General features: G+C 45.9%; 62 protein-coding genes, 1 tRNA gene and 2 pseudogenes (1 of these 65 cut by a window edge). 27 read left to right on the plus strand and 38 right to left on the minus strand.

All coding sequences use genetic code 11. The annotated features are described in order from the left end of the window. Window positions 1–134: 134 nt before the first annotated feature. Window positions 135–1,115, minus strand: a complete 981-nt coding sequence (locus tag H6F74_RS26895) for a stage II sporulation protein M (protein ID WP_190445178.1) — start codon at window positions 1,113–1,115, stop codon at window positions 135–137. Between the two features lie 78 nt (window positions 1,116–1,193). On the opposite strand from H6F74_RS26895, the gene H6F74_RS26900 reads away from it, so the two are divergent. After that, on the plus strand, window positions 1,194–2,030 hold the full coding sequence (locus tag H6F74_RS26900; protein ID WP_190445179.1) for a DUF975 domain-containing protein: 837 nt from the start codon (window positions 1,194–1,196) through the stop codon (window positions 2,028–2,030). 66 nt (window positions 2,031–2,096) lie between these two features. Then, window positions 2,097–2,885, plus strand: coding sequence for an RDD family protein (locus H6F74_RS26905; RefSeq protein ID WP_190445180.1), 789 nt, complete (start codon window positions 2,097–2,099; stop codon window positions 2,883–2,885). Window positions 2,886–2,939: 54 nt separating this feature from the next. On the opposite strand, the gene H6F74_RS26910 is transcribed toward H6F74_RS26905, so the two are convergent. The 3 genes from H6F74_RS26910 to H6F74_RS26920 form a co-directional block, all read right to left on the minus strand. Continuing rightward, a tRNA-Leu gene (locus H6F74_RS26910) sits at window positions 2,940–3,021 on the minus strand. Window positions 3,022–3,093: 72 nt separating this feature from the next. After that, the gene (locus tag H6F74_RS26915; RefSeq protein ID WP_190445181.1) at window positions 3,094–3,876 is read right to left on the minus strand and encodes an SDR family NAD(P)-dependent oxidoreductase; all 783 of its coding nucleotides are present in this window, start codon (window positions 3,874–3,876) and stop codon (window positions 3,094–3,096) included. A 224-nt stretch (window positions 3,877–4,100) separates the two neighbouring features. Further along, the gene (locus H6F74_RS26920) at window positions 4,101–4,385 is read right to left on the minus strand and encodes a DUF427 domain-containing protein (RefSeq protein WP_190445182.1); all 285 of its coding nucleotides are present in this window, start codon (window positions 4,383–4,385) and stop codon (window positions 4,101–4,103) included. A gap of 64 nt (window positions 4,386–4,449) precedes the next feature. Between H6F74_RS26920 and recQ the strand changes: the two genes are divergently transcribed. From recQ to H6F74_RS26935, 3 genes are all read left to right on the plus strand, one after another. Further along, complete coding sequence (gene recQ / locus H6F74_RS26925) at window positions 4,450–6,612, plus strand: DNA helicase RecQ (protein WP_190445183.1); 2,163 nt, start codon at window positions 4,450–4,452, stop codon at window positions 6,610–6,612. Window positions 6,613–6,848: 236 nt separating this feature from the next. After that, on the plus strand, window positions 6,849–8,804 hold the full coding sequence (locus tag H6F74_RS26930; RefSeq protein ID WP_190445184.1) for a long-chain fatty acid--CoA ligase: 1,956 nt from the start codon (window positions 6,849–6,851) through the stop codon (window positions 8,802–8,804). A 176-nt stretch (window positions 8,805–8,980) separates the two neighbouring features. After that, window positions 8,981–9,430: a YlqD family protein gene (locus tag H6F74_RS26935; protein WP_190445185.1), complete on the plus strand. Its 450-nt coding sequence runs from the start codon at window positions 8,981–8,983 to the stop codon at window positions 9,428–9,430. Window positions 9,431–9,513: 83 nt separating this feature from the next. On the opposite strand, the gene H6F74_RS26940 is transcribed toward H6F74_RS26935, so the two are convergent. Next, on the minus strand, window positions 9,514–10,167 hold the full coding sequence (locus H6F74_RS26940; RefSeq protein WP_206756360.1) for a hypothetical protein: 654 nt from the start codon (window positions 10,165–10,167) through the stop codon (window positions 9,514–9,516). A gap of 167 nt (window positions 10,168–10,334) precedes the next feature. Between H6F74_RS26940 and H6F74_RS26950 the strand changes: the two genes are divergently transcribed. After that, window positions 10,335–11,648, plus strand: coding sequence for a dihydrolipoamide acetyltransferase family protein (locus H6F74_RS26950; RefSeq protein WP_190445188.1), 1,314 nt, complete (start codon window positions 10,335–10,337; stop codon window positions 11,646–11,648). An 87-nt stretch (window positions 11,649–11,735) separates the two neighbouring features. On the opposite strand, the gene H6F74_RS26955 is transcribed toward H6F74_RS26950, so the two are convergent. Beyond that, the gene (locus H6F74_RS26955; protein ID WP_190445189.1) at window positions 11,736–13,001 is read right to left on the minus strand and encodes an EAL domain-containing protein; all 1,266 of its coding nucleotides are present in this window, start codon (window positions 12,999–13,001) and stop codon (window positions 11,736–11,738) included. On the opposite strand from H6F74_RS26955, the gene H6F74_RS26960 reads away from it, so the two are divergent. The 3 genes from H6F74_RS26960 to H6F74_RS26970 all read left to right on the plus strand — a co-directional run bounded on the left by H6F74_RS26960 (window position 13,000) and on the right by H6F74_RS26970 (window position 14,453). Then, complete coding sequence (locus H6F74_RS26960; RefSeq protein ID WP_190445190.1) at window positions 13,000–13,227, plus strand: hypothetical protein; 228 nt, start codon at window positions 13,000–13,002, stop codon at window positions 13,225–13,227. The two genes, H6F74_RS26955 and H6F74_RS26960, sit on opposite strands and share 2 nt — an antisense overlap. A 301-nt stretch (window positions 13,228–13,528) precedes the next feature. Next, window positions 13,529–13,822 carry a hypothetical protein gene (locus tag H6F74_RS26965; protein ID WP_190445191.1) on the plus strand — a complete coding sequence of 98 codons (294 nt, stop codon included), beginning with the start codon at window positions 13,529–13,531 and terminating at the stop codon, window positions 13,820–13,822. Between the two features lie 127 nt (window positions 13,823–13,949). Continuing rightward, a complete protein-coding gene (locus H6F74_RS26970; RefSeq protein WP_190445192.1) occupies window positions 13,950–14,453 on the plus strand; it encodes an ankyrin repeat domain-containing protein in 504 nt (167 codons plus the stop codon). Window positions 14,454–14,534: 81 nt separating this feature from the next. Here the strand turns inward: H6F74_RS26970 and H6F74_RS26975 are convergent, their stop codons facing one another. Next, window positions 14,535–14,762: a pentapeptide repeat-containing protein gene (locus tag H6F74_RS26975; RefSeq protein ID WP_190445193.1), complete on the minus strand. Its 228-nt coding sequence runs from the start codon at window positions 14,760–14,762 to the stop codon at window positions 14,535–14,537. 8 nt (window positions 14,763–14,770) lie between these two features. Between H6F74_RS26975 and H6F74_RS26980 the strand changes: the two genes are divergently transcribed. Both H6F74_RS26980 and H6F74_RS26985 read left to right on the plus strand, forming a co-directional pair. Next, window positions 14,771–15,172 carry a hypothetical protein gene (locus H6F74_RS26980; RefSeq protein WP_190445246.1) on the plus strand — a complete coding sequence of 134 codons (402 nt, stop codon included), beginning with the start codon at window positions 14,771–14,773 and terminating at the stop codon, window positions 15,170–15,172. A gap of 12 nt (window positions 15,173–15,184) precedes the next feature. Continuing rightward, window positions 15,185–16,864: a GspE/PulE family protein gene (locus H6F74_RS26985; protein ID WP_190445194.1), complete on the plus strand. Its 1,680-nt coding sequence runs from the start codon at window positions 15,185–15,187 to the stop codon at window positions 16,862–16,864. A gap of 85 nt (window positions 16,865–16,949) precedes the next feature. On the opposite strand, the gene H6F74_RS26990 is transcribed toward H6F74_RS26985, so the two are convergent. Next, complete coding sequence (locus tag H6F74_RS26990) at window positions 16,950–17,327, minus strand: hypothetical protein (RefSeq protein ID WP_199301663.1); 378 nt, start codon at window positions 17,325–17,327, stop codon at window positions 16,950–16,952. 2 nt (window positions 17,328–17,329) lie between these two features. Then, window positions 17,330–17,539, minus strand: a complete 210-nt coding sequence (locus tag H6F74_RS26995; protein WP_190445195.1) for a hypothetical protein — start codon at window positions 17,537–17,539, stop codon at window positions 17,330–17,332. A 234-nt stretch (window positions 17,540–17,773) separates the two neighbouring features. Between H6F74_RS26995 and H6F74_RS27000 the strand changes: the two genes are divergently transcribed. After that, window positions 17,774–18,061, plus strand: coding sequence for a helix-turn-helix domain-containing protein (locus H6F74_RS27000; protein ID WP_242022539.1), 288 nt, complete (start codon window positions 17,774–17,776; stop codon window positions 18,059–18,061). Window positions 18,062–18,320: 259 nt separating this feature from the next. On the opposite strand, the gene H6F74_RS27005 is transcribed toward H6F74_RS27000, so the two are convergent. Next, window positions 18,321–18,764, minus strand: coding sequence for a PIN domain-containing protein (locus H6F74_RS27005; protein ID WP_190445197.1), 444 nt, complete (start codon window positions 18,762–18,764; stop codon window positions 18,321–18,323). Beyond that, on the minus strand, window positions 18,752–18,991 hold the full coding sequence (locus H6F74_RS27010; protein WP_190445198.1) for a hypothetical protein: 240 nt from the start codon (window positions 18,989–18,991) through the stop codon (window positions 18,752–18,754). The genes H6F74_RS27005 and H6F74_RS27010 overlap by 13 nt, the downstream gene beginning before the upstream one ends. A gap of 1 nt (window position 18,992) precedes the next feature. Between H6F74_RS27010 and H6F74_RS27015 the strand changes: the two genes are divergently transcribed. The 3 genes from H6F74_RS27015 to H6F74_RS27025 are packed head-to-tail and all read left to right on the plus strand — an operon-like array spanning window position 18,993 to window position 19,866. Further along, a complete protein-coding gene (locus tag H6F74_RS27015) occupies window positions 18,993–19,163 on the plus strand; it encodes a hypothetical protein (RefSeq protein WP_190445199.1) in 171 nt (56 codons plus the stop codon). Window positions 19,164–19,174: 11 nt separating this feature from the next. Further along, the gene (locus H6F74_RS27020) at window positions 19,175–19,507 is read left to right on the plus strand and encodes a DUF433 domain-containing protein (RefSeq protein ID WP_190445200.1); all 333 of its coding nucleotides are present in this window, start codon (window positions 19,175–19,177) and stop codon (window positions 19,505–19,507) included. Then, window positions 19,507–19,866: a DUF5615 family PIN-like protein gene (locus H6F74_RS27025; protein ID WP_190445201.1), complete on the plus strand. Its 360-nt coding sequence runs from the start codon at window positions 19,507–19,509 to the stop codon at window positions 19,864–19,866. Before H6F74_RS27020 ends, H6F74_RS27025 begins: the two co-directional genes overlap by 1 nt. Before the next feature lie 70 nt (window positions 19,867–19,936). Here H6F74_RS27025 and H6F74_RS27030 read toward each other — a convergent pair whose 3' ends face one another. From H6F74_RS27030 to H6F74_RS27070, 9 genes are all read right to left on the minus strand, one after another. Further along, complete coding sequence (locus H6F74_RS27030) at window positions 19,937–21,886, minus strand: DHH family phosphoesterase (protein WP_242022542.1); 1,950 nt, start codon at window positions 21,884–21,886, stop codon at window positions 19,937–19,939. Beyond that, window positions 21,832–21,987, minus strand: a complete 156-nt coding sequence (locus H6F74_RS27035) for a hypothetical protein (RefSeq protein WP_190445202.1) — start codon at window positions 21,985–21,987, stop codon at window positions 21,832–21,834. The genes H6F74_RS27030 and H6F74_RS27035 overlap by 55 nt, the downstream gene beginning before the upstream one ends. Before the next feature lie 16 nt (window positions 21,988–22,003). Continuing rightward, on the minus strand, window positions 22,004–22,336 hold the full coding sequence (locus tag H6F74_RS27040) for a type II toxin-antitoxin system RelE/ParE family toxin (protein WP_242022545.1): 333 nt from the start codon (window positions 22,334–22,336) through the stop codon (window positions 22,004–22,006). Beyond that, entirely contained in the window at window positions 22,326–22,589 is a 264-nt protein-coding gene (locus H6F74_RS27045; RefSeq protein WP_190445203.1) for a type II toxin-antitoxin system Phd/YefM family antitoxin, read from the minus strand. Before H6F74_RS27045 ends, H6F74_RS27040 begins: the two co-directional genes overlap by 11 nt. A 103-nt stretch (window positions 22,590–22,692) precedes the next feature. After that, window positions 22,693–23,358, minus strand: a complete 666-nt coding sequence (locus tag H6F74_RS27050) for a Uma2 family endonuclease (RefSeq protein WP_190445204.1) — start codon at window positions 23,356–23,358, stop codon at window positions 22,693–22,695. A gap of 132 nt (window positions 23,359–23,490) precedes the next feature. Continuing rightward, window positions 23,491–23,826 carry a DUF5615 family PIN-like protein gene (locus H6F74_RS27055; protein WP_190445205.1) on the minus strand — a complete coding sequence of 112 codons (336 nt, stop codon included), beginning with the start codon at window positions 23,824–23,826 and terminating at the stop codon, window positions 23,491–23,493. After that, window positions 23,795–24,130, minus strand: a complete 336-nt coding sequence (locus H6F74_RS27060; protein ID WP_190445206.1) for a DUF433 domain-containing protein — start codon at window positions 24,128–24,130, stop codon at window positions 23,795–23,797. Before H6F74_RS27060 ends, H6F74_RS27055 begins: the two co-directional genes overlap by 32 nt. Window positions 24,131–24,258: 128 nt before the next feature. Then, window positions 24,259–27,423, minus strand: coding sequence for an efflux RND transporter permease subunit (locus H6F74_RS27065; RefSeq protein WP_190445207.1), 3,165 nt, complete (start codon window positions 27,421–27,423; stop codon window positions 24,259–24,261). A 37-nt stretch (window positions 27,424–27,460) separates the two neighbouring features. Continuing rightward, window positions 27,461–28,774 (minus strand): efflux RND transporter periplasmic adaptor subunit, encoded by a 1,314-nt coding sequence (locus H6F74_RS27070; RefSeq protein WP_190445208.1) that lies wholly within the window; start codon window positions 28,772–28,774, stop codon window positions 27,461–27,463. Between the two features lie 41 nt (window positions 28,775–28,815). Here H6F74_RS27070 and H6F74_RS27075 point away from each other — a divergent pair, with 41 nt between their 5' ends. Next, the gene (locus tag H6F74_RS27075) at window positions 28,816–29,115 is read left to right on the plus strand and encodes a hypothetical protein (protein ID WP_190445247.1); all 300 of its coding nucleotides are present in this window, start codon (window positions 28,816–28,818) and stop codon (window positions 29,113–29,115) included. Here H6F74_RS27075 and H6F74_RS27080 read toward each other — a convergent pair. The 3 genes and pseudogenes from H6F74_RS27080 to H6F74_RS27090 form a co-directional block, all read right to left on the minus strand. Then, window positions 29,018–29,371: pseudogene (locus H6F74_RS27080) on the minus strand (phenylpyruvate tautomerase MIF-related protein). The gene H6F74_RS27075 and the pseudogene H6F74_RS27080 overlap by 98 nt on opposite strands. Window positions 29,372–29,520: 149 nt before the next feature. Then, on the minus strand, window positions 29,521–30,003 hold the full coding sequence (locus H6F74_RS27085; protein WP_190419433.1) for a flavin reductase family protein: 483 nt from the start codon (window positions 30,001–30,003) through the stop codon (window positions 29,521–29,523). Between the two features lie 109 nt (window positions 30,004–30,112). Then, window positions 30,113–30,526, minus strand: a complete 414-nt coding sequence (locus tag H6F74_RS27090) for a zf-TFIIB domain-containing protein (protein ID WP_199301665.1) — start codon at window positions 30,524–30,526, stop codon at window positions 30,113–30,115. A gap of 233 nt (window positions 30,527–30,759) precedes the next feature. Between H6F74_RS27090 and H6F74_RS27095 the strand changes: the two are divergent. Then, window positions 30,760–31,553, plus strand: a pseudogene (locus tag H6F74_RS27095) (IS5 family transposase). A gap of 369 nt (window positions 31,554–31,922) precedes the next feature. Here the strand turns inward: H6F74_RS27095 and H6F74_RS27100 are convergent. The 3 genes from H6F74_RS27100 to lgt form a co-directional block, all read right to left on the minus strand. Continuing rightward, window positions 31,923–32,756: a dienelactone hydrolase family protein gene (locus H6F74_RS27100; RefSeq protein ID WP_190445209.1), complete on the minus strand. Its 834-nt coding sequence runs from the start codon at window positions 32,754–32,756 to the stop codon at window positions 31,923–31,925. Window positions 32,757–32,891: 135 nt separating this feature from the next. Then, window positions 32,892–33,713 (minus strand): precorrin-4 C(11)-methyltransferase, encoded by an 822-nt coding sequence (cobM, locus tag H6F74_RS27105; protein ID WP_190445244.1) that lies wholly within the window; start codon window positions 33,711–33,713, stop codon window positions 32,892–32,894. A gap of 471 nt (window positions 33,714–34,184) precedes the next feature. Beyond that, on the minus strand, window positions 34,185–35,063 hold the full coding sequence (gene lgt / locus H6F74_RS27110; RefSeq protein WP_190445210.1) for a prolipoprotein diacylglyceryl transferase: 879 nt from the start codon (window positions 35,061–35,063) through the stop codon (window positions 34,185–34,187). Window positions 35,064–35,242: 179 nt separating this feature from the next. On the opposite strand from lgt, the gene rlmN reads away from it, so the two are divergent. Beyond that, window positions 35,243–36,304 carry a 23S rRNA (adenine(2503)-C(2))-methyltransferase RlmN gene (gene rlmN, locus H6F74_RS27115; protein WP_190445211.1) on the plus strand — a complete coding sequence of 354 codons (1,062 nt, stop codon included), beginning with the start codon at window positions 35,243–35,245 and terminating at the stop codon, window positions 36,302–36,304. Window positions 36,305–36,358: 54 nt separating this feature from the next. Here rlmN and H6F74_RS27120 read toward each other — a convergent pair whose 3' ends face one another. Next, window positions 36,359–36,538, minus strand: a complete 180-nt coding sequence (locus H6F74_RS27120) for a replication restart DNA helicase PriA (RefSeq protein ID WP_190419466.1) — start codon at window positions 36,536–36,538, stop codon at window positions 36,359–36,361. A 673-nt stretch (window positions 36,539–37,211) separates the two neighbouring features. Continuing rightward, a complete protein-coding gene (locus tag H6F74_RS27125; protein WP_190445212.1) occupies window positions 37,212–39,545 on the minus strand; it encodes a glycoside hydrolase family 31 protein in 2,334 nt (777 codons plus the stop codon). Window positions 39,546–40,021: 476 nt separating this feature from the next. Here H6F74_RS27125 and H6F74_RS27130 point away from each other — a divergent pair, with 476 nt between their 5' ends. Continuing rightward, window positions 40,022–40,630, plus strand: a complete 609-nt coding sequence (locus H6F74_RS27130) for a hypothetical protein (RefSeq protein ID WP_190445213.1) — start codon at window positions 40,022–40,024, stop codon at window positions 40,628–40,630. Window positions 40,631–40,648: 18 nt separating this feature from the next. On the opposite strand, the gene H6F74_RS27135 is transcribed toward H6F74_RS27130, so the two are convergent. The 3 genes from H6F74_RS27135 to H6F74_RS29730 form a co-directional block, all read right to left on the minus strand. After that, complete coding sequence (locus H6F74_RS27135; protein ID WP_190445214.1) at window positions 40,649–41,650, minus strand: zinc-dependent alcohol dehydrogenase family protein; 1,002 nt, start codon at window positions 41,648–41,650, stop codon at window positions 40,649–40,651. Window positions 41,651–41,908: 258 nt separating this feature from the next. Further along, a complete protein-coding gene (locus H6F74_RS31240; protein WP_190445215.1) occupies window positions 41,909–42,862 on the minus strand; it encodes a type II secretion system F family protein in 954 nt (317 codons plus the stop codon). A gap of 229 nt (window positions 42,863–43,091) precedes the next feature. Beyond that, complete coding sequence (locus H6F74_RS29730) at window positions 43,092–43,244, minus strand: hypothetical protein (RefSeq protein WP_206756361.1); 153 nt, start codon at window positions 43,242–43,244, stop codon at window positions 43,092–43,094. 55 nt (window positions 43,245–43,299) lie between these two features. On the opposite strand from H6F74_RS29730, the gene coaD reads away from it, so the two are divergent. Both coaD and H6F74_RS27150 read left to right on the plus strand, forming a co-directional pair. Continuing rightward, a complete protein-coding gene (gene coaD, locus H6F74_RS27145; protein WP_190445216.1) occupies window positions 43,300–43,851 on the plus strand; it encodes a pantetheine-phosphate adenylyltransferase in 552 nt (183 codons plus the stop codon). Beyond that, complete coding sequence (locus tag H6F74_RS27150; protein WP_190445217.1) at window positions 43,761–44,465, plus strand: ATP synthase F0 subunit B; 705 nt, start codon at window positions 43,761–43,763, stop codon at window positions 44,463–44,465. Before coaD ends, H6F74_RS27150 begins: the two co-directional genes overlap by 91 nt. A 194-nt stretch (window positions 44,466–44,659) precedes the next feature. Here the strand turns inward: H6F74_RS27150 and cysC are convergent, their stop codons facing one another. After that, complete coding sequence (gene cysC / locus H6F74_RS27155; protein ID WP_190445218.1) at window positions 44,660–45,250, minus strand: adenylyl-sulfate kinase; 591 nt, start codon at window positions 45,248–45,250, stop codon at window positions 44,660–44,662. A gap of 425 nt (window positions 45,251–45,675) precedes the next feature. On the opposite strand from cysC, the gene gor reads away from it, so the two are divergent. Then, window positions 45,676–47,076: a glutathione-disulfide reductase gene (gor, locus tag H6F74_RS27160; RefSeq protein WP_190445219.1), complete on the plus strand. Its 1,401-nt coding sequence runs from the start codon at window positions 45,676–45,678 to the stop codon at window positions 47,074–47,076. A gap of 315 nt (window positions 47,077–47,391) precedes the next feature. On the opposite strand, the gene H6F74_RS27165 is transcribed toward gor, so the two are convergent. Further along, window positions 47,392–47,610: a hypothetical protein gene (locus H6F74_RS27165; protein ID WP_190445220.1), complete on the minus strand. Its 219-nt coding sequence runs from the start codon at window positions 47,608–47,610 to the stop codon at window positions 47,392–47,394. Window positions 47,611–48,049: 439 nt separating this feature from the next. Here H6F74_RS27165 and H6F74_RS27170 point away from each other — a divergent pair, with 439 nt between their 5' ends. From H6F74_RS27170 to H6F74_RS27190, 5 genes are all read left to right on the plus strand, one after another. Next, entirely contained in the window at window positions 48,050–48,649 is a 600-nt protein-coding gene (locus tag H6F74_RS27170) for a sigma-70 family RNA polymerase sigma factor (RefSeq protein ID WP_190445221.1), read from the plus strand. Continuing rightward, window positions 48,646–49,002: a hypothetical protein gene (locus H6F74_RS27175; protein ID WP_190445222.1), complete on the plus strand. Its 357-nt coding sequence runs from the start codon at window positions 48,646–48,648 to the stop codon at window positions 49,000–49,002. The genes H6F74_RS27170 and H6F74_RS27175 overlap by 4 nt, the downstream gene beginning before the upstream one ends. Before the next feature lie 66 nt (window positions 49,003–49,068). Next, entirely contained in the window at window positions 49,069–49,563 is a 495-nt protein-coding gene (locus H6F74_RS27180; protein ID WP_190445223.1) for a periplasmic heavy metal sensor, read from the plus strand. Between the two features lie 71 nt (window positions 49,564–49,634). Next, window positions 49,635–50,270, plus strand: coding sequence for a YqiA/YcfP family alpha/beta fold hydrolase (locus H6F74_RS27185; protein ID WP_190445224.1), 636 nt, complete (start codon window positions 49,635–49,637; stop codon window positions 50,268–50,270). Window positions 50,271–50,274: 4 nt separating this feature from the next. Beyond that, window positions 50,275–50,652 (plus strand): hypothetical protein, encoded by a 378-nt coding sequence (locus H6F74_RS27190; protein WP_190445225.1) that lies wholly within the window; start codon window positions 50,275–50,277, stop codon window positions 50,650–50,652. Window positions 50,653–50,872: 220 nt separating this feature from the next. Here the strand turns inward: H6F74_RS27190 and H6F74_RS27195 are convergent, their stop codons facing one another. The 5 genes from H6F74_RS27195 to H6F74_RS27215 form a co-directional block, all read right to left on the minus strand. Next, complete coding sequence (locus tag H6F74_RS27195; RefSeq protein WP_190445226.1) at window positions 50,873–51,868, minus strand: hypothetical protein; 996 nt, start codon at window positions 51,866–51,868, stop codon at window positions 50,873–50,875. Window positions 51,869–51,918: 50 nt separating this feature from the next. Further along, window positions 51,919–52,296: a hypothetical protein gene (locus tag H6F74_RS27200; RefSeq protein WP_190445227.1), complete on the minus strand. Its 378-nt coding sequence runs from the start codon at window positions 52,294–52,296 to the stop codon at window positions 51,919–51,921. Window positions 52,297–52,538: 242 nt separating this feature from the next. Next, window positions 52,539–53,318 (minus strand): peptidoglycan-binding domain-containing protein, encoded by a 780-nt coding sequence (locus tag H6F74_RS27205; protein ID WP_190445228.1) that lies wholly within the window; start codon window positions 53,316–53,318, stop codon window positions 52,539–52,541. A gap of 30 nt (window positions 53,319–53,348) precedes the next feature. Beyond that, window positions 53,349–54,629, minus strand: coding sequence for a pitrilysin family protein (locus H6F74_RS27210; RefSeq protein WP_190445229.1), 1,281 nt, complete (start codon window positions 54,627–54,629; stop codon window positions 53,349–53,351). Window positions 54,630–54,697: 68 nt separating this feature from the next. Further along, window positions 54,698–55,336, minus strand: partial view of a pitrilysin family protein gene (locus H6F74_RS27215; RefSeq protein ID WP_190445230.1) — the 3' portion only. 627 nt of this gene lie beyond the right edge of the window; the window shows 639 of its 1,266 coding nt (coding positions 628–1,266); the start codon falls outside the window, past its right edge — the gene reads right to left on this strand; its stop codon occupies window positions 54,698–54,700.

Genomic DNA, 55,336 nt, shown 5'->3' on the forward strand with positions numbered 1-55,336 from the left:
GTGCGGGGCAGACTCAGAAGCTGGTTACTCAAGCGAGTGCTAAAAGTCCGCTCTTATACAATCAGAAGAGTTGAACAGGGGGTTATACCCCCTATTCGCCAGCGGTATCCTTACAGAAGTCGGGGATCTCGCCCTCACGAATCCTTTAGGACTGCTATATTATCAAATGGTTTACGGCTGCAATATATTACTAAAAGGGTAAAAAGCACTATGCCAGTAACATACTTAATCGCAGATGGAACCACTGGACTTGGCGAGAAAAAACCTTCAATAGTACCAGCAATAATCAACATTGGTACAATGCCAAATAATAACTGAGCCGCCTGCAAACTATAAACTTTCAGTGCATCAGCGCGACGATATTTACCGGGAAAAAGAATAGCTTTACCTATCAATAAACCAGCCCCACCAGCTAAAAAAATCGCAGGTAATTCTAGGGAACCGTGAGGAAAAACAAACGCCCAGAAAGGGTAAGCCAAATTATGTTGAGCAACTAAAGCAGCGATCGCGCCAATATGCAGCCCGTTGAATGCCATGAGAAATATCGTATAGGCACCAGCAGTGATCCCACCACCAACAGCACCAAAAGATACCGAGATGTTGTTAATCATAATGCTGCTGGAAGCTAAAGGTTCAATTCCGACAATCGACCCCATCCATAATTCTTGGCGATCGCGTACCTGTGAAATCAATTTTTCTGGAACAAGCAGCGACAAAAACACCGGATCTTGCCAAGCAAACCACCATGCAATCAACGCCGCCAAGAAAAAAATCGCCGTCGCTACCGCCGTGTAACCAAATGTCTCTTGCACCACCGCCGGAAAACCCCAACGCACAAAATCCCGCACCGCTTCCCATTCCTGACGGCGCGAACCTTGATAAATCTGGTTGTATGCACGAGATGTTAATTTTTGCAAATCTTGCACCAGGATATTTCCCACGTTGTTTGTCTTTGCTCTAGCCAAATCTGCCGCTACAGAACGATATAAACTAGCTAGATCCCCAATTTCAGATGCTTGCAGAGACGCAATCCCTTTTTTTTCGACTTGTCTCAAAAGGGCATCTAAGCGCTTCCAGTTCGGTTCCCGCCGCGCAATCCAACGTTGAATATTCATGAAATTTCCCCAGAATTCTCCCAGACTTGGCCTAAGATAGCGTTAAATTTTGCGCCTCACACAACTGGAGAAATCCTCATGTCTAAGAATCCCAGCTTTAGCCAACCCACAGGGCCGCTGAGTGTAGGCAATGTCGTTAGCGCTGCTTTGCGGATTTATCGCGATCGCTTCAAGTTATATTATGGTCTGGCGTTCACCGCTTATCTGTGGATATTAGTTCCGATTTATGGTTGGGCAAAATTCTCTGCAATCTCAGCGCTAATCTCGCGTCTTGTTTTCAGTGAATTACTCGAACGTCCGGAAACTGTAAATGATGCCCGCCGTCATGTCAATCCTCGGATGTGGCGTTTCTTCTGGGCAGGAATCTTGGTTAGTTTGATATTTTTTGGGATAGCGCTCGTCGCCAGTATTGGCTTCGGTCTCCTGGTAGCGGTGTTGGGTGGTATTCTTGGACGGAATCCTACGGCAACTATCATTGTGAGTCTGCTGACAGTTATTGCCGTAATTGTCTTTTTGGTTGTATATATCCGGCTTATTTCCCGCTGGTTTATCGTGGAAGTGCCGTTGGCGATTGAGAATAATATGACTGCAAATTCAGCAATTAGTCGCAGTTGGCAATTAACTGAGGGATTTGTCGGGCGACTGCAATGGATAGTCTTTGTTTCCTTTTTAATCACTCTGCCTATATCCATTGTTGTTCAAATACTTACGACTATGATTCAATTGCTATTAGGTGCTTTGTTCTCCGCAGATTCTCCCATCTTTGGGGTGCTGTATTTAGTGCTATTTTTAGCGCTAACCATAGCAAGTGGGGCGCTTTTAATACCTTTCTGGCAAGCGGTTAAAGCAGTTATCTACTACGATCTCCGCAGTCGTCGGGAAGGTTTGGGTTTGAATTTGCGCGATAATAATTAGGTGCTTTACCTATCTTCGCAGGCTGACACTATTACCTAATTAAATCTCAAGCTTTGCTCAACTGCTATGCACTTTTTTAATCGAGTTACGCTCCAAACTCCGGAAAGCGTAGAACTGGACTTTACTTTAGCAGGAATTGGCAATCGAGCTTATGCGCTGTTTATCGACTATATTTTCTTAAGCGCAATTCTGCTGGTCTTCCTAATCGTTTGGGCAGTATTTTCTATTCAATTAGTAGCTTTAATTGAAAGTATTGCTTTAAATAACAGTAGTTTAAGCCTTTGGCTAATAGCAATTCTGTCCTTAATTACCTTCTCAATTTATGTAGGTTATTTTGTTTTTTTTGAAGCCTTCTGGCGGGGACAAACACCTGGTAAGCGCTATGTCAAAATTCGCGTAATTCGTGATGATGGTAGACCGATAAGGCTACAACATTCAACACTGCGGGCTTTGCTACGACCTGTTGATGACATCTTGTTTCTGGGAGTGTTTTTAATCACACTTACCCGAAAAGAGAAGCGCCTAGGCGATTTGGTGGCGGGAACTATTGTGATTCAAGAAGAACAGCAAGTTATTAGTAAAACTTTCTCAGTTTCCGAGAATGCAGAAGTTTTGGCTGATAAGTTGCAAATAGAAGCGGATTTGTCAAGCTTATTGCCAGAAGATTTTGCTGTAATTCGAGAGTATTTGCAGCGGCGTGAGGCGATGATTCCGGAAGCAAGAACGGAATTGAGCCGAAAACTGGCTAAACAGGTTAAAGAAGTCATTGCTTTGGAAAATGTGCCGCCTGGAGTAAGCGCTAATTTATTTTTGGAGGCTGTATATTTGGCATATCAGCAACAATCATCAACCTAATAGAAAAATAGTCGGGACGCACAGCTGTACATCCCGACTATTTTTCTTTGGTAATGCGGATGAAAGGACTTGAACCTTCACTTCTTGCGAAACTAGAACCTAAATCTAGCGCGTCTGCCAATTCCGCCACATCCGCATGGTGCGATCGCTATCATAGCAAAAACTTTCACCAGTGGCACCATTTTTTGCAAACACGCTGATTTTAGTTCTACCCCACCAGCAACGACTGGGTGCCATCAATCCACATTTCCGTGCCGCTGATGTGGCTAGAATTATCGGAAGCTAGAAATAATACTAGCTGAGCCACTTGCTCTGATGTTCCAGATTTACCGTCTGTTAAGGGAATTTGTCCTTCGGGATACTCTACAGGTTCCCGAATCTCGTCCAATTCACGACGCTCGGTGTTTTGGTCTATATTTGTGTCAATTGCCCCTGGACAAATCACATTGACTCGAATCTTGTGTTCCGCCAGTTCCAGCGCCACCATTTTAGTAAAGGCGACCTGGGCGGCTTTGGTGCAGGCGTAGGCTGTCGCACCCGTGTTGCTAAACATCCGCGTGCCATTGACCGAGGAGGTGACAATCACCGAACCGCCTTGCTTTTTCAGATGAGGCACGGCATATTTGACGGTAAGGAAGGTGCCTTTGAGGTTGACATCCATCGTTTTATCCCATTCTTCGGGTGTCAAATCCTCCAGCGATGCCCAGACACCGTTAATTCCTGCATTGGCGAAGACTATATCTAACCGTCCCCACTGATTTACCAATTGTTCCACAGCTTGTTGCATCTGCTCTGGCTCGGAGATGTCAGCCTTAAGCGTTATGGCTTCCCCGCCAGCAGCCTGAATGTCGCTAACAACTGCTTTGAGTTCGTCGTCACTTCTACCTAATGCGCCTATTTTCGCGCCTTCTTTCGCCAGCAGCACCGCCGCAGCTTTGCCAATACCCGAACCAGCACCCGTGATGAGTGCCACTTTTCCTGTAAGTTGCATCGCCCCCTCCTCTGCTTTGATTTAATGGTTTAACAAAAAAGAGGAACATTACATCCGTCTACTGGGGGAAGGATATCTTTCTCGTTCCCAGTATCCGCCGGGGAATGGCTATTTTTTTACTAAAGCGCCGCTGTGGGTCAGATGATAGTAACACCCCGGAGGCTGAGCCTGTTCTAAGAGCGTTCCCAGGCCGCAGCCCAGGAACGGGGTTAGGAGGAGCTTTTTTAAGCTTCGACTTTTACACCTTTCCAGAAGGCGATGTAACCCTCAATGTTCTTAGCTTTGTCTTTCGCCTGGGGATAGTACCAAGCCGCATCTTTGTTAACCTGCCCATCGACTTCGATGGTATAATAGCTGGCTTGCCCTTTCCAGGGACAACTTGTATGGGTGTTGCTTTCTTTGAAATATTCCCGGTTGATGGTGTCGGCTGGGAAGTAGTGGTTGTTTTCCACTACTTCGGTGCGATCGCTTTCGGCTAAAATTGCACCATTCCAAACTGCTTTTGGCATAACTTTACTTTGCTTCGTGATCTATTAACATTATGAGGGGAAAAAGCAGAAGCCCTCGCTAACAATGTCTCAGTTTCAATCTCTCGAACACGCGCTAAAGCGATTTTTTGGCTACGATAGCTTTCGCCCCGGACAACGCCAGATAATACAACAAGCGCTCTCTAATCGGGATTTGCTGGTTGTGATGCCTACAGGCGGTGGGAAATCTTTGTGTTTTCAGCTACCAGCACTACTGAAACCAGGATTAACTGTGGTGGTGTCGCCTTTAATTGCCTTGATGCAAGATCAGGTGGAATCGTTGCAGGATAATGGAATTGGGGCGACATTCCTCAATAGTAGTCTGAGTTTGGCGCAAGTGCGATCGCGGGAACAAGACATCCTCAACTGTCGCGTAAAATTACTTTATGTTGCCCCGGAACGGCTGCTATCGGAGAAATTTCTGCCATTTTTAGATTTAGTACAGCATAAAATTGGCGTCAGCGCGATCGCAATTGATGAAGCGCACTGCGTCTCAGAATGGGGACACGACTTTCGCCCCGAATATCGCCAGTTGCAATTGCTACGCTATCGCTACCCAAATGTCCCCTTTTTAGCTCTCACTGCCACTGCTACCGAGCGCGTCCGCCAAGACATCATACAACAGTTGGTGCTGCGGCAACCAAATATTCACATTGCCAGCTTTAATCGCCCAAATCTCTATTACGAAGTTCAGCCAAAACTAAAAACAGCTTACTCGCAACTTTTGCAACAAGTTCGCGCCTCTCAAGGTTCCGGAATTGTCTATTGTCTGAGCCGCAAGCGGGTCGATGAAATTGCTTTTAGGCTACAACAAGATGGCATCAAAGCTTTACCTTATCACGCGGGACTAAGTGATGAAGACCGCACATCTAATCAAAGACGTTTTATTCGGGATGATGTGCAAGTGATGGTGGCGACAATTGCCTTTGGTATGGGCATTAATAAACCTGATGTGCGCTTTGTAATTCATTACGACTTACCGCGCAATTTAGAAAGTTATTATCAAGAAGCAGGAAGGGCCGGACGCGATGGAGAACCTGCTAGTTGTACAATATTTTTCGGCTATGGCGATATTAAAACTATTGAATATATTATCGACCAAAAATCAGATCCTCAAGAGCAAAGAATTGCTCGTCAACAGCTACGACAAGTTATAGATTACACTGAAGGAACCGATTGTCGCCGCACGATTCAACTAAGTTATTTTGGAGAACGTTTTGAAGGGAATTGCGGTAACTGTGATAACTGTCGCTTTCCGAAACCTCTAGAAGATTGGACAATCGAATCCCAAAAGTTTCTCTCTTGCGTAGCGCGTTGCAAAGAAAGATTTGGGATGAATTATATCATTGATGTGCTGCGCGGCTCAAAAAATCAGAAGATTCAGCAGAACGGACATCACGAACTTTCCACCTATGGTATTGGTACAGATAAAAGTGTAGACGATTGGAAGATGCTGGCGCGATCGCTTTTACACCAAGGACTTGTAGATCAAACCAGTGACGGTTATTCTGTCCTTAAGCTTAACGCCCTCAGCTGGGAAGTATTGCGCCGTCAGCGTGAAGTTAAAATTGCGGTTCCCACTGTCGCAGTGATAGAGGAGTCACCGCAAAGAGTTGCTGAAGTCGAAATGTTGTATGAAAGACTGCGCCAGCTTCGCAAACAATTAGCAGACGAACAATCTGTCGCGCCCTACGTTGTCTTCTCAGATTCTACTTTAAAGTTGATGGCGCGATCGCAACCCCAAACTTCAACAGAATTTTCTAGACTTTCCGGCGTTGGGGAATATAAACTAGCCCAGTACGGCGAACGTTTTGTCAGCGAAATCCAAGCTTACTGTAAAGAGCAAGGAATTACCCCACAAACCCCGGTAGCAACAGCAACAACTCCGTCAAAAAATCAACCCAGCTACACCCAACTCAAAACATTGGATTTGTATATGCAAGGTTTGAGCATTGCGGAAATAGCCCAACAACGTGACTTGCGTACAGGCACCATTGTAGATCATTTAGCTGAATTAATTGCCCTGAATCAGCCAATAGATATAAACTCGATGGTTTCCCCAGAACGTCAGCTAGAAATTTTAAAAGCTATTGAAGTTACTGCTACTGAATCTCTCACCAAAATTCGGGAATTCTTAGGGGAAAGCTATAGCTTTGATGAAATTAGACTGGTACGAGGAATGTGGAAACGAAGGAATAAAAGTTTTTAAGGGGAAGGTTGCAAACAAAACCTCCGCTTACCTCTGTGTTAAAAAAAGTCACTTTTTTTTTGCGCGCACAGATTCCCATTCTATTAGAATACACTGTCAATCCGCAAAAGTAAAGTATAAAATGCTACTAACTTTAAACCGTATGGCAAAATAAAATCTGTCCGTCAAAATTGCTATCCGCTCCCCCCAAAGGAGTATGTTGGAAACACAGCGATTAGCTATAGGAGAAATTGAGTATGTCGAAAGCTCCCACCTTCCGTCTCAGCGAGCGAGAGCGTGCTAACCTCAGCCATGTGGTAGATTACAGCTCAGCCCAATCTCTACCCGAAGTCTGGAAAAAAGCGCGATCGCATTTTGGGGATGCCATAGCCCTCCACGACCCGCACTCTCAACCAGAAGTTGTGCTAACTTATACCCAGCTTGCGGATAAAATTCAACAATTTGCCGTGGGATTGCAGGTATTGGGAGTAAAACCAGAATCTTGCGTAGCTTTATTTTCTGACAACAGCCCTCGCTGGTTCATTGCCGACCAAGGTATCATGACAGCCGGTGCCTTTAACGCTGTTCGCAGCGCTCAGGCAGAGCGGCAAGAGTTACTATTTATACTCGAAAATAGCGGCAGCACTGCCTTGGTAGTGGAAGATTTAAAGACGCTTTCAAAACTTTGGGAAAACCTCAAAGATTTGCCAGTTCAGTTGGTAATACTACTATCCGATGAAGAACCACTCCAAGACTCCACTGTGAAAGTGTTGAACTTTTCTGGAGTTATGGCAGCTGGTGCAAATCAATCTTTACAAAGCGTCACGCAAACCCTAGAAAATCTGGCGACATTAATTTATACTTCCGGCACCACAGGCAAGCCAAAAGGTGTGATGCTGACTCATGGCAACTTAATGCACCAGTTAACCACCTTGGGAGCTGTTTTACAGCCGCATAAAGGCGATCGCGCTATCACCATTCTCCCAACTTGGCACAGTTTCGGACGTATTGGCGAATACTTTTTTCTCTCTCAAGGTTGCACCCAGATTTACAGCAACATTCGTCACATCAAGCGAGACTTCAAAGAATATAAGCCTCAGTACATGGTTGGCGTGCCTCGGCTGTGGGAATCAATTTATGAAGGTGTCCAAAAGCAGTTTCGCGAACAACCAGCTAACAAACAGAAACTGGTAAACAACCTACTCAATATAAGTCAGCGTTACATCAAGGCTCGTCGCACCTTCTCAAAGTTACGCTTAGATAACCTATCTCCCTCGCTTCCAGAGAAAATCTTGGCTGGAATACAAGCTTTAGCTTTGTATCCTATCCATGCTCTTGCTGGAAAACTCGTGTATGAAAAAATACGCGAAGCTACAGGAGGAAAAATGAAGTATGTTCTCAGTGGCGGCGGTTCCCTGGCCATGCACTTAGAGAACTTCTTTGAAATTACCGGGCTTCAGGTACTCGTAGGGTATGGCCTTACGGAAACTTCCCCCGTCACCCACGCCCGTCGCCCTTGGCATAATCTGCGAGGTTCATCCGGACAACCAATTCCCGGCACAGAAGCTAAGATTGTTGACCCGGAAACTCGTCAGCCGCTTCCTGTCGGTCAACGAGGTTTAGTGTTGTTGCGAGGCCCCCAAATTATGCGCGGCTATTACAAAAATCCTGAAGCCACTGCTAAGGCAATTGACCCGGAAGGCTGGTTTGATAGCGGCGACTTGGGTTGGTTGACGGTGGGGAATGATGTGGTGCTGACTGGAAGGGCGAAAGATACGATTGTCTTAACTAATGGCGAAAATATCGAACCGCAGCCGATTGAAGATGCTTGTCTGCGTAGCCCTTACATCGACCAGATTACTCTAGTAGGACAAGATGAGCGATCGCTTGGTGCTTTAATTGTCCCCAATGTGGAAGCGTTGGAAAAGTGGGCAGCTTTACAAAATTTACACTTGCGTCTACCAGACCAACCATCCCCAGGCACACCAGAAATAGACCTCGATAGTAAGATAATTCAGGACTTAATCCGGCAAGAGTTGAACCGAGAGGTGCAAAATCGCCCTGGATATCGCCCAGATGACCGTATTGGCCCGTTTAAGCTAATTTTAGAACCCTTTTCCATTGAAAATGGCATGATGACCCAGACCTTGAAAATCAAGAGACCTGTCGTAATGGAACGCTACCGCGATATGATCGACGGGATGTTTGCCTGATTCAGTTGGAAAGTTGAAAAGTTGGCAAGTTGAAAGTTGATAAGTTAAAAATTGGTTAAGTTTAAACCTGTAACTTTCAACTTTCAACCTTCAAACCTATCCTACGGGAACGCCGTAGGCGGAAAAACTTTCTAACTTTTCTGAGTACTCCTTTAATTTTCTCAAGTACAACGGATATGGATGTTTCTCAATCACACCTGCTGCTGAAGCGACCAGTTACTATTAAAGCGGTTGTCACTCCTCGTTGGAAGGAGGAAGCACAGCAGCAACTACAGACGCAAATTAATCAACTTGACTCTCAGCTACAACAGCTGGAGATGCAAGGACAGAGGGCAATATCGGAAATTCAAAAACAGAGTTTGCAGCCCCCTGGCCCTCAAGTGATACAACAAATTGACAATATCCAAATCCAAGTCAATCAAAAGAAAAGTGAATTCCTAGAGCAAAAGAATCAGCTGCTGCAACAGTTGCAACAAGTGCAAATGATAGACCTCAACGACGAGGTTAACCACGGTCAAATTGAAGGCTTCTTTAAAGTTGAACCGGGAGACAACCTGATTCAAAAAATGCAGGTAGAAATTCTCCTGCGGGATGGAATTGTCGAAGAAATTCGCGGGGAAATTTAAGAATTGGGGATTGGGGATTGGGGATTGGGGATTGGGAAAAAGTCTTACCTAGTCCCCAGTCCCTAGCCCCCAGCCCCCAGCCCCTATTGACAAATTTCGGTTGACCAATCTTGATGACCTCGCCCCACATGACACTTTACCTGGGAACCAACCCAAGCTATTGTCCATTCTTGGGGCTTTTGGGCTGATGGAGAGGTTGGTGCAAATTCTACGCGATACTTAATAGCACCAACAGAATCATCTGCAACCCCAGTTTGAGCAATAGTTACAACAGCTCTATCTGGTTGTGGATACTCAACCCTAACATCCCGCGAGCCTCCCTCGGATTCAATGTTACCGAAAGCTGCCAGAGCGATCGCTTGCGGGTCACTTCCCTTCAAAGATTTAGCATCTTTGATATTCGTTAGCGGTATAGTTTTATACTTTTTTCTCTCTGCCTCTGCACTAACGGGTATACTTTGGCTCACCTGTGTCGTTGGCGATTGTAACCCAGGCGTAGGAGTATTATTTATATCTAAACCTAGACTTGGATTTATAGCTGACCGAGGGTATTTTTCACGGATGTCGCTGCAAGCACCCATCAGCGTCATACTTACTAAAACCAAAAAGGAAATTCCAAATTTGCCAGACATTAGATATAATAGAAAGTTTGAATTTAGTTCTATATATCCAATTCTAGCCAGCAGCAACAGCGTCCGGAGGAATCGGCGTTGTAAGGTTGTCAGCAATACAGACATATAGACCGTGGTAAGGTCTGATAGTAGGAGAGAAGCATCCCAAGCGAAAATGGGATAAAGTCAGAAATTGTTCCTCGAATGCTTCGCCCCTAAGCCATCCGTCAAGATACAATATTCGTCTGGCTTTAATCTTGTTCTTGTAGACTGTCGATTCGGAAGACCACCCCATGATTCACGAAGTTTTCATGCCCGCTCTTAGTTCCACGATGACCGAAGGCAAAATAGTCTCTTGGGTAAAATCTCCAGGCGACAAAGTGGAAAAAGGCGAAACCGTGGTCGTTGTAGAGTCAGACAAAGCCGACATGGATGTTGAATCCTTTTATGAAGGCTACCTGGCTACAATCATCGTACCTGCTGGGGAAGCGGCACCCGTTGGGGCAGCGATCGCGCTAGTCGCAGAAACCGAAGCCGAAATCGAAACAGCCCAACAACAGGCTCCTAGTGCTGGCAGCGCCGCCCCCACACCTGCACCAGCCCCCACTCCCCAAGAACAGCCAGCAGCCCCGACCGCAGCCGTAGAAACGTCACCAGCAGCACGCCGCAACGGACGCAGCATCATCTCACCCCGCGCCCGTAAACTAGCAAAAGAGCTGAAAGTTGATTTAAGTAACATCCAAGGCAGCGGCCCCCACGGGCGCATTGTTGCCGAAGATGTAGAAGCAGCAGCGAATAAAGGCAAACAACCTGCCGCCGCAACTGCCACACCAACAATGGCACCCGTTGCACCACAGCCAGCACCAACAGCACCAGCATCAGCACCAGCTGTTAAACCCGCAGCAGCAGCCACTATACCAGCCGTTGCCGTTCCTGGTAGTGTCGTCCCCCTCAACACGCTGCAAAACGCCGTGGTGCGGAACATGGTAGCCAGTCTGCAAGTGCCTACTTTCCGCGTTGGTTACACTATCACCACGGATAACCTAGACAAACTCTACAAGCAAATTAAATCCAAGGGTGTCACCATGACAGCGCTACTCGCCAAAGCAGTAGCCGTAACCTTGCAAAAACATCCTTTGGTGAATGCCAGCTACTCAGAGCAGGGAATCCATTATCATAGTGCGATTAACGTAGCCGTAGCCGTAGCAATGGACGACGGCGGCTTAATTACGCCAGTTCTGCAAAATGCTGACCAGCAGGATATTTACTCTTTGTCCCGTACCTGGAAAGATTTAGTAGAGCGATCGCGCAGCAAGCAGCTGCAACCCGCCGAGTACAGTTCTGGCACCTTTACCCTCTCCAATTTAGGGATGTATGGCGTAGACAAGTTCGATGCCATATTACCTCCAGGGACAGGTGCTATCTTGGCAATTGGCGCGTCGCGTCCCCAAGTCGTCGCCACCGAAGACGGGATGATGGGAGTGCGGCGACAAATGCAGGTAAATCTGACCGCAGATCACCGAATTATCTACGGTGCAGATGGCGCAGCTTTCTTGCAAAGTTTGGCGAAGTTGATTGAAACTAACGTGCAATCTCTGACAATGTAACTTGCACTAAGGCAAAATTGGCGATTTGTAGGGGCATGGCAATGTCATGCCCTACGCAGGAAATTGACGGTTAATAAATCCATGCACCTAAATTTCCAAGGCAAAATCTGCATACATTGCAACACACAGAATAAACAGTTGGTTGTTGGCATCATGGAAGCGGGCTGAGACAGTGACGCACAAATCTCCCGACGGTCGCGGTACATAAGGCTCGGTCGTATAATAAGCGAATTGTGCTTCCAGCAAAAGATAATAATATTCCTTTAGCGAGTGATCGGTGCCTTTAACGGGCGCAGGAAAAATAATTGTCTTTTGTGGTTGTAAGTGCCGAAGGTTGCAGATGCAGTCGCTGACTTGTATGCCAGTTTCATCCAAAATGTGGATCGATTCCACTGAAGGATAATGACCAATAATTTCGTTCAATTGCCAATCGAAATCCTCCACCTTAGTTGTAGTCAATTCCCTCAAGCAAGCGTCCACAATCGCCAAGCGTTCCTCCTGCTTGGATTTGCGGGCTTTGATTTTAGCCAGCTTATGGCTTTTGAATTTGTTTGCTGTGTCGTTGATGATGTCTTGGAAGCCGTTGTCCCGTTCGGCATCAATGGCGTGGGGTCTGGCGAAATAATAGCCTTGCAGCAAGTCCGCACCTAATTCTAGGACTGCGATCGCTTCCTCCTGGCATTCTATCCCTTCCGCGATTACCCAACCGCCGATTTTTTCCGACAACATGACCAGCGACTTGAAAATCTGCTGCTTGTGGTATTCGTTGTGAATATTTTGTACTAAACTGCGGTCGATTTTCAAAATGTCCGGCTTGATAAAAGCAATGCGGTCGAGGTTGGAGTGGCCGCAACCTATGTCATCCAGCGCTACTAAAAAGCCGTGCTGCTTGTAGGTGTCCACCATCCGACTCAACGCTTTGATGTCGTCGATGTGCGACTCCAGAATTTCGATGACGATGTTGTGCGGATTTAGATTTAAGTGTTCCACCACATCCAGCAGTTCGCCGCACCCCTTTAAGTCACTAACCACGGTGGAAGGGTGAAAATTCAAAAACAAAATCAGCTTTGGGTTGGCAGTATGGAGACGCAGAAAGCTTTCCGCAGCTGTTTTGCTGCACAGCTTGTCTAAATCTAGGATGGTATCCAAGACAGCAGCCAAGCCGAAAAGAGTGTCTGGAGAAATAAGCGAACCGCCCTCCCCAATGCCTCGCGCTAACGCTTCCAGTCCAATAACATCTCTTCTACGGATTGAAACGATTGGCTGGAAATGAGGTTGCAGGCGCTTGTTTTGAATAATGTCGCGGATGCAACAGCGGGGGGAATTATCAGAATCGACATTGGCAACTTGCATGGGTGAAAATTTACTAGCAATTTCTAGCAGACATCAAGTTGAAACCGCAGGAATACAGTTACTGTCTCTAGCAATTCTTGATTGGGTGCAATACATCTATAGGGACATGGCAATGCCATGTCCCTACCAAGCTGGCCCGAACGTCAGAACTGCCATATATTCCACTGAAAAACGCTATACAGGGCAATATGATTTACTTAATGTGTGCGATATTCAAGTCCAATGAACCCTGGCAATTGCTGCTTTCCTACTTCTTTTATATTAAAGGGCAATCTTTGAAACAACTGTATCATCCTTACAGCTTTACCTCATCGACACTTAGGGAATATATTTGGTAAATATAGGATGTTATTTTAAATACAATAATTCTTTTATTAAAATTTTTGTTTGGTGTTTCCTACCAGAATTAGCCAATCGGTGTTACCTCTCAATTATGCAAGTCCCGTTTTTCGGTGTTTTCTCGGTTGTTGTTTTAAGCCTTGATCAGCCAAGCTCTTAATCGAAGAGTATTATCAGGTTTGATTCAAATGCTAAGAATTTTTCGTTGGATGTTTGCCCTATCTGCCTTTTTGATTACACTGACAACTAAGGCTGCTTTTAGTCTTCCAGCATCGCAAGTCCAGTCTCATGTTGACACGCCATTTTGTTATATGCAAACAGCAAATGGTCAAATGGTAAATTTAGAAACTTTGTGCGGTAAATCAGCAACCGTACCGCCAGCTAACAATACTCCCGTTTCATCTACCTTTCCACCCATACCTTCAAATCTCTCTAATTTGTCAATTCCGCCTTCAGGTCTTGCTAAGAAGTTAAAAATGTAGGTTTGGTTGAACGCGAGTGAAACTCAATAGATATAGGGTGTAATGTTGGGTTTCCTTCCTCAACCCTACTAGGCGATGCGATCGCACTCATTTAGGATTGCTATAGCAGCACAAACGAGATAATATCATGGACACCAATTTGTTGATGCAAGAGATCAGACAGGCTATCGAAAATAGTGATCAGCCCAAGTTAGAAAGCCTACTTGCTTCTGAGCCATCCCAAATTAATGCAACAACTGTATTTGGTAATTGGCTACATTTTGCCATTTCTTTTAATGCCCGTATGGAGATTATAAAGTATCTTATTGAAAAGGGAGTAGATATTAATCAAAAAGCAGGAATTTTGAAGGGAAATGCCTTGAATCTTGCTGCCGCAGAAAGGCGAATAGATGTCGTTAATTATTTGTTAGAGAAGGGGGCAGAGATAGATATATCTGAGCCAGAAAGAAATCCCTTGTTTAGTGCAATTTACAGCGGTAGCATAGACATCGTAGAGGTTCTGATCACGCATAAAGTTAATTTTAAGATAAAGTACACAGGAGAACGTATGAAAAATATGGACGCATTAGCATATGCAAAAGAGAGAGGGCAGATAGAAATAGCAGAGATGCTTTCCCTGTTATCTGAATAACTCTAAAAAATATTATTAAATTTCTTGACAGCAGCACTTCAAGCTAATTCAGAAGCAGACAATTGGATAAATGAGCTATATTCAAGCAGTATAAACCCTACCGTTGGGCATGATAGTTTCATAAAAAATTACATTGTCAAAACTTCCAACAGTCAGTTTTTTAGCTCCTCTCAAATCGGCATAACTGAGGTTAGCATTTCTGAAATTGACTTCGCTAAGAGTAGCATTTCTAAATATGGCTCCTCTAATATCAACCCCACTAAAGTTACATTGACCGAAAACAGCATAGGTAAAGTCAATCCCTTCCAAACAACAAGTTGTTCCGAAACACTTTCATACATACGCGCTCTAACGAATTTAGCGAAACTCAAGTCAGCCTGGTCGAATCCGCTTCTCACGAAGTAGGCATTGCTGAAGTCGGCTTCTCGATAGATACCACCTCTAACTATTCTGTCAATCCAGTCAGCGCTCCGAAAATTACTGCCAGTGAAATCTTTTTCTCCCCCAGCGTACCTTCTGAGCAATTCTTCTCTATCCATAACTCGACACCTCAAACAATTAATCAACTCAACCATAGCGCAACGAATATCTGGTCAAACCTACTCACTACGAGGGGATGCGATCGCATCCCCCACATTCCAGCGAGATCGCGTTCTCGTGTCAAAGAGCGATCGCATAAGCTAAAACAAGGAAGTCCCCTCTACAGCTGTTGGTTTTAGTTGGAAACAACAATGCAAACATCCTCTGCTACTCCCTCCGCTTGGCAACGGCTGAAAAATCGCGAAATTGACTGCGAACAAGCCCTAAAACTCCTGATCGACGAGCAAGGAAGTGTTAACCTAGCTCTACTTGACCGAGAAGTGAGTTATCGGTTTTTTAGGGAATTTCAGGATAGAAAAGTTTTGCCCCCAGTGGTTCCTCTGTTACTCTGGCGAAACTGCTACTACTTGGGAAGCCCGAAAACTGTGTCGTTGGAAGCTATCAAAGAAATAAGCGATCGCACCTTCACCGACATTAAAATTATCCCAATTGCCGACAAAAGTTATCGCACCTGGTATCACACCCAAAATCTGAACCCCAACTCCATTTCCTCGGCTCCGCTGGTAAATCCCCTCACCGGAGAACAGGAACAAGAAAACATCAGCGAAACCACAGAACTATATCTTTCCAAAGCAGTTGACCAAATTGGGCGGATTAAAACCCTAATTTCCGGCGCATTGCGGAACCGCGCCAGCGACATCCACATGGAACCCGCGCCAGAAGGCTTAAGAGTCCGTTATCGCATTGATGGCGTACTGCGAGATATTACCACCCTGCCGCTCAATGTTAGCCGCAAGGTAATCGTCGCCCTGAAAGTCATGTCTGAGATAGACATCGCTGAAAGCCGCCGTCCCCAGGATGGACGAATTGGGGAAAAATATGCTTCTGGCGAAGAACTAGAACTGGGAATGGATATGCGCGTCAGTACCCTCCCCTGCGTGGGTGGGGAAAAAGCCGTAATTCGCTTACTCCCGCGCAAAAATCCCTTTTCTAAAATCCAAAACTTAGGCTTCACTCCCACAACTCTTGAAACTTACAAAAACTGGTTGGAACAGCCGCAGGGAATGATCATCCTCACCGGCCCTACAGGGAGCGGTAAAACCAGTACGCTGTACACCAGTCTGCAATCCGTCGCCAAGGAACACGTCAATGTAGTGACGGTAGAAGACCCGGTGGAGTACATCTTACCCCGCATCACCCAAACCCAGGTAAATGAAGCAGCGGGGATGACTTTTGCTGCTGGTTTACGGGCAATTTTGCGCCAAGACCCGGATATCATCATGGTGGGAGAAATCCGCGACCATGAAACCGCAGAGACAGCAGTTAGGGCGGCGCTAACTGGTCACTTGGTCTTTACCACTCTGCACACTAATGATGCTCCCGGTGCTATTCCCAGAATCAAAGATATTGGCCCAGACCCCGGCTTAATCAGCGATGCTCTCTTGGGAATTGTCGCTCAGCGCTTGGTACGTCGTGTTTGTCCCCACTGTGCGGCACCTTACAAGCCAACTGCGTCGGATTTGAAGGTTTTGAGTTTGGAGCCAGAACAGGCAAATTCCACCACTTGGCGGAAGGGTAAGGGCTGCGCTCAGTGCTTCAATTCTGGTTATCTGGGAAGAGAGGCAATTGTTGAGTTGCTGGATGTTGATGATACGGTGCGCGAAATTATCTATGACGGTACGATGACGCAGCTGCATCGCTATTTGCGGGAAATCAAATTTTTCTCTTTCGGGATGGCAGCTGTACAAAAGGTAACAAATGGGATCACAACTGTTGAGGAAGTGTTGCGCGTGTTACCCCGTAGCGCCTTTTCCCGTCGTAAGTCTGTGGCTGTACGCACGGAACAGTTGACGCCGTTGGGTGTGGGATAGCGATCGCACTCCTGTTGCGGTAAGGCTACACAAGCGAAGCTTGTCTCCACAGGCTTCAAAGCCTGATGTTTCCCTAAAGGTAACGTTATGCGGCGCTTTCCTTTCCTGGTAAGCTGCCCAGATAGTCTCGGCGTTTTACCCACAGTTGGCGGAGGTCTTCAATCATCTCTTTGTAGTAGTCGGAGAATTTCTGGCTATCTTCTTTAATCTGAAGTCCGAGTTGTTGCAGTGCGGTTGGGGTGTGGCAAGTTTGAAATAAAAGCGCGATCGCGTCCCACCAGAGTCGCAATTGACGATAGCTCACAAATTGTCCGCCGCGATCTGTGCGATGCACAAAAAGTACGTTTTGCCAACACTCGAATCGCAGGATTAATGATTCTGGGATTTTCAGGTATTTCGCCACAAGTGTAACAGTGAGGCGAAATGTCTTTGGCGGTTGAATGCGGCGAAATAAGGCTGTCATAATCAATCCATTCCAGGTTTAACTGTTGAGTCGCTGGTTTCTGGGGTGGTGTCGAAAATGATGGAGTAGGGAACGTTTGGAGTATTCGCTTTCAGGATTCGCAGATGCGCTTCTGCGTCATTGCGAGCGCGAAAACGAGCGACGATAAGGGATCGCATATCAGGAAGCAAACGGATGATGCACCAAGGATGAAGTTTGGAGTAATACGTCATAAGAGTCCCCCAGTCATAGCTGTGAGTTGAATGATATTTATGATTGCGTTAAGCTTTCACTGTCAATTCACCAAAAACTTAGATAGCGATCGCGCGATCGCCTGCCAGTTCTTGGTGGAATGACAGTTATATAAGACACTGAGGAAAGGGCAGGCATCACAGCAGGCATTTAGGCGGCTTTTCGGTCGCCTGCCCTTTTGTTCTTCATTCCAATATAAGCCGCTTATAGTTTTTATGTCAAGCAGCTTATATAAGGAACTTATAAAAAATGCCAAAATGACGGAAAAGCCAGAGCTAGAGCAGGAGTCCCCATTAAAGAAGCGAAGAGAAGAGTTGAATTTAACTCAGAGGGATGTTGCCGTAGTTGTTGATGTATCCGTTCAGACGGTGAGCAACTGGGAAACTGGGCGTTATCAGGAAGCGAGACTCACGTTACCACAGGTAAAAGCACTCTGTCGGATATTACAGTGGACGATTGATGATTTGCCTAATGACCTGGGGCCATTAGATAAATCATCGTAGACACGGAAATAAATTTTGCGATCGATCGCGTTTGGGGAGAGGATGGGATCGCGTTTTTGGGGAGATGAATAGACCTCTGGCAAAAGTCAGCCCTGAAATAAATTTCGGGCTGAAAGCTAAAGTCAGCTAAAGCTGACTGGCAAACATTTTCAACCTGTGAAAACGGGTTTTAGCTTTAAGCCTGAACTTTAGTTCAAGGCATTTATGCAAGAGGTCTAATGCGATCGCTCTATTACCAGATTCAATCGATATACTGAAATCAAGTCGCTGTAACGTCGTTAAGTATAACTATAGGCAGACTAGCAACGCGACGAAAACCACTGTCATTTGTGAGAAAAATGCTGCAACTTGTAGCAAGACCAGTGGCAGCATGAATAGCATCTGGTGTTCTCAGATTTGTATTAGCTCGTAATTGTGCAGCATTCCTCAGAATAACTTTTGTTATCGGAATTAGTCGAACTTCTGTAGACAAAAGTAAGGTTTCATAAGCATTAACCAGAAGCGAGTCAACATTTCTTATAGGACTAACCAATGTTTCCAGTAATGCTAGTTCGCTGCTTACAATTTCAATATCGCCAGCTTGAGACTGCAACCACATTGGACGCAATATAGACCAATAAATCGGATGCTTTTCTACACTGTAGATAAGAATTTGAGTGTCTACATAAACTAAGCTAGATGATGGAATTGTCAGGCTTGCCACACATTGCGCTCCTCCTCAATATATTGGTCTGCTTCTTCTGGAGTTTTGAGGAGTCTAGTTCCCGGCAATTCATCAAGTAAGTCAATCGCAGAGCGGCGACTAAGGGTGGAGGTTTTTGATAGAATGACGAACACTTCTACAGCATCACCCACTGGCAATTCTGGAGTTGAGATTTCGATTTTGTTACCTGGTAAGACTTTAGTGCTGATATACAAAGCTGGCTGCATTGTGGATTATCTCTTGTTGCTGCTGTTGACCAGGATAACTCAAAATGTTGCGCTGTTGGGCTTGTGGGGATGCGGCGCTATTGGTGAGAGGATGCGATCGCGTTTTTGGGGAGAGAATGCGATCGCGTTTTTGCAGCCTTCAATACGGCTTTTCTATGATGTTATGTATTAATAAGGTCGATTATGCAATTAGAGGACTATTTCAACTTTCTAGCTCCTAACGATATTCGCATTAAGGGAACGCGGATTGGCATTGAGCATATCCTGTATGAGTACATACATTGCGCGAAATCTCCAGAAGCGATCGCGCAGCAGTTTCATACAGTCACGTTAGAGCAAATTTATGCCACTATTTTGTATTACTTGCACAACCGGGAAGAAGTAGAAAAATATCTAGCGGCTTGGTTGGATTACTCGCTCAAGGCAGAATCAGAATATGATAAAAATCCTCCAGCAGTGGTTGTTAGGTTACGCAAGTTAAAAGCAGAACGGGAAGGAGTTCGAGTATCCAAATAATGTCTATTCGGTACTTGCTAGACGAGAACTTGTCCCCTTCCTATCGAGAACAACTGCTGCGTCATCAACCAGATTTAATGGTTTGGATGATTGGCGATCCAGGTGTTCCACCAAAAGGTACGCTAGATCCTGAAATTCTGCGGTGGTGTGAGGAAAATATCTTTATACTTGTAACCAATAACCGCCGTTCTATGCCTGTACACCTAGCCGATCATTTAGCGGAAGGTCGCCACGTTCCAGGCATTTTAGTGCTTCGCCTAAAAGCAGAAATAAGACAGATTATTGAGGATTTAATTCTGATTGCAGCAGTATCGGATGACGATGAGTATCAGGATCGCATCGATTACATACCGCTGTAAATGAATGGAGCGATCGCGTTTTAGGGGTGAAGAGTGCGATCGTGTTTCACTAAATATTTAACTATTTTATCTACAAAGAATTATAGGCAAATTGGCTAATACTTTTTTGAAACGCTTTTAGATTTTCAGCGGGCATAGAAAAGCCACCAGCGATTTTGTGTCCGCCAAACTTACCGAGTAAATCTTGACAAGATTGTAATGCTTTAAATACATGAAACTCTGAAATTCCTAATCCATAACCGCGAATCCACCTTTCATCTTCATAGGTGCCAATGAATGTAGGAACACTATAGCGTTCGACTAACTTTCGTGCCACAATCCTAAACACACCGGGATGCCAATTATGTTTAACAATTACCAATACAAGCTCTTGCTCTAAATTAATCTGACTTTCCTTAACCCAATCTACAGCTTCGCGTTCAATTGCCTCACAGAGTACCTCACATCTCTGGTTAACTTTTTCACACTGGATTGCTTGTTTCAGAGCTATATCAATATCATCTGTTATTAGCAACTCAATCGCAGTTATAGGGTCAGAAATGCTTCCTACTGCTTCAATTGATTTAACTAAGTGAAAGCGAACATCTTCTAGAACCAGGGATTCTCTCTTATCACTTAGCCCTCTCACCTGCATTAAAGCCTGGATACCTACTAGCTTAGATTCAGGCAGTTGCTGCAAACCTCGCTTGATCCATAGTAAGTTTATGCCTGTCAATGGTGGTGGATTGTCAATATCAGTAAGTATTCCTAGTGTAAAAAGTTCCAGCAGTGACTTCACTAATCCCTGAGTTTTACCCAGTTGTTGAACAAGAGATATAGCCAATACAGTGACAACTCCGACACCAGCCAAAACTCGATAAGGTGAGGATTCAGAAATTAGCTTGGAGTTGAGGATGGCATCAGCGGGGGCAAGTTTTGCTGGGATGTCATGGTAATCGATGATAATCACCTTCATTCCTAGCTGTCGCGCTCTAGCAAGAGGTTCAAAAGCAGAAGTGCCATTCTTTACAGTTAAAATCAGCTTCACACCTTCTCGGTAGAATGCTTCAACTATCCGTTGATTAATTCCATAGCCTTCATTCATGCGGTTAGGAATGGCGTAATCTACTGATACGCTTAACCAGCGTAACGTTCGTAATAAAATAGCCGTGCTTACCATCCCATGAGCGTCATAATCACCACAAACGGCGATTTTTTCTTGAGTATATATTGCCCTCTTTAATAACTCTAAACTGAGTCCCAAATCAGCAATTTCCTCAAGTGGTGAAGGCAAAAACTGAGACTCTAATTTCCCAACTTGGTTATATGTCTTTAATTGTGATTTTGAGGGAAATGAATAAAAAGTATTAACTGAGTCCTGTTCAATTGGTTGACAATCATGATATATAGAATGTAATTGTTGCATTTTTTCTGCATGATTGCCTTTGACAGATTCTAGATAGCTGCATAGCCCTCCGCTGTATAGTAAATCTGTTATGCCAAATGAGGCTTTACCCTTATTGGCATCAATCATATTGCTTGGCAGAAAACCAGCTATGATGAGATTGTATCCTGTTCGCCTATCATCAAATGCTTCTTGACTGAGAATGCAGACTAAAACAGCGTTTTTATTAACTTCTTCTGGGGTAATTTCCCATTGGACTTTATCGATACTGCCATAACGAGTTTTAACCTGGATTCCCACAGATGGGTCAGAAGTTAATCTAAAATCGACTTTGCCATCACCGCCAAGCCGTTTTTCATAGTCAACTTCAGTAACAAAGTCAGCTAGACGAATTTTGACAACTTCCTCACCCAGTTTCCCTTTTAAATTGTTGTTAAAGACGTTACGGACTGGGTTGCTTTGCTTGTACTTCTCAGCCATCTCCCAACAGAAGTCAACCAACTGTTTTAACTTTTGACCTGAGATAACGGTTAATTCACTGTGCTGACCTACAGTTTCACAATGCAGGAAATGACCAGATTTCAGCCTTTGGATGAAGTCAGCTTGTTGCGATCGCAGAAGGGTAATCCAGTCCATATCCAGTTTTCCAGCTTTGTTATGACTACCTTTAACACTTCGACTAGCGATAGTACATCCGGATCAATACCCAACTGTTGCAGTTGTGCATCACACCTCATAAGCGCGATCGCTCGCCTACTCTAACAATCGCTCCATAACTGCATAAATATCACCTTTGTCTCCCTCTTTTCGCAGCCCCATTCCAACTACTAGAACTACCACTTTGTCAAGCTCTACTCGATAAATAATGCAGTAGCGTTGACCCACCGCACGTATGCTGCGATATCCCTGGAGCTTGTCAATTAGAGGTTTTTCCTGTTTCTCTGGCTCAGACTTGAGCTTGTCGATGCGGTTGCTCAAACCTTGCTGTTGACGCCGATCCTTCACTCCTTCCAGCATCTCTAAAGCTAGCGGGGTCAGTTGAATCTCGTACTCGATGTTAGCGCTTTGCGGTGTCTCAGAGTCCAAGTTTGGCTTTGGCTTCCTTCCAGCTTACAGTTTCTCCTCGTTCTGCTTGAGCGATACTCTCTTGTAGCCGATTGGCAAACTCACGATCCGAGAGTATTTCCAGGGTTTCCATAAGAGATTCAAACTGCTCGTAGCTAAGCGCCGCCATCACAGGCTTACCGTGCTTGGTGATAATGACAGGCTCATCGGTTAATTCATCCGGTAACTCTAGCAATTGTCTTCGAGCTTCGGTGATGGTTAGGTACTTAGGCATCCTAGTAAGTGTACAGTAAAGTGTACATTCAGCATAGCATTGCAGAAGTTGCCGCAAGTGCGTAAGCGTTGCGGCGCTCTCTTCACTTTGCTTTTTTAAATTACTACAAATTAGCAATCTGTTGAGCAAACCAAATAGCCGCGCTGCCATTAGTTCCCTGTTTGAGCTGTGATAAAGTCTGCTCTAATAAAAAAATCGGCAACCCTTCAAGTGCTACAGAATATTCGTACTGCTGATACTTGCCATCATCCTGCAAACGAAATGCCAGCACTCTTTCGCCTTTAACATCAATAACCCAATATTCAGGAATTTGTAAAGCTGCATAAAGCTGCTTTTTTTCATCCAAATCAGTTGCTATCGTTGTGTCACCCACTTCACCTACTAAATCGGGAACTCGCCACTGATTCAAATTAAGGTAACGTCGCTCACCCTCTCGCCAAATTGGGTGATTTTCACCAAGATAAAGAACTAAATCTGGTGATGCTGCTTGCGTTTTCGGCTTTTCCATTAAGCAACCGCCTAGAGAATGAAAAATTTTCCCTGGTTTAGTCACAAACCAGAAAGCAAACAGCATTGTGAAAAGTTCATTAACTGCGGCGTGGTTAATTCCTTCATTACCCATTTGAACGAAAAGATATCCCTGATTAAAAAATAAACCAACTATTTCTGGGTTCGGATCGTCAGCGTAAGCTAAGTAATCTTCCCATGTCGCGGGTTGCCATTTTGGGATGGCTGAAGTTAGATGGCGCGATTTTGGAGTTGAGATCATAGAAAGAAATAGTGGAGTTGGAAGTTAGAAATATTTAAGCGATCGCTTGCAGATAGCATCAAACAAGTTATTTTATAATTAGCTTAACAAGTAGCGATCGCATTCCACTACACGACAGCGCGATCGCTTCATTTAAAGGAATTCAACGCGATCGCGCATATCTTCGGGTTCCAGCAACTCCCAGATTAAAATTAGACCGCGTAAGATGTCACCAATTGAACGACTGCCTTGGTAACAGTAAGCAATGCCAGCGTGTTCGATACCAGCTTGATGAAGTCGCAGAAAATCCGCGTCAGCCGTAAAAATTACCCTATTTTGGGAAAGTGCAAACTCTATTTGAATCTCATCCGATGAGGAAATCAGCCCTTGTTCTGCTGTAGTAGTGACATTTATACCACGACGTCGTAAACCATCAGCTATTGCACTATTGACATTCTCATCCAAGTGGAACCGAATCGTTTGTGGCATTTCGATTCCTTAGTTTTTGCTGAACAAGAGAAGGAGTTTGAACCTGCAATTCTTTAGCAAAAGCTTCATCCTCTTGAATTTGTTGTCGAATCTCTTCCAGATTATCGTGGTAATACGCCAAGGCAGCGTATACATCTGCTAAAGTGATACCCGGATACTGGGAGACGATTTCATCAGGAGAAAGCCCCATTCTTTCGTGCCAGATAACCACCTCCTGCACTTTAATCCGATGTCCAGCAATACGTGGTTTACCACCACATACGCCGGGAGTAATTTCAATGTGTTCTGAGATCACCGATTCCATACATATCCTTGCCGATAGATAGGATTATCTGAAATAGATCGTAACGAGATATGCGATCGCATCCCACCTCATAAGCGCGATCGCATCCACAAAATAAAACCCCGCAGATATCGCTACGGGGTTTTTGATTACTTACCAACAGGGAATGTATCTTTTTCTGGGTTAGTAGACGGAGGAAGCGATCGCTTCTCATCGGACTTCGTTCTACGTTCCTCTGCCCTAATTTTCTGTCGCCCTTTTTTGCCAAACCCGTGCTTCAAGAGTTGCATAATCCGGCGCTGTAAATTGTCAACATAGGTAAATAGAACTGGCACCACCAACAATGTCAGCAGTGTAGAAGTTGTGAAGCCACCCATCAGCGCAATTCCCATCGGGCTGCGGACTTCAGCCCCCGCGCCAAGTCCCAAAGCTAAGGGGATAGTTCCGGCAATAGTAGCCAGAGAAGTCATTAAAATTGGTCGCAAACGATCCACCCCAGCGGCTATTAGCGCCTGATACTGTGACTTACCTTCTTCCAGGTTGATTAACGTATAGTCAACTAGCAAGATAGAGTTTTTCGTCACAATCCCCATCAATAGGACAATCCCAATCAGCGCGTATAGCCCTAACGCTTTTTGGGCAATCATCAAGCCCAGCAGTGCGCCACCCAGAGACAAAGGCAACGCCACCATAATTGTTAGGGGATGGAGGAAATTGTTGTACAGCAGCACCAGGATGGCATAGATACACATAATTGCCAGCCCGATTGCAGAACCAAAGCGACCAAAAATCTCCTGCATAATTTCTGCATCCCCGGAAGATTCTTGCGCCACTCCGGGGGGAAGGGTTTGCAGGGCAGATAGTTTCTGCACCTCTTGGACAGCATCGCCTAGAGAAATGCCTTGCAGGTTTGCTTGTACCGACACCTGACGGGCGCGATTAAAGCGATCGATTTGGGCAGGGCCGCTGCCCAAGCGGATATCAGCAACGGAGACTAAGGGGACGAGAGTGCCATTTTCCCCTGGTACTTGCAAATTCTTTAAGGTGTCGATGTCGTCCCGCCTTTCCGGGTTGATTTGCACCCGGATGGGAATTTGCCGATCTGGGAGGTTAAACTTAGCTAGATTTGCTTCATTGTCGCCGATGGTGGCAAGAGAAGCGGTTCGCGCGATCGCTTGCACTGTCACTCCCAAATCTGCTGCCCTTGCGGGATTGGGAATTATTAGAATTTCTGGTTTTACCAAAGAAGCAGTAGAAGTTACTTCTACTAAACCAGCTATTGTTCTCATCTGCTTTTCCAAAGCATCAGCTGCGGAGTTTAAAGCTTCGGGATTTTCGCTTTTGAGGACAATTGATAAATCCTTCGTGGCTCCTGCTGCACCCTGACTTTGGAAACTGATTCGCGCCCCCGGAATTTGGGGGAAAACTTCGCGCATCCGCTTCTCAAACTGCTGCTGGGAAAGGTCGCGGTCTTCCTTGGGTTTGAGATTGATGAACAGATTGGCGGTATTAACTTCTGTTGTCGCTAACACGTTTTCAACTGCTGGACTTTGGCGGATAAGATTGGTTGTCTGTTGCACAACTGCTTTTGTGTCTTCCAGGGTAGAACCGGGAGGTAGTTGTACGGCAACTTCAGAGAAACCAATATCGCCGTTATCGAATAATCCTTTGGGAATGAAAGGTACTAGCGCCAGACTGCCTGCAAAGAATGCGATCGCAATTAGGATAGTCGTCAACCTGTGACGTAAAGACCATTGCAGCAAAGAACGATATGGCCCAAACCGATTTTTACCTTTTTTCTTAGCCCCATTCCCATTCAGGTTTGAGGGTGAGGTTTTCTTTGGCTTGAGTAAATAAGCGCCCATCATCGGGGTGACAGTACGCGCCACCAGGGTTGAAAAGATTGTCGAGACAGCAACCGTCACCCCAAAGGGTTGAAAAAACTGCCCCGGAATGCCGCCCATAAACGCCACTGGCAGAAACACCGCGATAATTGTCGCCGCGCTGGCCAGCACTGCTAAACCCACTTCTGCCGACGAATCCAACGCCGCCTGGAGGGGTGTTTTGCCCATATCCATGTGGCGTTCCATGTTCTCAATTTCTACAACGGCATCATCCACCAAGTTTCCCACCGCCAGCGCCAACGCCAACAAAGTCATGTTGTTGAGGGTATAGCCCAGCAAATACTGTACGGCGAAGGTGGGAAGCATGGACAACGGCAACGCTACCGCAGTAATCAACGTTGCCCGCCAGTTCCGCAAAAAGATCATAATTGTCAGCACTGCCAGCACCGACGCTTGGATTAAGTCATCGATGGTGCCTTCGTAAGATTCGCGGATGAAGTCAGCGCGGGTAAAGATTAGTTCTAGCTTGACATCAGGTGGTAGAGTTTTTCGCAGTTCTTCTACTTGTTTGCGTACCCCTTCTTCCACCGTGACTAAGGTACTGCCAGTGCTACGCAAGACGGAAAAAGCTACAACTGCTTGGTTATTCAGCAGCGCTGCTTGTCTTGGTTCTTCAAAGCGATCGCTTACTTCGCCAAGAGTGGACAAAGGTACCGAACCGCCGTTGGGAAGGACAATTTCATAGCTTTTCAACACGTTGACATCGCTGGCGCTGCCAAGTGTGCGGATGCTTTGTTCGCTACCGCCTAATTCTGCTCGTCCACCGGGTAAGTTGACATTAAAAGCGCCAATCTGGTCGTTTACCTGGGTGGCGGTAATCCCAAGGGCTTGCAGACGAGACGGATCTAGGTCTACCCTGATTTCTCGGTCAACACCGCCCACCCGTCGAATTTGCGAAACTCCCTTTACAGATAGCAGAGAGCGGCTAATTGTTTGGTCAACTAGGTTACTTAGTTCTTCGACTGACCGACGATTGGAAACTACGGCGTAGTTCATAATCGGCCCGCCAGCAAATTCTAGCCGTGTAACGATCGGGTCGTTGATGTCTTGAGGGAGACTTTGGCGAATTTGGGCGATCGCATTCCGGACATCATTGGTGGCGCGATCGCTATCTGTACCCAACACAAAATTAACGACGGTTGTTGATATGCCGTCGTTTACTGTTGATTGAATTTCGTCAATATTTCCTAACCCCGCCACCGCATCTTCAACCTGTTTGGTGACTTGGGTTTCTAGTTCTGTTGGCCCTGCGCCAGGCTGAGTAACAGTGATGGAAACTGCTGGTACATCAACATTTGGGTTGATATCAATGCCTAACCTGGTAAAAGAAAACCAGCCTATAACTGTCAAAACTAAAAATAAGACCAGCGTCGGAACGGGGCGACGAATTGACCAAGCGGAAATGTTCATAGAACTTTAATTGCTAATTGCTAATTGCTGCTAATTGCTAATTGCTATTAGCGATGCGGACTCTATCGCCATCTTTGAGATATCCAGCACCTGCGACAACTACGCGATCGCCCGGTTTGAGACCGCTTTGAATTTCCACACTGCCACCACTCTCAACTTCCCCTACTTCTACCTTTTTCGCTTGAACAATGTCTTCACCCGTTAGCAGGAATACAACTGCACTCCCATCCGGTTGCGGTAGCACCGCTTTGGCAGGAACCGTGACCCCACTGGTAGTTGTGGTAGTAATTGCTGCACGGGCAAACATTCCGGGTCGTAGCAGCGAAGTTGGCGGCAAGTCTATTCTTACCGTTGCTTGGCGGCTTTGTTCGTTAACCAGAGGCGCAATTTCTCGAACTTGTCCCTGCAAGCGGACGCGGTTATCGGTATCGGAAGTGACAAGCACTGGCGCACCAATTTCTACTTGCGATAGCTGAATTGCCGGAACCTTTGCCTGAAGTTCTAGCTGTCCATTGCGAATAATCGAAAACAGCTTTTGCGATGGATTGGCTACATCCCCAATTCGGGCAATTTTCTCGGCGACAATCCCGCTGGCGGGGGCCCGAACAATTGTTTGCCCTAGTTGAGTTTGCAATTGTTGCACCCTCGCCTCAGAACTTCTAACATCAGCTTGGGCGCTGCTAATATTCGCTTGTTGTAGACGAACAGCCTCTCTAGCGGTTGCAGCTGCTGTGGCACGAGTTTCTAGTTCTTGACGAGCGATCGCGCCTGCTTGGGCAAGTTGCTGATAGCGCTGGAGATTGGTTTGGGCTTCTGCCAGGGTAGCGCGGGCTTGCCCTAAGGCAGCTTGTCTTTGCTGCACCACGGCTCGATTAGATTCTACATCCGCTTTCCCTTGGTCAAGTTGCGCTTGCAGCACGGAATTATCCAAAACTGCCATCACTTGTCCGGCTTCCACCAGTTGCCCTTCTTCTAGCAGGACTCTCTGAACTTGTAACCCTGTGGACTGGGGTAAAACTGGTATGAGTTCGCGGGCTGCAACTGTGCCAGTAGTTTCCAGCCTGCGGGCAATGTTGGTAGTTTTGGCTGGGGCGATGGTGACAGTTTGGCTAGGCGGTGCTGGCTGCTTTGTGGAAGCCTGGGGTGTAGATGGTGGGCGAGAACGTATAGCCCCAACTCCTGCTGTTAGGGCTACACCCAGCCCTAAGCCAATCGCCACGCCGCGCCATCCCGCAAGAATGTTTCCCCCGCCTCTAGGTTTCCGCCTCTTTACTACTGATTCTTCTAGTTCACCTTCCCAGGTGTCTTCCGATTTATCGTCTTCTGTGTCTTTTGAAGCTTCGTTAAGCACCGCGATCCCCTCCCCCTTCTGACCCGACCAACTTAAATTTAATGCAAAGAAATATTGCAGAGTTCTTCTTTAAGTATGACGCTTTATTGCGGGTGGAAGGTGCCGAGAGGAATGCGATCGCTTTCTTAAGAGTTGTAGTCAGTACGACATCGCTCTGGCGACATAAAACCAAAGCGGTGGGAGGAATCAATATTTGTTTAAGTGAAAGTTGCGATCGCACCTCACTAAAATCTAAGCGATCGCTTAACCAAAAGTTGAGCTATTCCATCCCCACATCGAACCTTTGGCATCAGCGAACTCAATATATATTCTGTTTTTCGACACCTGTAGCTTCTCATTAATTTGCTGGCAAAAGTCCTCACTCATTGCCTTAGTTTGCGATGAACTCATGTTGCCAACACTTTTAATTTCGATTTAACACGCAGGCTCAACACTGCCACCAAAAGTCATGGCTATATTTGGCTCAAAAGCTGTCATCACATACGATTCTGGTTTACCTAAATGCTTTGCCAAATTTGCCGATAGACTTTTTAGTAACCCATCAACTGTAGCTTTATCCGGCGAATCAACAGAACTTTGAACTTTGATTAGAGGCATAATCTTGTTTATTGCTAATTGCTAATTGCCAATTGCTAATGGTGTTATTGGTTACTAGGTATTGAGGTAGTATTGTTCCCAATCCCCAGTTCCCAACCCCCAGTTCCTAGTCCCCAATCCCCATTAGCAATTAGCCTTTTTTCTCTTCTTTATCCGCCGTATTGCCAAGGCGTACTTTCGAGTAAAAGCGCATCACCTTCCCGGTGGACACTAGCAGCAATTACTTCTCCGACATACACAGTGTGATCGCCCTGTTCCACCGCACCGACAACCTTACATTCTACATAGCCGAGAGAGTCAGTGATGATGGGACAACCAGTTTCTTCTCCCAGATAGAATTCCACATCTTCAAACTTATTACCAACGCGACGCTGTGGTTTGAAGAATTTCTGAGCGATTTCTTGTTGTCCCGCCTCTAGAAAACTGAGAGCAAACACACCACTAGCTTTAATCATGGCGTGGGATTTAGAATCCTGCTTGACGCAATTTACGACAAGCGGAGGATTAAACGATGCCTGCATCACCCAGCTGGCTGTGAAGCCGTTAACTTCTTCGCCATCTTTGACACCGCAGATGTAGATTCCGTGGGGAATCTTACGCAGAATTGTTTTTTTAGCTTGTTCGTCTAGCAAGGGTCTACCTGTGCGATCGCTACTACAATGCTAAGTTTATCAATATTGATAAACTTAAGCGCCACGATAGGTAAAAATTATTTTACCTGACCGAGTAATTCAAAATTGTTTAGCCTCTATTTCCTCTCAAAACTTTGTTAAACTTTCCCACAAGTCCTTGTGACTTGAAGTTATCCTTGAAATTTTTAAATTCTCCGGCATCTAACCAAACACCGTTGCATATTCGACATTTCTCATACCATATACGGTGCCGATCGATATCAACCATGCGGAGCATTTTCTCATTACATATAGGGCAATTAACCTCTCTAGTAGATGAGTTTAACTCGCTACCTGTTTGAGGATCGCCAATGTCTAAACTTTCAGAACCTTTAATGGCTTTTAGTTTCTCTACCTCAAGGGAGTCAAACCAAATTCCTTTGCAGGTAATGCAGCGGTCTACTTCAACTGCTGCATAAACGACTTGTTCTAAGCTACCCAGACACTTTGGGCATTGTATCTGACGCATATTGATTAAGTACATGACACCTGATCTCCAGGTTATCGCAGCAACTATAGAGGGGCGAAAAAATTGATCTGTTGAGGATGGCGCTGACTTGTCAGTTCGCGCTTACTTGTGCAACGACCAACAAATTCTCATGTCGTGTTGGCTAAGAGGATGTTTGAAAAGTAGTAATAAACACCAGTACTGTAAGAAAACTTCCTGGAGTCATAGGCTGAATCATATGCAAAGTTTCAACAGCCTTCCAGGAAGCTATGAATCCAGCCTACGCTACAGAACTCAGCCTTGAACAGTACCAATTATTTGAATTCCTTCTCAATTCAACTTACACAACGGGTAGACCCCGCAGTGTTAGCTTGATGCGTGTTCTCCAAGCCATTTTGTATGTGCTGGTCAGTGGTTGCGCTTGGAGGCTGTTGCCCAAAGAGTATCCACCGTACTCAACGGTGTACTACAAATATCCGCAAATGGCGCAAGGATGGCAGTTGGAAGCGAATCCATGACCATCTGGTGCAATGGGTGAGAGTCACTGAAGACCACCTTGCAAGTCCAAGTGCGGCAAGTCTAGATTCTCAAACCGTACCGACTGCCGTCATGGTACATGAGACGGTTGGGTACGATGCTGGCAAAAAAATCAAAGGCAGAAAACGCTTTACCTTGGTCGATACTCTGGGATTACTGATTGCAGTGCGAGTCGTGGCAGGCAATGTTCCTGAACGTGAAGGGGCAAAGCAGTTGTTCCACCAGGTTCATGACTGAACGTCAACGCCTCCCACGACTCGTTCGCATTTGGGTAGATGGGGGCTTTTCCGGTGAGGACTTTTTGCGCTGGGTGATGGATACGTTTCGTTGGATTTTAGAAGTCGTTTTACGTCCTGAAGGTGCTCAAGGCTTTGTCCTATTGCCTAAGCGGTGGACTGTAGAGCGTACTTATGGTTGGCTGCATTGGTGCCGCCGCCTGAATGTCGATTATGAGCGATTGCCTGCTTCTTCCGAAGCCTTCATTTATATCGCGTTGATTCGTCTGATGCTACGTAGACTTGCCTAAGCTTTTTCTCACTCTCTCCGTATTTCCAAACATCCTCTAAGGTGTCTCAACCATTCCCTACGCGGAATCGCACTAATTAAACCCGTGAACTAAAGTTCCGGCTAAAAGCTTAAGTCCGTTTTAACGGACTGAAATGCCTACTATATATAAATTTCAACCTGTTTTAACAGGTTTTAGCTTTGAGCCGTGAAATTTATTTCATGGCTTTATTTCACGGCTCGTTAAAAGGGACTGAAATGCCTACAATATATAAATTTCAACCTGTTTTAACAGGTTTTAACTTTGAGCCGTGAAATAAATTTCACGGCTTTATTTGACGGCTCAAAGTTAAGTGCCATTCAACCTACACAGGTTTTTAACTTAAGCTTCTCAAGCGACACCATGCTGCTTAAACCATGCCTGTAGGCGTTTCCAACCATCCTCAGCTTCCTCTTTCCGGTAGCTGGGGCGGTAGTCGGCAAAGAAACCGTGCGGGGTGTCTGGGTAAAGTACGATTTCTGAAGGACTCTCTGCGGCTTTGAGAGCTTGACGCATTTTTTCTACCGTCTCATTAGGAATTCCGTTGTCACTGCCGCCGTAGAGTCCCAGAACTGGCGCTTTCAACTCATCTGCAATGTCAATGGGGTGTTGGGGAGTAAGGGGAGTAGACTCGCTAACTAAGCGTCCGTACCAAGCAACTCCAGCTTTTAGGTTCGGGTTGTGGGCAGCATACAGCCAAACGACGCGCCCACCCCAGCAAAAGCCTGTGATTCCGAGTTTATCTGCATTCCCCTTACTTGATTTAGCTGCCCAAGCGACAGTTGCATCCAGATCGGACATGACTTGAGCATCTGGAACTTTCGAGACAACTTTGCTGATAATTTCCTGAACCTCGGTGAGTTTAGAGACATCGCCTTGACGGGCATAAAGTTCAGGCGCGATCGCTAAATAACCCATTGTGGCAAAGCGGCGGCATATATCCTGTAGATGTTCGTGTACGCCGAAGATTTCCTGCACTACCAACACTACCGGGAAATTGCTGCCAGTCGCAGGCATTGCCCTATATGCTGGAATTTCCCCATCTCCTACCGGAATCTTCACCTCACCCGCCACCAAACCTTTAGCATCTGTGGTGATAACTTGGGCAGAAATCGGGTGAACTGCTAGGGCAAATCCTGCGGCCAGCGTGGTTACAGCGATAAATTGTCTGCGTGTGAATTGCATTAGCGGTTTTTCTCCAACATATTCTTACAAAAGTGCGCTTATGTCGCATGGTGGCGCTACACAAGCGAAGCCTGCCAACGCAAAGGCTTTATATAATTTAAGGCAGCAAAAGCAAACTTTGTTGGCAAAGCCAGGTTAAGGCGATGTGGGCGACTGGCGAAATAGGTGGCTGTGTTCGGGATGGTAAAGACGCGAACGGCGTTTGTCCGTCGCCAGAGGTTCTTGCCCTGCCACATTCCCCAAAGCTGGACTAATTACATAAAGTGTGGTACGGATTAAATTTTCCTGCCTAGTTACGGCTGCCATTTGGTGCAGGGGGACTACCCAAATTTTTTCATCATGCCACCCTAAGCGAAAGCAAATCGCTACTGGTGTCTCGGCGGGGTAGTGTTGCATCAGTTTCGCTTGTGCATCTTCGACGTGACGCGCCGCCAGGTAAAGACATAAAGAAGCTTGATGGGCTGCCAGAGATGCTAACTCTTCTCGTTCTGGTACGGCGGAGGCGCTACCACTGATGCGAGTCAGGATAATAGTTTGTACCAGTTCTGGTACAGTTAGCTCAACTTTGAGTTTAGCAGCAGCAGCTTGGAAGGCGCTGATGCCGGGGACGACTTCAAAAGGAATATCTGCCTCATTTAAGGCTTGCATTTGCTCGTGTACGGCACCGTAGAGACTAGGATCGCCAGAGTGGAGGCGGACTACAGATTTATGCGATCGCACTCTTTCGATCATCACTGGTAAAATTTCTTCGAGAGTTTTATTGCCAGTGCGGATAATCTCCGCGTCCGCACGCACACTCTGCAAAATCTGCACTGGAACTAGGGAATCAGCAAATAAAATTACATCTGCAACAGCCAGTAATTTTTGCGCCTTGACAGTCAATAAATCGGGATCTCCCGGCCCTGCACCGACGATGTAAACTGCTGGTGCCAAGGGAGGCAATGATTTTTCACACATAGATTCAGTTGCATTAGACACTGTAAAATCTCGGAAATGGGGATTGGGGATTGGGGATTGGGGAAAGAGAAAGAGAAAGAGAAATTTGTTGGTTTTGATGACCCGCTCCTGCGGTATCTATTATCTGAGATGCTGTAAAACAAAAAAAATTGAGTTATTTGCGGCAATGTTCCGGATTTTTCCGATTTTCCTAGTAATCAAGTAATGGTAGATGCACCCTGGTTTGGCTCTAGAGTTAATCTCTAGGGCTTTTTTTTTGCAAAATTTCCTTTGTCTTTTGAACAATTGCTAATGTTGTGAGTTCCAAGTCTTTCAGATACCCGACTTCTTGAAGAAGTCGGGTATTTCGCCTTGTGTCCTTCAGATTTGTGAACTTTTTGAAATCAATTAAATGCAGAGGAAAGAGGGAACAGAGAAGTTCATCAATTCTGCAAGGATTACTATATCCTGGTTATTCTCATTAACTAATGGCTAATGACTCATTTCATCAGCATTCTGATTATTGTGGGATGATACGACATCTGGCAGAGAGCGACGGAATAGATAAAGCCAAGCTAAACCAGCTAATCCTAGAGTCATTCCACTCAAACTTATTACCTGAGCAATCCGCAGTGGCCCCAGCATCAGACTATCGGTACGTAATCCTTCAATCCAGACGCGGCCTGCACTGTAAGCCACCATGTAAACTAAAGCCAGAGTACCCAATTTCAGGTGCGGTCTTTTCAAATCTCGAAAAAACAAAGTTATCAGTAATCCAAACACCATTAAATCCCAAAGGGATTCATAGAGAAAGGTAGGATGGAAATACTCAAAATTTTTGTACCCAGCCGGACGATTAGGGTAAGGAATAAAGAGTTTCCAGGGAAGATTTGTCGGACGACCGAAGGCTTCAGAATTGAAGAAATTGCCCCAACGTCCGATTGCTTGACCGAGAATCAAAGAGGGCGCTACCAAGTCGGCTAATTGCCAGAAGGGAATTTTTTGAAGTCGGGCAAAAATCAAAGCTGCCAAGCTACCGCCGATTATTGCTCCGTGAATGGCAATGCCACCTTTCCAGATCGCAATAATATCACCTGGCCTTTGGGCGTACTCTGACCACTGAAACAAAACATAGTAGAGTCGGGCGCTGGGAATCGCCGAAACGATTAGCCAGAGTGCCAAGTCGCTGATTATGTCTGGGTTGACTTGACGGCGCTTCGCCAGATACTGAGAAAGGCTGACCCCAATTAATACCGCTGAGGCAATTAAAAGGCCGTACCAACGGATGGTTAAAGGCCCCAGTTCAACTAGAGTCGGGCCTGGGGAGGCAAATTGAAAAGCTAGAGGCAAAGTGGAAATATCAAGAAGCATGGGCTTTGGTTGATCGTATCTTGGGGATCGACCCGTTAATGTGCTTTGCTTTCGTGTGAGCATCGCACTTCAATAGTGTATCGGATGCTTGCTTCGAGTCTTGCTATGTCAACAGCTATACCCTACTCCACTTTTAAGCCAGAAGCTATAGCATAGAGATCCTAGAAAGATTTGCTGCTATGTCTCAAGTTACTCCTATGATTACTACCGATTCGTCTACCAAAACCTTAACTCGTCCCCTGTTGGGATTAACCCTGTCAGAATTAACCCAGTGGGTTCAGGAACAGGGACAACCCGCTTATCGGGGACAGCAACTATATCAGTGGATTTATCAAAAAGGGGCGCGATCGCTTTCTGACATTACTGTATTTTCTAAACAGTGGCGCGACCAAGTAGCCGATTTCCCCATCGGACGCTCAACTCTACATTACCGCTCGGTCGCCCCAGACAAAACAGTAAAATATCTGCTGCGACTTGCTGACGGTCAAATTATCGAAACTGTTGGTATTCCCAGCGAAAAACGCTTGACTGTCTGCGTATCGTCTCAGGTAGGTTGTCCGATGGCGTGCGACTTCTGCGCCACTGGTAAGGGAGGTTTCATCCGCAACCTCGCCAAGCATGAAATCATCGATCAGGTGTTGACGGTTCAAGAAGACTTCGGGCGACGAGTTAGCCACATTGTATTTATGGGGATGGGCGAACCGTTGCTGAATACAGATAATGTACTCGGTGCAATTGAATCTTTGAACAAAGATGTGGGAATTGGACAGCGGTGGATGACAGTTTCCACTGTGGGAGTACGCGATCGCATTCACCAACTCGCTAAACATCAACTGCAAGTCACTCTCGCCGTCAGTCTGCACGCCCCAAATCAGGCGCTACGCGAAAAACTCATCCCTACCGCACATCGCTATCCTCTAGACGAGTTATTAGCAGAATGTCGCGAGTACGTAGAGATAACTCGTCGTCGCATCTCTTTTGAATATATCTTGCTAGCGGGTGTAAACGACCTCCCAGAACACGCCGAACAATTAGGCAAACAGTTGCGGGGTTTCCAGTGTCACGTTAATTTAATTCCCTACAATCCTATTCAAGAAGCCGATTATCAGCGTCCTAGTTCTATCCGGATTCAATCTTTTGTTTCTGCTTTGAAAAAGCAACATATTGCTGTTAGCATCCGCTACTCGCGTGGTTTGGAAGCAGATGCAGCTTGCGGACAACTTCGTGCCAGTAAAAAGTAAACTCTGATCACGAATCTAAAAAGGCAAAAGAATTCTTTTGCCTTTTTTTACTTTTTATTTATGGGCGTATAGTCCAGGCGCATAAGCTTCTATCACTTTGCCTGTGAGAGAGCAAGTCACCATCAAGTAGTCGCAACTGTGGCATTGTGTCCGAGTCAGGTTACTACTATTAATATAGTGACGTTCTGCCGGACTGCCACAGTTTGGGCATCTAATTGCTTGGACTATTTCCATTTTTAAAGTCTTCATTTGAGTCAGTTTCTTAAAGAAAAAATTTGTCAAATTTAGCAGCAATGCCGCTAGATAAAAATTAGCTAAATTGTTAATTTAGCTAAACTCAATATTTTAAAAATTGTAAAGATTCAGAAGTAAAAATAGTAAATTAATTGTATTAGCGTATGCCCTACGCCTCAACGCATAATGACTTTTTCTTGCTGTTTACTCCTGAAGGCTTACATAAAAAAGATTGAGCTTTCTTTTCTATTATGTCCCCATCATTCCTAATTAGCCAGCAAATTTAAGGATTTTTAATTAATTCAGTCCTAAGAAATATAATCTATATCCTTTGATCCCCAGGCGGATTACCTGCATATAAAGGGCGTATTCGCCATAAATAGCCGTATTTAGACCTTTGAAAAGCAAATCTAATTTAAAGATTGTGTAAAGTTTGCTCTATATTAAGCTCCGATTTGTATGTTTTTTTACACCCGTTAGAAATGTTTCTTTGCTAAAAATACAACCAGAAGGATATATTTTTAATAAAAATAAAAACAATTAAGATTTAATTAATATTTTTCATCAGTCTGTGGACATATTCAAAAGTGACAAAAGATAGAGATAAACGCGATCGCCTACTTCAACGCACCTCTGCGTTGCGGCGCGATCGCGCGATCGCAAGCGTTTAAACTTAAAACCTCAGCTGGCGGGAAGTGCCATCGTCAACGAAACGCTGTTCGCCCACACCAACAACTTTTACAATGGTTTCGCGAGTTGGTGTCCATTGCCCTTGACGCGCTTCGATATCTACAATTGTTTCCAGCCCCTGAGAACTAACACGGTAGGTTGTAGTCGCCCAAGCACCATTTTGATATTCAAAAGTATGCCCATCATCTTCGTAAAGCGTAAATTCCCCATTTCCGGGGAAGATGCACAGAGTAAGTTCCTCTAATGGATGCTCATCAACATACTGCATCACAGGCTGCATTGGGATGATCGCACCAGCACGCACGTAAAGCGGCATTTTTTCTAACGGTGCGTGTGCTAAAATATGCGTCGATCCTTCGTAACGCTCTCCAGTCCACCAGTCGTACCAAGTGCCTTCGGGAAGATACACAGCGCGGTATTCAATTCCCGGACGATAAACGGGTGCAGCCATCAGCGACGAACCGAGCAATACCTGATCGTAAAGTTTATAAGTGTGAGTATCGTTGGGGAAATGATACAGCAAAGGGCGCAAAATCGGTGCGCCTGTGGTCGCGGCTTCCCAGAAAAGAGTGTAGAAATAAGGTAGCAGCTGGTAGCGGAGATTAATGTATTCGCGGCAGATATTTTCTGTGCGATCGCCAAATACCCAAGGTTCGTGCTGCGCTGTCGTCATCGCCGAGTGTCCGCGCATCAAGGGGTACAGCATCCCCACTTGCATCCACCGCGCAAATAACTCAGCAGTGGCATTTCCGGCAAAACCGCCAACATCGCACCCGACAAAAGCCACACCCGATAGTCCCATATTACAGAGCATCGGCAGCGAGTTTTCCAGGTATTCCCACAACGATTGATTATCGCCCATCCATACGGAAGAGTAGCGCTGAACCCCGGCAAAACCGGATCGGGTTAAGATAAACGAGCGCTGATTAGGACGCAATTTTTTCATCCCTTCATAAGCAGCTTGCGCCATTGACTGTCCGTATAGGTTATGAGTTTCGGTGTGGGTAGTGCGTTCTGCTTCGGAACCTTGCGGCGCATCGGGGGGAAACCAGATTTTTTCCCCAGGATCTCCAAAAGGACGATCTGCGATCGCTGGTTCGTTCATATCATTCCAGATACCAGCAACACCCGCCTCAGTTAAGCTGCGGTGCAAATCGCCCCACCACTCTCGCACTTCCGGACGCAAAAAGTCGGGAAAAACAGCTTTATCCGGCCAAACGTAGCCGTGAAATAACTCACCATCTGTCTTTCGCACAAAGTAGTCTTTTGCAACACCCGCGTCGAAAACGTGATAATCGCCTTCTGGCTCGTACTTCACTCCCGGATCTATAATAGTTACCGTCTTGAAGCCATCCTGCGCCAGTTCGCTTACCAATTTTGCGGGTTCCGAGAAGCGCTTCGGACTCCAGGTAAAAACCCGGTAGCCGTTCATGTAGTCAATATCTAGATGAATTACATCGCAGGGAATGCGACGTTTCCGAAATTCGGCTGCAAGTTCCCGCACCACATCTTCTGACTCGTAACTCCAGCGACATTGGTGATAACCAATAGCCCACTTCGGCGGTAACGGCATTCTACCTGTTAACTGGGTGTAGGTACGAAGAATTTGCGCGGGTTCGGAACCATAAACGATGTAATAATCCAACTCATCGCCTCGCGTTTCCATCCGCAAGACTCCTGGTTCTTCTGCACCAATGTCAAATTGACTCCAGAATGTGGTGTTGAAGAAGATGCCATAATTAACATTTGGGCGCAGGGCGATAAAAAATGGGATGCAAGTGTACATCTCATCCGTGAGCGAGTCATAATCTAGAGCATCAAGTGTCCAGTTCGTCTTAACTTCGCTTAGTTTGTCGAGTAGTCGGGTGCGTTCGCCAAAGCCATAGAAATGTTCGTCAGCTTCGATGCGCTTCCAAGTTGCGATCGCGCCTGTACGCCAAGCCATTCCCATACCAATGTCGTGCGCGATCGCTTGACCTGCTTTATCAAAACACTCTACACGACACTCGTTACGTTGAACGCGCACGCGAAGCTGTTCTGTTAAAATTTCTACCGCTGCATCAGTTTCTTGTACTTCAAACGGTACAACTGACCATTCTGCATCATCGGGTGTCACCGCCCAAGACCGACGCGGCATAAATTCGCCCTTTGGTGCCAAGCGCACCCGAATTAAATTTGCTGCTAGTATGCTGATGGCAAGACGCGAACCACCGCAATCAAAATCTACACCCTGCTGGTGACGTTGTATTCCTTGTACTGCCCCTATAGTTGACCAAGATGCCCCTGTTGTGGGAAGTTTTCCAAAATATTGCGGCATAGTTTCTGGTTTTACAAATCAATATCGATTCCGCCAGTTCCAATGGACAATATACCCACAGGCTGAATTACTTCGTCTGTAGGTTGACGAATAAAAAACCTAAGCCCCAACCCCTTCCCACCTCTGTCTAACCCAGGAGAGGGAAGCCGAATAAATGTTTTATACCGGGAAGGGGAGAAAAAAGCCCCTCTCCTAGCACCTGGTGGGTTGGGGAGAGGTCAAATACTCACAATTAATCCTGCAAAAGTTGTGTTGGAAACAGTATAGATTGCCCGCCCAAGGGTTAATAAAGATAGGAGTTACGCACTGGAAGGAAATCAATTTCCTGGCTGAAAGCCCAAGTCAGTTGAAACTGACTAAAAAACCTCAAACCAACCCATTTCAATGGGTTTGGGCTTTAAGCCGGAACTTTAGTTCACGGCAAGTGCGTAAGTCCTGAAAGATATAAAATCGAGCAAATTTAGTAACGCTGCCTTATGCTTTCGCAAATCGTGCGCCCAATGGTTCGCACTCAAATTCGGTCACTGGCTAACTCTTTGGCAACTCGTTCCACACTGATTTCGACGATAGCCCAATGGCTGGGATTTCTTGGTGTACAGGCACAGGTGACTCACCTGGAGGCGGACTCTGACCAAAAAATTTCTATTTGTTTGACAGTAGGCAAACCCGAAGGGTGCGGCTCTCAAGACTGGCAGCAAATTGTCCACAATCTCAACCAAGAAGGAAATGATGTCCCAGTCGAGTATGTACAGCCTCAGTTGACACCTCAGCAACAAAGTAAGCTACAGCGATTGTTTGCCTATTTAATTCAAGTTGCCGAACCGGAGGTGAGAGTTGGTTGGGAAATCCGATCTCATCAGCTGCAAGGGCTGGGTTTAGATGAGCAAATGCTACTAGGTATCAGGTCGGCGCTGAAAGTTCCCCAGTCGCTTGACCGCCTGATGGCAGGAATTGACCCAGACTTAGCAGCGATCGCACTTCCCAAAGCTGTCAGCATTGCTTGGCTTGATGGACAAGTTAATTCCTCGGAAGACGACGCTTTAACTGCACTTTTGGAGGTGATGAAGCAACCCGCAAAAGTATAGTTTATAGTCGAATTATTGCTAATCAATTAGCAAGGCAATTTTCCCTGTAACTGACCCAGCTTCTAACATTTGGTGAGCTGCTGCTGCTTCTGCTAAAGGGAAGGTTTTACTAAGGTGAATTTTCAGCGAACCTTCATCAATCCAGGTTGCACATTGTTCTAAAATTTCTGCGTGATGCTGTTGCGCTTCCACAAGTCCCTGCAACATCGGAGTTAGCATCAGTTCAAAGCTGATTCTGAGATTGCGCGATCGCGCTGTCTTCCAATTAATATAAGCTGGGTCAGGCTCCAAAATCGTCACCACATCCCCGTAAACCCGCACTGCGGGAAAAGTTTTATAAAATGTTTCCCCGCCTATCGTATCAAAAGCTAAATCTACGCCCTCTCCTCCAGTCCAATCTAGAGTAGCTTGCACGAAGTCTGTTTCTTTATAAAAAATTACCTGATCCGCACCCAACTCGCGGACAAACTCAGCCTTTTTTTCAGAACTGACAGTAGTACAAACATCCGCACCTTTCAATTTAGCTAGTTGAATTGCTACATGACCAACACCACCAGCACCAGCATGAATTAATGTCTTTTCTCTAGGTTCCAAGCGTCCTCGTTCATACAACGCTTCCCAGGCGGTAATTAAAACTAGAGGTGCAGCAGCAGCTTCAGCAAAGTTCAAAGATGCAGGTTTCTTAGCAACAAAATGCTCATCTACCACAGCTTTTTGTGCATAATTCCCCAGTTTAGCACCCAATCCACCACAGCAGAAATACACCTCATCCCCTACTTGAAATCGCTGCACTGCATCACCCACAGCTTCCACCACGCCAGCACCATCACAACCTAAAATAGCTGGCATTTGATCGGGATAAAAAGCGCCGCGTCCCCGCAATTTTGTATCAATTGGGTTAATTCCCGCCGCATGGAGACGCACCAAGATTTCTGTATCTTTTTCTATGGTGGGATCTGATACCTCTTGAAGTTGTAAAACTTCAGCTTCGCCGGCTTCTGTCATCAACACTGCTTTCATCTTTTATTCCGATAGCTTTTTGATAATATTTTACGCGATGTGCAACTTTTATTAATTAAAATTATATTTTATTCTTTTGGATAGATTTTGATGGTTCTATAGTAATCCTAAATGATGCGTGAAACCCTGTAGGGACACGGCAGTGCCGTGTCCCTACGCCAGGGCGAATACTCATTCACAACTTAAATAGGATTGCTATATAGGAGAATATTACTCGTCTAGAAGGAAAAAATATTCGATTAACTTCTTCCTCCCAGCTTAAGTTGGTAGCGAGTTTATTAGTGAGTTAATCGCTCTAATTCCTACTAACGCCACCAAACATCCTAAGCTTATAATACTCGCAGGGCGCAAGATTCCCTGTAACTGTTGCAAGCTTCGATCTAACTCGCTTTCGTAATATTCCCCCATTTTTCGCAACGCCTTGTCAAGATTTCCTGTTTCTTCGCCAGTGCGAATATACTGAATTGCAACTGGCGGTAATTTGCTTTGTAGACTTTCGCTGAGGGTTCTTCCGGCGCGAATTTGTCGAGAAGCTTTCGCGACGTGGGTTGATATCTGAGGATCGGGGATATGCGATCGCAATAATTCTAAGGCGGTGAGGATAGGAATACCACAACTTAAGGGCAACGCCAACTCGGTAAAATAAAGTAGCGATCGCGTTTGGATTATTTTCCCCAAAACGGGAAGTTTCGCCGCCAACCGCTGTAAGCCTCTACCTGGAAAGCGAGAACTCAACAAACTTACACCAACTAAAAGCAATGCTAACCCAATACTGCACAGCCAGAAACCAGGATGGGTGAGATTTTGGGGGTTACGCTTGAAAATTGCAGCTGCGAGTACCAACAGACTCCAAATCAGCGCGATCGCGCTTTGGAGTACCGAACGATAGAGGCGTTCTCGTTTGGCTTTGGTAAAGTGTGCGATCGCTAGTTTTTCAAAAGTTTCTGTTAGCGATCCACTATATTCTGAATAGCCTATCAAGCTGATTGTCCAACTGTCAAAATATCGAGAATCAAGAGCAAGCGCCCCCGCCAAACTTTGACCTGTTCCCACAGCTACTCCTACTTTCTGCAAATAGCTTCCAAAAGCAGAATTTTGACCTTTTACCGCCAAGTTTAAGCTTTGCTGTATCGACATGGCATTCAGCAAACTTGCGAATTGTTGAAAAAATAGAGCCTTTTCTTTGGTTGTTAATTTTGGTATTAGAGGCACTTATCAACTTTAATACGGTTTTTGTTTATAACAATTGTAGGTTGGTTGAAGCCTGAGCGAAACCCAATAAATTCTGAGAAGCTTATTGTGCATTTAATTGGCACAATACTAAGTAGATAGAGCTAATTATTTGTAGGATGGGTAGAGCGACGCGAGCGTTACCCATCTTTCCCCATGTCTGAACCACGCAATTTCGTCAGGAGTATGAAACCTGGCAATGATAAAGTGATTAGGATTGGGGCGATCGCATCCATCGATTATCTTGGTGTATAGTGCGTCCGCTAGTATAGCTATTCCCCAAAGAGTGCTGGATACGCTCTTTCAGGGGAGCGATGAGCGATCGCGCTGGTGACAATCGCCAATAACATTTAAAAATTCGCAATTTTTGGGCTAAGGAACCAGTAAAATTGCCTTAAGCTAGCTGAGACTTATCCCCCGTGATTGCAATTTATCCAGGCAGCTTCGATCCGATTACCCTCGGTCACTTGGACATCATTAAGCGCGGCTGTCGCCTTTTTGAGCAGGTGATCGTCGCCGTGCTGCGTAATCCTAACAAAACGCCACTGTTTACAGTGGAGGAGCGGATAGAGCAGATACGCATATCTACCCAAGGCTTGCAAAATCTAGAAGTAGACAGCTTTGATGGTTTGACGGTTAATTATGCCAGAATACGGGGGGCAGGTGTGCTGCTGCGCGGTTTGCGGGTGCTTTCTGACTTTGAACATGAGCTACAGATGGCTCACACTAATAAAACGCTTTTCGATCAGATTGAGACGGTTTTTCTGGCTACTTCTAACGAGTACAGTTTCTTAAGTAGTAGCGTAGTGAAAGAGATTGCCAGATTTGGCGGCTCTGTTGATCATCTTGTTCCCCAGCACGTCGCCTTAGATATCTACCGATGTTACGCCAAGACTCTTCCCGACTCGACCCCGACAGTAGTGGACGCTTCCCGGAAAATGAATTACCCGATAGTGGATCATCCGGTGTAGATATTCAGGGGGAACTCGACCGAATTGAGGAAATGATTCTCGATAGTAGGCGCATCCCTTTAACTGGTATCCGCTTGATTGATGAGGAACCGTTGCTGGATCAATTGGATCTAGTGCGGATTAATTTGCCATCGGCTTTTCAGGAAGCGGAAGAAATTGTCCGCCAGAAAGAAGAAATTCTCCTGCAAGCCGAGGAGTATGCACAGCAGATCATTGAGGCGGCTGAACGACGCGCCGATCAGATTTTGGATGAAATGGGCATTATCCGACAAGCCGAACGGGAAGCTCAACAAATCCGGCAAGCTGTGCAGCAGGAGTGCGAAGCGATGAGCGAGCAAACAATCTCTGAGATTGAGCGAATGCGCCTACAAGCACAACAGGAACTACAAGAGATGCGATCGCTTGCTATGCAAGAAGCTGAAGACATTCAAAACGGAGCAGACGATTACGCCGATCGAGTTCTGGTAAATATCGAGCAGCAGCTTAACGATATGTTAAAGGTAATCCGCAACGGTCGGCAACAGTTGCAAAGTGATGTTCCGACTCCACGTAATGCCCATACTGATGCTGGTGGTTCCTCAACCCGCACTTCCCTCAATTCACCTAAGAAATAAGCAACGTTGCTTTCATTCCAGTCTCTGCCTCCCCCAAAGGCGAGAAAAGCTCTAGTAGTGAAGCGATCGCCTTACTACTAGAGCTTTTCTCGGCAAAGTTGTTTCAGATACCCGATTTCTTAGAGTCGGGTCTTTTGCCTTCACGAATCATTTAGGACTGCTGTAGCATTCCCAGTCGGAGACTCTTAACGAGACTAGATTACATAACTATTTGCTACTAATCTGCCATTGTTGTTAAAAATGCCTAATGGTTTAACATAACCCATTTCTTCTAGCTTCAATATCACTTTTTCCATGCTTTGAGCTATGCTTTCGGTGTTTGTACAACATTCTACTTCCGGGTTGAGAGGCGGCTCATAAGGGTCATCAATACCAGTGAACTGTTTAATCTCTCCAGCCCTAGCTTTCTTATACAAGCCTTTAACGTCGCGCTGTTCGCAAGTTTCTAGCGGTGCATTGACATACACTTCAACAAAATCCCCGATACGCGATCGCACTTCTTGTCTAATTTCCCGATACGGTGAAATTGCTGAAGTAATTACTATTACGCCGTTCCGCGTCAGCAGTTGAGACACAAAACCAATGCGGCGGATGTTCTCGTCCCGATCCTGTTTACTAAATCCCAAATCTTTAGTTAGGTTTTCGCGCACAATGTCACCGTCGAGAACTTCAACCTTGTATCCCCGTTCCTGTAAAGCTTGGGCTACTGCCTTGCTAATGGTGGTTTTACCTGCACCGCTTAAACCCGTAAACCAAACGGTTACACCACGTTGTTGTTTTTCCATTTTGCCTCAGTGAATTTTTAAGTGTGCTTCCATCTGAATACAGGCGATTCCAGAAAATTTAGCTTGAGAGCATCGGTAGATCAAGTAAGCTTTCTGTACGCCTCAATTTAGTATTCCCCGCCTAAAGACGAAATTTACACCCTGAAAGTTTTCAAGTAACAAGTATAAGCTAAGACTTTCATTTGCTTTGCCTACGGGGAAACTGGGCAGAAGGGCAGAAGAAGCTACAAGCGCTACAGAGAAAATTCCCAATCCCCAATCCTCAATCCCCAATCCCCATCCCCAATCCCCAATCCCCAATCCCCAATCCCCAATCCCCAATCCCCAATCCCCAATCCCCAATCCCCACTTCCTTTTTGCTCAAGATAAACACCCTCAAAGCCTGTGTCTTTTACACTGGTTAAGAAAAGAGAGTATTTGCCATCATGACATTTGATTACGATTTATTTGTGATTGGGGCGGGTTCTGGCGGTCTAGCGGCATCAAAACGGGCGGCTAGCTATGGGGCAAAGGTAGCGATCGCAGAAGGAGATTTAGTCGGCGGTACCTGCGTCATCCGTGGCTGTATTCCCAAAAAGCTAATGGTTTACGCCTCTAAATTTTCCCATTTGTTTGAGGATGCCGCAGGCTATGGCTGGACTGTGGGCGAGAGAAGCTTAAACTGGGAGCATCTGATAACGACTGTTGATAAGGAAGTCCACCGTCTGAGTCAGTTGCATATTGGGTTTCTCTCAAAAGCTGGGGTGGAGTTATTTAAGAGTCGCGCCACTTTGGTAGATCCTCATACTGTAGAAGTTGATGGAAAAAGGTACAGCGCTGACAAGATTTTAATTGCGGTGGGTGGGGAAGCTATCAAGCCGGATTTACCAGGGATGGAATATGCCATCACTTCCCGCGAGATATTTCTCCTCAAGGAACAGCCGAAGCACATCGTCATTGTTGGCGCTGGGTATATTGCTGTGGAATTCGCCTGTATTATGCACGGACTCGGATCGAAAGTCAGTTTGTTGCTTAGAGGCGATCGCATTCTCAAAGGCTTTGATGACGATATTCGCGTTAGCATTCAGGATGCCATGAGCCATCACGGCATCAACATTATCACTAATGTCACCGGGAAAGGCATTGAGAAAACCCCAGAAGGTCTGACAGTCTCCTTCACCGAAAAAGGCAAAGACGCGGATACAACCCTCACCGCAGACCAAGTTCTAGTCGCCATCGGTCGCGCACCTTTGTTAGGAAAACTTGGTTTGGAGAATGCGGGCGTTAAGGTTGTTCAGTGTGAAGACGAAGATTTACCCAGGTTGCATGGATACAGCGTCAACTGTGCAATCGAAGTCGATGAGTACAGCCGCACCAACCAGCCGAATATTTTCGCTGTGGGCGATTGCACTAACCGGATCAATTTAACGCCCGTCGCCATTGGTGAAGGTCGCGCTTTTGCCGATACTGAATTTGGTAATAACCGCCGGGTGTTCAATCACGAAAATGTTGCTTCCGCAGTGTTTACGCAGCCAGAAGCAGCTACGGTGGGAATGAGCGAAGCCGATGCACGGAAAAAGTTGGGCGATGACAACGTACAAATTTATCGCGCCCGATTCCGTCCTCTGTTCCACAGTTTGACGGGCGCGGATGAGAAAGTCACGGTCAAGTTAGTGATTGACAAAAATACCGACCGCGTGCTAGGCGCTCACATGGTGGGCGACTATTCGGCTGAGGTGATTCAAGGAATCGCGATCGCAGTCAATATGGGAGCCACCAAAAAAGACTTCGATGCTACCGTTGGCATTCATCCTTCGACAGCAGAAGAGTTCGTTACTCTGCGATAAATTCCCCCTACTGTGTTATTATCCACCCGCTCCTGAAACTTTCTAGGGGCGGGTGTTGCTATTTGAGTTATCTGTTGGACTCAAAGAATATCAATCGCCATTAAATTATGTTACGTAGGAATCCTAATTGAGTTGTGAGCCAGCCCTTCAGATCCCGGACTTCTTAAAGAAGTCCGGGATCTAGCCTTGAGGAATGATTTATGAGTGCTATATCTATGGCTGCTAAGGAGTGCCTCGGCTGCTCATCAATAATTACTAACTATTAATCGACCTTCAACGAAGCAATTATCCAGACATAGTATTATGTTTAATCTATTATTTCTCCTTATCACCAAAATTAAGTGTTTCTTCGGATGCTGTTTCTGCACTTCTTTGTATATCGATAGGTCTATTCAACACACATCCGGCATTATCCGGACTAAGATTACAACCATTTATATCTGGAGTTAAACTAGATAAAAAACCTGCGCCCATTCCTAGCAGCAAAGCAGTTCCAGCAGTAGCTATAGATAAATTATAGTAAGTCTTAATCATATTTACTGAGATTGGTTAAACACGTAAATCAATATACTTACAATTACGAATTTTTCAGGTAAAGTTTTGGCAAATAAAATCAAAAATCAGTAAATTTTCGATGAAGGCTTTAATGAGTTGGGCAAATTTTAAGTAGAGATTTTTGACAAGTTGCTATGAATAATTAGGGATGACAAATAAAAGCCGTATTTATACTTAAGTGTTTACCACATTCTTCCGCCTTCAGCTTTTAGTGCTTACGTAGTTATAGGGATAAAGTTAATAATAAGCATCGCTACTTAAAATTCTCTGAGTGAATTTGAAAGCAGCGGTATGGCGTATTATTCATAAAAGAGCGATCGCCTGCACCAGCATCAAAAAAAGTTAGCGATCGCATCTTTGAACCTTTTGGCCAGCAGCCCAGTCTAAAGTCTCGTCCATCAAACAGCGGTGAGTGGAGATGCAATCGGTGTCATCTGTACCAATCGATGCGCTAACCAACGATCAACCAAACGACAAGCGCGACACCGACGCCAACCTCATCAAGCGTTGCAAGGAAGGCGACACGCAGAGCTTTCGACAGCTTTATCTGCGTCATCAGCAGCGAGTCAGGTCAACTCTTTATCAACTTTGTGGCACCTCATCCCTGGATGATTTAGTGCAAGAGGTCTTCCTTCGCGTCTGGAAAGGATTACCAAAGTTGAGGGAAACATCTCAATTTTCCACCTGGCTTTATCGCATCAGCTGGAATGTCGCCTCCGACCAGCGGCGACAGTTTGCACAAGCGCATTCCCAAAGACAAACCTTGACAAATTCTCTGCCAGTCGAGCAGTCAGCTCCCGATTTGATGCACCTGCACTATCAGGATATTGTGCAGCGCGGACTCAATGAACTAAGTTTCGATCATCGCGCTGTACTGGTTCTGCACGACTTGGAAGACGTTCCGCAAAAAGAGGTAGCAACTATCTTGTCGATTCCAGTAGGTACAGTGAAGTCTCGCCTCTTCCATGCCAGAACGTTGATGCGGCAATTTTTCCAGCAACAAGGAGTCCAACTATGACTCAGTTTCCCAATGATGACAAACGTTTGGTAGAGTTTCTACGCCAAAACCAGGGTGATGTTCCAACGGCTGCACCAGGTTTAGAAAGCAAGATTATGCAGGCGGTGGTATCTTCGCCTAGACAATCGCACAAGCGGCGGCAGATGTGGATTGTACCACCAGCGATCGCTGCTTGTCTCCTAGCGGCTCTAACAGGATATTTGATGCTGGTGCCTACCACAGCATCCGTTAAAACTGCCGAGCTAGAAGCATTTATGGAAAATAACTGGGATAGCGTCGTAGACGAAAGCCCAGAGACATCCAAAAGCGAAGATGCAGAAGCCTCTTGGTGGCTTGCAGACAATAACAATTAATTAGTCAGTAGAAAATAACTGACAACTCACAATTAACAACCAACCCTAACAAAGGATTTCATTTCCATGTCACTAAGTCGTGTTTCTCTTGTAGCCGTTCTCATCCTATCTATGGGTAGCAGCGCAGCTTTTGCCGCTCCTATGGTGTTACCCCAAACGGTTGCACAAACCCCCGGCGATTCCACCAGTCCTCAACCGCAGCGTCGTAAAAATCGGGATTCGTTCCTTCAGGAACTTAATTTAAGCCCGCAGCAAATGCAGCAGATGCAGGCAATGCAGGCTAAATACAAACCCCAGATTTCCCAACGCGCACAAGCCATGCGTCAAGCTAAGCAAGAACTGGCTTCGCTGATGAGCAGCACTACAGCTTCCGCTAGCCAAATTACCGCTAAAAATCAGCAAGTTGAACAGTTGGCGCAGCAGATAAGACAGTTGAAGTTTGAAAGCATGATGGCGATGCGGGAAATTATGACTCCAGAGCAACGCACTAAGTTTGCCCAACTAATGCAACAGCGTCGGCAAAATCACCAAAATCGGGCTGGGAAAAGAAATGCACAATAGGGGCTGGGGGCTGGGGACTGGGGACTAGGTATAGGGTAAGATTCTTCCCAATTCCCAATCCCCAATTCCCAATGACCGATTACATTTATCTACACGGATTTGCTTCTAGTCCGAAATCTGCAAAAGCTGAATATTTCTTGCGTCGCTTCCAATCTCTAAATATTTCCCTGAAACTCCTCGACCTCAACCAAGGCGACTTTTCTCACCTGACAATAACACGACAAATCGAACAAGTTGCCGCCGAACTTCCCACAGATGAAACACCAGTAACTTTAATTGGTTCCAGTTTAGGCGGTTTAACGGCTGCACACGCATCACAAAAATATTCAAAAGTCAAACAATTAGTTTTATTAGCTCCAGCCTTTGGGTTTCTCTCCCACTGGTTGCCAAGATTAGGGGAAGAACAAGTGCAGCGCTGGCAGGAGGAGAAGTATTTGCAGGTGTATCACTATGGAGACAAGCGATCGCTTCCTCTACATTACAAGTTTGTCAGTGACGCTTCCCAATATCTAGACGAACACCTACAACGCCCAATTCCCACCCTCATCCTGCACGGGCGTTACGATGAAGTCATTCCGATCGCAGCCAGCCGTGACTATGCAGCCTCACGCCCTTGGGTGGAATTAATCGAACTAGAAGACGATCACAGCTTGGGAAACGTCCTGTCTGAGATGTGGAAATTGATTCAAGCCTTCTGCCAGTTGTAGTAGGTTGACCCCTTGGAACCTCACCCAACACTGGAACTTTCTTTTTACTGCACCCAAATTTATCGGGGAGTTTAGGCGATCGCATGAGTACCTAAAAAAATTAAACCCGCCACAAGAGAGGCGGGTTTATCAACGAAATGAACGGTCAGAATACTCAAACGAAAGACCAAAAGTTGACGAAAAGTTGATGACAACTACGATTAATTTAACTTACTGGAGTGGGCTGAATTCGCAACGAACCTTTTCTAACTTTGCGTCTCTTCCACCAATTCAGGCAGTAATTTTAGCTCTACGTCCAACACCTCAAAAAAAGAAGCCAATGAGTTTGAAGGCGATGCTAATTTGTATTGATAGCAACCAGATTCGGCGTTGCGTGGGATGAGAGCGGGAGGCACAGGCTCAAATCCGAAGTTTGTTATCGAAGTTTCGTACTTCGTTGTGCCTATATTTAAGTTACCACCTAATTTTGAACAAAAGCTCGATATTTAATAAAGTTCATACTCGTTTATCTGATGCAACGATTTGAAAATTTTTGTTTATAAACTGAAGAATAAGGGCGGGTTTCAAACCCGCCCTTATTAGAAGAAAGTGCCTTTTAACGCTTACTGACCTGAAGAACTGCCGCCTGATGTAGTGCCAGTTGTCCCGCCAGTGGTAGAACTGCCGCCTGGCGTGGTGCCAGTTGTCCCGCCAGTTGTCCCGTCCGTTGTCCCGCCAGTGGTAGTGTCGCCTGGTGTGGTGCCAGTTGTCCCGCCAGTGGTGCTACCTGGTGTCGTAGTAGTGGTGCCAGTTGTCCCGCCAGCGGTGCTACCCGGTGTCGTAGTAGTGGTACCGTTGGTGGTGCTACTACCTGGTGTGGTAGTGGTGGTGCCGTTGGTGGTGCTACTAGCCGGTGTGCTGCCGTTGGTAGAAGTGCGACCTGGTGTGGTAGTGGTGCTGCGGTTGGTAGAATTACCAGAAGTACCTGTTCGGGTTTGGCTTTGTGGTTGAGCAGGAGCTTCGTTAATAATTGTCGTGTTGTTTGGTCTAGCTGGTTGTTGGCTAGAAGGCGCAGGAGAAACGTTAACGTTAACATCTGGCGCTTTTTGAGCAGGCGGTGCTGCTTGTCGCTGAGGAACCGGAACTGGAACCGCTTTTTCAACAACTCTTTCTCTGATTATGGTGTTAGTTTCGCCTGACTCTTGAGAAGCATCAGATGAACTAGAACTGGGTGCCGTTGAGTTCGGTGAAACTGAAGGCACAGGTGAAGCTGTAGGTACAGGTACAGGTACAACCTGAGCTGGTGGATTGTATTGTTCTACCTGATTATTTCGCTGGTTGAGCAGGAAGAGACTACCGAGGGTTAGACCCAGCAGAGAGGTAAGACCAATTCCTAGCAATAAGCCACGAGCCGCATTGTTATTATCGCGGACTTCTTGTACTTCATCTTGGCGGTGGTGTTCAGTAACCCGACCATGTACGTAGCCATCCCGGTAGGAGTTCGCCTTGGCAGGATCTACGGTGTTATTGGTATGAACTGTTTTATTGGTGTGAACCTGACTGTTCGGGTTCGAGTTAACTTCACGGTTGTCGTTATTGCGATTTTGTAGGTTAGACATGGTTACTACTAAAACTCCTGAATTAATAGATTTTTAAAAGTTGTGTATTTTCAGTAGATGTGAGCAACATCTGATGTACTCCATCGCCCTTGCTGTACTTGATTTTTGATGCTTGACTCTTTGTTACTGCTTTGAGATGGAGTATCGTTGAGGGCAGGCACTATAAGCAGAGAATCTTCATTTTTGTGAGCTATAAAAAAGAGGGCGGCAACAAGAAAACTTATAATCGACGTGAGGCTAAGATTCATTAGCCCATTAATAACGGCATTGTTATTTTCATCAGCTAAGTAACTCCGTTCTTGAAAACGACGCTCAGAATCTCGATTTTGAAGGTTGCTATTCCGAGGGGTAAACCGATGAGAATTAGCTTTTCCCTGATTGACCGATTCTGGTTTCTGATTTGTATCGGTTTTAGGGTAGTTGCACATGGGAAAAAGAGCGAACTTGTAATGTAGCTGAGGACACAGAGAACACCCTGAAATTTGTAGGCGATCGCATTCGGCTAAGAAGTTATTTAACCTAGCTTTTTGTCCTGTAAGCAATAAGATATCCGCTGGAAACTACCAAATCGCTCTATCTGGAAAGGTATTATGTACTACACCCAAGGATTGACCTTCCTCAGTAGTTCCTTGGGGTTGTCAGGTTCTAACAACCTTTAAATGACTGATCTCTAGCGCAATAGAGCGCTCCAGGTGGCGGGGCCAACAACACCGTCGGCGGTTAGCTTAAACCTCTGTTGAGCGGCTATGACGGCTGCTTGGGTGGAAGCATCAAAGACACCGTTGGCTGCTCTTCTGTAAAAGCCAAGGGTTCGCAATCGCTGTTGCAATGTGGTGACGGCGGGGCCTTGCATTCCCACTCTGAGAATGGGAAGATCAGTCGCCGATCTGGTAGCCTGGCTTACCCGTGCTTGTGGAGTGGGGCGGGGCGTTGGCTGACGGTTGGGGGTTCTGGTGGTTCTGGTGGTTCTGGTAGGCGTTGTCTGACGCTGGGGGACTCTAACTGCGGGACGGGGAGTTGCAGCTGGAGTAGGAGTGGCGGCGGCTGTTGTTGTGGTTGGGACAGGAAAAGATGCGGCTCCTGTGGTTGATGTGGGTGCTGGTGTTGGGGCGGGTGTCGTTGCTGCTACTGTTGCTGACGGTGGGGTGGTAGGAAATAAGCGTCTCCAGGTTTCTGCACCAACAACTCCATCAGGCTTTAATCCTGCTGCTTGCTGAAACCGGGAGACTGCGATCGCTGTACTATCTCCATACACGCCATTCACTTCGCCAGTATAGTAACCCAAGAGTTTGAGAACTGCCTGGAGTTCACTCACTGCACCACCTTGGCTTCCAGTTTTTAAGTTTGGGCGGTTGATTGCTGTCGGAGTTGGCTGGGCAAAAGAAGGCAAATTGTTAAAGGCAAATGGCAAAAGTAAAAAGGCAAAAGGCAAAAGAAATAATTTTTTCATCGTCACTTTTTCCTCTTTACTTTTTCCTTTTTAAGGTTGAATTTCTATCTTTTCAGATGGGCCAACTAGCGATACGTAAGGTTCTATGAAGTATTGGGAAGCCGCTGTTTGCGCCATTTCTGGGGTGACACTGGTGATTTTTTCCTGAAACTGGGTGTCAAACTCTATTCCCAATCCTAAAGTTTCGTACCAACCGAAAACCTGGGCAATTTGGGAATTTGTTTGTTTGCCTAGAGCGTACTGACCGAGCAGTTTGTTCTTGGCAGATTGCAGTTCCGTGTCGCTCAGTTGAGTGGTGCAAAGTCGTTCCACTTCGGTTCGCAAGCCTTCATAAGCGATCGCAGTGTTTTCCGGTGCCGTACCCATATATACTACAAACTGCGACGTTTCTAACCGTGTGGGAAAAAAAGCTGACACATCGTAAGCCAATCCCCGCTTTTCCCGCAGTTCTACAAACAATCGGCTGGAAAGACCGTTACCCAGGTAAGTATTCAGCAATTTCAGGGCTGAATAGTCGGTTTCTTTCACTGATGGGGCTATGTGTCCCAACATTACAATTGATTGCTGCGTATCTTGCGGGGTTTTTGCCCAGTGGGGTTGGGGGGTAATCTTGGGTAAAGTTAGGGTAGGCAAGGGTGTTGCAGGAGCTTGCCAATCTCCAAACACTTGATTAACCAAATTTACCGCATCTTCTGGGGTTAAGCGACCGACTAAACTAATTACGATGTTATCGGGGCGGAAATAAGTTTGATGGTAGCGCTGGAGGTGGGCGCGATTTAGCCCCGACATGGTGGCTTCTGTTCCCAGGCTGGATAAGGCGTAGGGATGATCCTGATACATCGCCTGTCGCAACTGGTCAAAAGCAATTGTAAACGGCTGCTCCTGTTGGGAACGAATATCTTGCAAGGCGAGACGGCGTTCCAGTTCCACTTCCGCTTCAGGGAAAGTAGGCGATCGCATAATTTGGCCCGCCAGACTTAACATATCGGGAAAGTCTGCGGAAACTGTCTTGAGACTGAGTAAAAAATAATCCGCAGCCGCATCAGTACCCAAACTGGCTCCGACTGACTCCACTCGCTCAGCAATTTCCAGGGAAGACAGTTTTTCAGTCCCTTTGGTGATTACTGCTGCTAACAGGTGAGATACTCCAGCTTCTTCTCGTGCTTCCCAAGACCCTCCAGCCCGCACAAAAATGCGTCCGGCAATGATATCAGCCGCGGGATTCTCTACTGTAATTAATACGATGCCATTATCTAAAACGGTGCGGTGAATATTTGGATGAACAAGCGATCGCGTCACACTTTGAGCCATTGGTAATTGAAGGATTGCTAATTAAAGTATGGCTAATTGCTAATTGCTAATTGCCACCTCTATTCACGCTAACAGGCTTTGAGGCTTGTGACTGCATATCGATAGGGTGAGAGATACTGCCGCGCTAGTTGCTGGAGTTGGCAACTCTCAAAAGACTGAATTTTCTCTGGATAGGTGACTGCTAGTTCAGCAGCGGCGATGGTGTTGTAGTAACCATATAAGCCTGCTAGTTGGCTGGGTGTCTCTGTAGAAAAGGCATAGTCATTACACAGCAGGCGCTTACACCGAGCAACTTCTGCCTCCGAAACAGGTGTATTCTGCAATTCGGAGATTGCATCGCCGATGAGTGCTTCGACTCGATCTAAATTCTCTGGCTCTAAGTAGGCACTAATTGTAAACAAACTTGAGTCTTGCTGAAGCGAGAAACCACTACTAATGTGCTGCACTAATTGTTGTTCTTCGCGCAAGTTTCTTACTAAGCGGGAAGTCCGCCCTTCTGACAAGAGTACGGCAAGCAAATCTAAACCACAAGCGCTTTGCAGCTGATCTACACCTGGCCCCGTCCATGCCATCATTAGACGTGCCTGCTCTAGTCTGGGTAAGTAGAATTCCTGGCGGCGAATGTCGATTATCGGAGGTTCGGCTTCGGCTAGGTTTAGGGGACAAGCAAGCGGGGAAGAGAAGTGTTGGAATGACCGATTTATCAG

The sequence above is a fragment of the Trichocoleus sp. FACHB-90 genome, from assembly GCF_014695505.1.
Taxonomy (GTDB): Bacteria; Cyanobacteriota; Cyanobacteriia; order Cyanobacteriales; family FACHB-T130; genus Funiculus; species Funiculus sociatus.

Excerpts from the sequence above, each read along its gene's own strand:
- H6F74_RS26895 (WP_190445178.1), bottom strand. The coding sequence starts at position 1,115 with ATGAATATTCAACGTTGGATTGCGCGGCGGGAACCGAACTGGAAGCGC.
- H6F74_RS26900 (WP_190445179.1), top strand. The coding sequence starts at position 1,194 with ATGTCTAAGAATCCCAGCTTTAGCCAACCCACAGGGCCGCTGAGTGTA.
- H6F74_RS26905 (WP_190445180.1), top strand. The coding sequence starts at position 2,097 with ATGCACTTTTTTAATCGAGTTACGCTCCAAACTCCGGAAAGCGTAGAA.
- H6F74_RS26915 (WP_190445181.1), bottom strand. The coding sequence starts at position 3,876 with ATGCAACTTACAGGAAAAGTGGCACTCATCACGGGTGCTGGTTCGGGT.
- H6F74_RS26920 (WP_190445182.1), bottom strand. The coding sequence starts at position 4,385 with ATGCCAAAAGCAGTTTGGAATGGTGCAATTTTAGCCGAAAGCGATCGC.
- recQ (WP_190445183.1), top strand. The coding sequence starts at position 4,450 with ATGTCTCAGTTTCAATCTCTCGAACACGCGCTAAAGCGATTTTTTGGC.
- H6F74_RS26930 (WP_190445184.1), top strand. The coding sequence starts at position 6,849 with ATGTCGAAAGCTCCCACCTTCCGTCTCAGCGAGCGAGAGCGTGCTAAC.
- H6F74_RS26935 (WP_190445185.1), top strand. The coding sequence starts at position 8,981 with ATGGATGTTTCTCAATCACACCTGCTGCTGAAGCGACCAGTTACTATT.
- H6F74_RS26940 (WP_206756360.1), bottom strand. The coding sequence starts at position 10,167 with ATGTCTGTATTGCTGACAACCTTACAACGCCGATTCCTCCGGACGCTG.
- H6F74_RS26950 (WP_190445188.1), top strand. The coding sequence starts at position 10,335 with ATGATTCACGAAGTTTTCATGCCCGCTCTTAGTTCCACGATGACCGAA.
- H6F74_RS26960 (WP_190445190.1), top strand. The coding sequence starts at position 13,000 with ATGGGTGAAAATTTACTAGCAATTTCTAGCAGACATCAAGTTGAAACC.
- H6F74_RS26955 (WP_190445189.1), bottom strand. The coding sequence starts at position 13,001 with ATGCAAGTTGCCAATGTCGATTCTGATAATTCCCCCCGCTGTTGCATC.
- H6F74_RS26965 (WP_190445191.1), top strand. The coding sequence starts at position 13,529 with ATGCTAAGAATTTTTCGTTGGATGTTTGCCCTATCTGCCTTTTTGATT.
- H6F74_RS26970 (WP_190445192.1), top strand. The coding sequence starts at position 13,950 with ATGGACACCAATTTGTTGATGCAAGAGATCAGACAGGCTATCGAAAAT.
- H6F74_RS26985 (WP_190445194.1), top strand. The coding sequence starts at position 15,185 with ATGCAAACATCCTCTGCTACTCCCTCCGCTTGGCAACGGCTGAAAAAT.
- H6F74_RS26990 (WP_199301663.1), bottom strand. The coding sequence starts at position 17,327 with ATGACAGCCTTATTTCGCCGCATTCAACCGCCAAAGACATTTCGCCTC.
- H6F74_RS26995 (WP_190445195.1), bottom strand. The coding sequence starts at position 17,539 with ATGACGTATTACTCCAAACTTCATCCTTGGTGCATCATCCGTTTGCTT.
- H6F74_RS27000 (WP_242022539.1), top strand. The coding sequence starts at position 17,774 with ATGTCAAGCAGCTTATATAAGGAACTTATAAAAAATGCCAAAATGACG.
- H6F74_RS27010 (WP_190445198.1), bottom strand. The coding sequence starts at position 18,991 with ATGCAGCCAGCTTTGTATATCAGCACTAAAGTCTTACCAGGTAACAAA.
- H6F74_RS27020 (WP_190445200.1), top strand. The coding sequence starts at position 19,175 with ATGCAATTAGAGGACTATTTCAACTTTCTAGCTCCTAACGATATTCGC.
- H6F74_RS27025 (WP_190445201.1), top strand. The coding sequence starts at position 19,507 with ATGTCTATTCGGTACTTGCTAGACGAGAACTTGTCCCCTTCCTATCGA.
- H6F74_RS27030 (WP_242022542.1), bottom strand. The coding sequence starts at position 21,886 with ATGGACTGGATTACCCTTCTGCGATCGCAACAAGCTGACTTCATCCAA.
- H6F74_RS27035 (WP_190445202.1), bottom strand. The coding sequence starts at position 21,987 with ATGAGGTGTGATGCACAACTGCAACAGTTGGGTATTGATCCGGATGTA.
- H6F74_RS27045 (WP_190445203.1), bottom strand. The coding sequence starts at position 22,589 with ATGCCTAAGTACCTAACCATCACCGAAGCTCGAAGACAATTGCTAGAG.
- H6F74_RS27050 (WP_190445204.1), bottom strand. The coding sequence starts at position 23,358 with ATGATCTCAACTCCAAAATCGCGCCATCTAACTTCAGCCATCCCAAAA.
- H6F74_RS27055 (WP_190445205.1), bottom strand. The coding sequence starts at position 23,826 with ATGCCACAAACGATTCGGTTCCACTTGGATGAGAATGTCAATAGTGCA.
- H6F74_RS27060 (WP_190445206.1), bottom strand. The coding sequence starts at position 24,130 with ATGGAATCGGTGATCTCAGAACACATTGAAATTACTCCCGGCGTATGT.
- H6F74_RS27065 (WP_190445207.1), bottom strand. The coding sequence starts at position 27,423 with ATGAACATTTCCGCTTGGTCAATTCGTCGCCCCGTTCCGACGCTGGTC.
- H6F74_RS27075 (WP_190445247.1), top strand. The coding sequence starts at position 28,816 with ATGCAAAGAAATATTGCAGAGTTCTTCTTTAAGTATGACGCTTTATTG.
- H6F74_RS27090 (WP_199301665.1), bottom strand. The coding sequence starts at position 30,526 with ATGTACTTAATCAATATGCGTCAGATACAATGCCCAAAGTGTCTGGGT.
- H6F74_RS27100 (WP_190445209.1), bottom strand. The coding sequence starts at position 32,756 with ATGCAATTCACACGCAGACAATTTATCGCTGTAACCACGCTGGCCGCA.
- cobM (WP_190445244.1), bottom strand. The coding sequence starts at position 33,713 with ATGTGTGAAAAATCATTGCCTCCCTTGGCACCAGCAGTTTACATCGTC.
- lgt (WP_190445210.1), bottom strand. The coding sequence starts at position 35,063 with ATGCTTCTTGATATTTCCACTTTGCCTCTAGCTTTTCAATTTGCCTCC.
- rlmN (WP_190445211.1), top strand. The coding sequence starts at position 35,243 with ATGTCTCAAGTTACTCCTATGATTACTACCGATTCGTCTACCAAAACC.
- H6F74_RS27120 (WP_190419466.1), bottom strand. The coding sequence starts at position 36,538 with ATGGAAATAGTCCAAGCAATTAGATGCCCAAACTGTGGCAGTCCGGCA.
- H6F74_RS27125 (WP_190445212.1), bottom strand. The coding sequence starts at position 39,545 with ATGCCGCAATATTTTGGAAAACTTCCCACAACAGGGGCATCTTGGTCA.
- H6F74_RS27130 (WP_190445213.1), top strand. The coding sequence starts at position 40,022 with ATGCTTTCGCAAATCGTGCGCCCAATGGTTCGCACTCAAATTCGGTCA.
- H6F74_RS27135 (WP_190445214.1), bottom strand. The coding sequence starts at position 41,650 with ATGAAAGCAGTGTTGATGACAGAAGCCGGCGAAGCTGAAGTTTTACAA.
- H6F74_RS27150 (WP_190445217.1), top strand. The coding sequence starts at position 43,761 with ATGTTACGCCAAGACTCTTCCCGACTCGACCCCGACAGTAGTGGACGC.
- cysC (WP_190445218.1), bottom strand. The coding sequence starts at position 45,250 with ATGGAAAAACAACAACGTGGTGTAACCGTTTGGTTTACGGGTTTAAGC.
- gor (WP_190445219.1), top strand. The coding sequence starts at position 45,676 with ATGACATTTGATTACGATTTATTTGTGATTGGGGCGGGTTCTGGCGGT.
- H6F74_RS27165 (WP_190445220.1), bottom strand. The coding sequence starts at position 47,610 with ATGATTAAGACTTACTATAATTTATCTATAGCTACTGCTGGAACTGCT.
- H6F74_RS27170 (WP_190445221.1), top strand. The coding sequence starts at position 48,050 with ATGCAATCGGTGTCATCTGTACCAATCGATGCGCTAACCAACGATCAA.
- H6F74_RS27175 (WP_190445222.1), top strand. The coding sequence starts at position 48,646 with ATGACTCAGTTTCCCAATGATGACAAACGTTTGGTAGAGTTTCTACGC.
- H6F74_RS27180 (WP_190445223.1), top strand. The coding sequence starts at position 49,069 with ATGTCACTAAGTCGTGTTTCTCTTGTAGCCGTTCTCATCCTATCTATG.
- H6F74_RS27185 (WP_190445224.1), top strand. The coding sequence starts at position 49,635 with ATGACCGATTACATTTATCTACACGGATTTGCTTCTAGTCCGAAATCT.
- H6F74_RS27195 (WP_190445226.1), bottom strand. The coding sequence starts at position 51,868 with ATGTCTAACCTACAAAATCGCAATAACGACAACCGTGAAGTTAACTCG.
- H6F74_RS27200 (WP_190445227.1), bottom strand. The coding sequence starts at position 52,296 with ATGTGCAACTACCCTAAAACCGATACAAATCAGAAACCAGAATCGGTC.
- H6F74_RS27205 (WP_190445228.1), bottom strand. The coding sequence starts at position 53,318 with ATGAAAAAATTATTTCTTTTGCCTTTTGCCTTTTTACTTTTGCCATTT.
- H6F74_RS27210 (WP_190445229.1), bottom strand. The coding sequence starts at position 54,629 with ATGGCTCAAAGTGTGACGCGATCGCTTGTTCATCCAAATATTCACCGC.